We start from the raw sequence: 56,363 nt of genomic DNA on the forward strand, positions 1-56,363 counted from the left end.
CTCGTCGATGACGCCCGCGATCGCTGGCGCTTCCTTGGTGAGGCCGAGGCCCGGCGGCTGGTCGGCGCCTACGGCACCCGGCTGGCGCAGATCCTCGGTGACGCCCGCGAGCGCGCCGATCTGGGCCAGACGTTCGGGTCCGAGCTGACCGAGGCTGAAGTCCGCTACCTCATGACCAGGGAATGGGCGCGGTTTCCCGAAGATGTGCTGTGGCGGCGGACCAAGCTCGGTCTGACCATGGCCGCAGCCGATCGCGACGCCCTAGCCGCGTTCATGGCCACGGCCTCCTGCCAGAACGCAGCCCGGCTTGGCGAAGCGGGCGGGGATAGTCCGGCCCGTAAGGTTGAGCTGCAGTCGATCGGCGGCTAGCTTGCGCTGCGCCGCGCCATTATGAGCCGGCAGGGTGACTAGACCGGATCATGGCTGACGACATCGCGACTCCCGAACCTGCCGCCGAGCCGGCGGCCACGCCCCCGCCGGAACCCCGTCCTGATCCCCAGCCGCCGATCCTGCGGATCGAGAACGTCGTCAAGGCCTTCGGCAGCTTCCGCGCCGTCGACGGCGTCTCGCTCGACATCCGCGCCGGCGAGTTCTTCGCGCTCCTCGGGCCGAGCGGCTGCGGCAAGACCACGCTGTTGCGCATGCTGGCCGGGTTCGAGACACCGGACGAGGGCCGCATCCTGCTGTCCGGCGAAGACATCGCGCCCGTGCTGCCGCATGAGCGGCCGGTCAACATGATGTTCCAGAACTACGCGCTGTTCCCGCATCTGAACGTGCGCGACAACATCGCCTTCGGCCTCAAGCGCGCCGGCATGCCGCGCGCCGAGATCGCGACGCGCGTCGCCGAGATGGTGGCGCTGGTCCGGCTCGAGGGGCTGGAGAAGCGCAAGCCCGATCAGCTCTCGGGCGGCCAGAAGCAGCGCGTGGCGCTGGCTCGCTCGCTGGCGCGCCGGCCGAAGGTGCTGCTGCTCGACGAGCCGATGGCGGCTCTCGACAAGAAGCTCCGCGAGAGCACGCAGTTCGAATTGATGGAGCTGCAGCGCCGGCTCGGCATGACCTTCATCATCGTCACCCACGACCAGGAGGAGGCGATGACGGTGGCGACCCGGATCGGCGTGATGAACGCCGGCAGGCTCGAACAGGTCGCGGTGCCGCGCCGCCTCTACGAGGAGCCGGCCACGCGCTGGGTCGCGGAGTTCGTCGGCGATATCAATCTGTTCGAGGGCGAGGTGACGGCGCGGGAGCCGCTGCGGCTGCGGGTGGCGACACAGACTGCGGGCGAGATCATCGCAGCCCAGCCGGTGAGCCCGATCAGCGAGAGCAAGGTCGCGGTCGCGATCCGGCCCGAGAAAGTCCGGCTGGCGCTCCGCCGCCCGGCTGCCGACGCCGCCGGAATCAATTGCGTGCAAGGGGCGATTTCCGATGCGAGCTATCTCGGCGGCAAGACCGTCTACAAGATCAAGCTGGACGGCGGCGCCGTGTTGCACGCCGCGCAGGCCAACACGGCACGGCTCGATGCCGACGGCTATGGCCTGAACCAGCGCGTCGTCGCCTGGTTCACGCCGGACGATTGCGTGGTGCTGGAGCGATGAGCGCGCGCCGCATCTTCTCGCGTCCGGCGCGCTTCGCGGCGATCGCGCCCTATGTCTGGATGGTGCTGTTCTTCCTGGTGCCGTTCCTCTTCGTTCTCAAGATCAGCCTGTCGCAGACCGCGATCGCGCAGCCGCCTTATACGCCCGTGTTCTCGCTCGCCGAGGGCTGGTCGTCGCTGCGCGACGCCTTCGCCGCGCTGTCGCTCGACAATTTCCGCCTGCTGCTCTCCGACGATCTCTATCTCGCATCCTATCTGCGCAGCGTCGTGGTCGCGCTGACATCAACGGCGGTCCTGCTGCTGATCGGCTATCCCATCGCCCATGGCATGGCGCGGCTGCCCAGGCGATGGCAGGGGATCGCGATGATGCTGGTCATCATCCCGTTCTGGACCTCGTTCCTGATCCGCATCTACGCCTGGGTCAACATCCTCCAGCATGACGGCCTGTTGAACCAGATCCTGCTCGCGCTGCATCTGGTGTCGACGCCGGTGGTGTGGCTGTCGACCGACAGCGCGATGTATGTCGGCATCGTCTATTCCTACCTGCCATTCATGATCCTGCCGCTGTTCGCGACGCTCACCAAGTTGGAGCCGGCGCTGGAAGAGGCGGCCGCGGATCTCGGCGCGACGCAGCGCGAGACGTTCTGGCTGGTGACGTTTCCGCTGTCGTTGCCCGGCGTCGGCGCAGGCAGCCTGCTGTGCTTCATCCCAATCGTCGGCGAGTTCGTCATTCCCGACCTGCTCGCCGGCTCCAAGTCGCTGATGATCGGCCAGACGTTGTGGCTGGAGTTCTTCACCAACAAGGACTGGCCGGTCGCCTCCAGCATCGCCGTGGTGCTGCTGGCGGTGCTGCTGCTTCCGCTGCTGCTCTATGACCGCCTCCAGCGCCGGCAACTGGCGGAGAGCCGGTAATGGATCGACTGCAGCAAGGCATGCTCTCTCGCTCCCCTCCCCCTTGCGGGGAGGGGTCGGGGGTGGGGGTCCACATCGGCAGTCTTTGCTGGGACCCCCCCTCCCTGACCCTCCCCCACAAGGGGGGAGGGAACGGACAGAGTGGCGGCTGGAGCGGAGGAGGCGCCTTTGCCTAAGCCTTCCCGCCTTTCCCGCTTCAACATCGCCTCGCTCTCGCTTGGGCTCGCCTTCCTGTATCTGCCGATCCTGATCCTGGTGATCTACTCGTTCAACGCCTCGCGGCTGGTGACGGTGTGGGGCGGCTGGTCGTTGCGCTGGTATCACGAGTTCTTCAACGACCGCGCCATGATCGACGCCGCCTGGATGAGCCTCCGCGTCGGCGCGACCTCGGCGACGGTGGCAACCGTGCTCGGCACGCTGGCCGCCGTGGCGCTGTCGCGCGGCCAGGGCTTTCGCGGCCGCATGCTGTTCTCCGGCATGCTGTATGCGCCGCTGGTCATGCCCGAGGTCATCACCGGCCTGTCGCTGCTGCTCTTGTTCGTCGCGCTGGACGCCGAGCGCGGCTTCTGGACGGTGACGATCGCGCACACCACGCTGACGATGTGCTTCGTCGCCGTCGTCGTGCAGTCGCGGCTGGTGTCGCTCGACCGCAGCCTGGAAGAGGCCGCCATGGATCTCGGCTGCGATCCGTTCCGGGCGTTTGCGATGGTGACCTTGCCGCTGATCGCGCCGGCGGTGGTCGCCGGCTGGATGCTGGCGTTCACGCTGTCGCTCGACGATCTCGTGATCGCGAGCTTCACGACGGGGCCGGGCTCGGCGACCTTGCCGATCCGGATCTATTCCGAGGTGCGGCTCGGGGTGAAGCCGGAGATCAACGCGATCTGCACGCTAGTGATCGGGCTCATTGCCGTGGTCATCGTGATCGCATCGCTGGCGTCGAAACTGTCGAGCGACCGGGGTGAGAGCGCGGCGCCGCTTTAGCAGCCGTCATTGCGGGAGCGCCGCTCAGCCAGCGAACAGCTGCATCGCTGCCGTCACGACCCAGCGATGGACTGCGCCGCGATCGACTGACGGAGGATCAATGCAGCAGGCGGGATCGGCGTTGCGGCCAAATTCGGTGCTCTCGGGGAGGAACACGTAGTGGCCGGCCTCTGCGGCAACCATATCGAAATCGCTGCTCGCCAGCCGCTCGTGCAGCCAGCACGCGGCTGGCAGCAGCGCATCCGCGCCGCCGACCATGATGCGTGTGGGGAGGCTGATCGCGGCGACGCTGTCCTCGGAGAAGCCCTGCACCGAGCGGCCCGGCGCCAGCAGCAGCGCCGCCTTGATGCGGGGATCGTGATAGGACGCCGACATGCGCGACCAGGAGTCGCGGAAGATCTGGCTCGTCTCCATCAGCCGCGGCAGGTGGTCGACGAGGTCGGGAAACTCGCGCGGGCCGCGGCCGAGATTGGCGCCGGGCGCGAAGGGCGAGCGGATCATGATGGCGCCGAGCAGGGCGGTCGCGGTGACGCCGCCGAGCGAATAGCCGACGGCGAAGATGCGATCGGGATCGATGCGACCTGCGAAGTCCGGATGAGCAGTGATGTGGTCGATCAGCAACGAGATGTCGCGCGGCCGCTCCCATGAGCATAGGAACGCCTCGGCCCGGTACGGCTCGGCATTGCTATTGCCGTGATGATTGACCGCGACCGCGATGAAGCCGTGACTCGCCAGCTCGCGGGCCAGCCATTCGACCTGCAGACCGTTGCAGCCGGTGCCATGCGAGTAGACCACCAGCGGATAGGGGCCGTTGCCGGCGAGCGGCGCATTCAAGGCAGCAGGTCCTGCCTTGAACCAGCCTTGCGGCCACGGCGCGACCGGAAGCGGAGCTTCGGTCGCGCCGTCCGCGGCCGGATACCACGCGAACCAGTCGATCGGGCGCGGCCCGTTGCCATCCCAGTTCGGCCGCGAGACATCGGCGATGCGGCCCTGGCGAAAACCGACCCGCATCACGCCGTCACGACTTCACGGCGCCGGCGGTGAGGCCGCCCACCATGTAGCGCTTGAAGGCGTAATAGACCGCGGCCGGCGGCAGCGCATAGATGAAGCCGGTAGTCATCAGCAGCTCCCACGGCGAGTCGTCGGCGGCCAGGAAGTTGCCGAGCGCCACGGGCAGGGTGATGGCCTTGTCGTTCGACAGCAGCAGGAAGGCGTAGAGATACTCGTTCCACGCCAGCAGCACCGCATAGGTGCCGATCGCGACCAGCGACGGCATCATCAGCGGCACGTACACCAGGCGGAAGATCTGCAGCGGGCTCGCGCCGTCCATGACGGCGGCCTCGTCGAGTTCGACCGGCAGCTTGTCGGACGCCTGTTTCAGCACCCAGATCGCGTAGGGAGATGCGATCGTGACCATCGCCAAGATCAGCGACCAGTCGTTGTTGAGCAGGCCGTATTTGCCCATGGTGCGATACATCGGCACCGCGAGGAACGCGGCCGGGATGAAGTAGGTGAACAGCGCCAGATTCATCACGACGCGGCTGCCCGGCACGCGCAGCCGCGAGATCGCGTAGGCCGCGCAGGTCGCGATGATCAAGGTCAGCGCGCCGACGGCGACCGCGATGATCACGGAATTGCCGAACTGGATCCAGAAGTCGCGCAGGAAGTAGTGCTGCTGGTGGAACACGATCGAGAAATTGTGCAGGGTCGGATGATCCGGCCACAGCTTGCCCGAGAACGCATCCTCCTTCGGGGAGATCGCGAACAGGAACATGTGATAGATCGGGATCATCGTCCAGATGAAGACGGGAATGCCGATCAGCAGCAGCCGGGCCTCGGTGCCGACTTCGCGCAGGGTAGGGAGCTTCATCGCGACAACCGCTTCATCATGAAATAGACCAGGGGGAGCACCAGCGGCATCGCGCAGACGATCGAGGCCATCGCGAGATTGAGCTGATCGAGCCGGAGATAGCGGATGCCGAGCGTCGACAGCACGTGGGTGAGGTCGGCCGGGCCGCCGCCGGTCAGGAGATAGACGCTGTTGAAGTCGCCGAGCGTCCAGATCATCGAGAGCAGCGTGCAGGTGATGTAGAGCGTCTGCATCGACGGCCAGGTGATGTAGCGGAACTTCTGCATCCAGGTGGCGCCGTCGACCTCGGCCGCCTCGAACAGGTCCTGCGAGATCGCGAGACGCCCGGTCATCAGGATCAGGGTCCAGAACGGCAGCGACTTCCAGATGTGCATGCCGATCGCCATGCCGAGCGCGATCGTCGGGTCGTTGAGCCAGTTCGGGCCGTCGTCACCGGTCAGGCTGAAGATCAAATGGTTGACCATGCCCCATTCGGGATTGAGCATGAAGCGCACCGACAAAATGGTCGGGATCGACGGCACCGCCCAAGGCAGGATGAAGATCACCGAGAGCCATTTGATCCAGCCGCGCTGCTGGATGAAGAAGCCGGACAAAAACAGCGCGATCAGCATCTTCAGATTGATGCCGACCAAAAGGAAGATCAGCGTGTTGACGGCGGCGCGCGCGAAGATCGGATCGTTGTACAGCGCGACGTAGCTCGCGGGATCGCGCGCCAGCCACAGGCCATAGCCGACGGGATAGACGACGAAGGCGAGGAACACGAGGATATAAGGCGCGAGCATCACGATGCCCCAGATCTGGGGCGGCGTCAGCCGCGCCGGGCGCGGGGCCTCCGCAAGCGCGGAGTCGGAAGCTGAAAGCGTGATCGCCATGGTGGTCTCTTCTGGTCGTCTCTTCCCGCCGATAACCAAACCGGCCGCATGGGCTGCGGCCGGCAGTCTTTGTTGTCAGGACGTGAGGCTAGTGCATCGCGATGCGAGAGACTAGCCCGCGACCTCCTTGATGCGGGCGATCAGCTCGTCCACGGCCTTCTCGACCGGAACCTTCTCGCTGACCACGCGGTTCATCGCCTTCGCCCAGACGTTCTCGTTGTTGAGAATCGTGAACTTGTAGTTCTTGGTGAAGTCGAACGGCGAGGTGCCGCCGGTGAACTGGGTGTAGACGGCCTTGCGATGGCGGTCGGCCTGCCAGAACGGGCTCTTCTGGCCGGCGGTGGTCACCGGGAACCAGCGGCCCAGCGCGCCCTCGACGTAGGGGCCGAGGTTCTCCTCCTGCATCAGGAACTTGATGAACTCCTTGGCCTGCGCCTTGTTCTTGGCGTTGCTGAAGATCAGACCGGTCTTGACGTCGGAGCGATACTTGATCGGCGTGCCGTCCGGCTTGTTGGGGAAGGACGCGGTGATGATGTCCTCCTCATAGGCCTTCTTGCCGGCGGCGCGCTGCTCGGGCGTCAGCGCCTGGTTGGTCGAATCCTCGAACCACTTCGCAGCGATCGAGATCGTGAAATTGTGGGTCATCACGATCGTCTTGTTATGGAAGGCGACGTTGTTGTCCGGGTCCTTCCAGGTCGTGGACGACGGCGGCGTGCAGCCCTTGATGTAGGTGTCGGTATAGTCCTTCAGCGCCTTGGTCAGGCCCTCGCGCACCTTGGGATCGTCGACCAGCAGCTTGCCGTCGTCATCGACCAGCTTGACGTTGTAGGCGTCCATGAAGGTGTAGAACGACTGGAACGAGTCGGTCGACTCGACGCCCATGGGCTGGCCCACGCCATAGAGGCGCTGTCCGGTCGCCTTGCGGATGCCGGGCTGCACCTTGTCGCACCAGAACGTCCAGTAGTCCTCCCACTTGGTCGGGATATCGGCCTGCTTGAAGCCGGCCTTCTCGAGCAGGTCGCCCCAGATCTGGACGTGCATGCTCTGCTGCTTCAGCGGGAAGCCGTAATAGGCCTTCTTCTTGGTGACGTTGTTGAAGAGATAGGCGGTCTCGATCGTGTTCGGGGCGAAGGCCGACTTCATCGGCTCCAGGATGTCGGTGAGGTCCTCGAGCTTGCCTTCATAGGCCCACTTGCCCTGCGCCTGGACGTCATAGGTGTCGGCATAGGCGACGTCGGGCACGGTGCCGGAATCGAGCGCGGCGACCGTCTTCGGGATCATGTCCTGGATCGCGTATTGCGACAGCTCGACCTTGATGCCCGTTTTCGCCTCGAATTTCTTGACGACGTTGAGCAGCGCATCGTCCTCGGACTTGTAGAAGCCCTTGCTCCACCAGATGGTGATAGTGTCCTGAGCGATGGCCGGTGCTGCAGCGCAAAAAAGCCCGGCGGCTGCGACTGCGGCTGAAAGCGCACCCATTCCCCTGGATTTCACGTGTCTCTCCCTGATCCGCCGATCTTGCTTGATCGGTTGTGGGCGGACACTAGCCCACGGGCTCGGCGTGATCCAGAAGTAATATATCAGACATAGGTCGAGGCCGCGGGCGTTGCCTGACCACGCTGAACGGGGCTGGTGCGATCAGTTCTGTTTGGTGGAAGTGCCGCCCGTGGGAGCATCGGCCTGCGGCGCGTTGTCCTGCTGTGGCGGGCGCAGCCCGCCGCCGGTGAAGCGCTCCAGCACCGAGCGCACGGCGTCCCGGGTCTTGCGATCCTTCACGGCATCGAGCAGCGGCGCCGCCGCCGGCGCTCGGCGGATCAGGCTTTCCGGATCGGGGAAGATCAGCGGATCCTCCCAGGGACCCTGCACCACGAAGGGCAGTTCGAAGCCGTTGCCGCCATTGCCCGATGACAACAGGCTCGCGACGCCCTTGAAATCATATTCGCGGCTCGGCACCGAGGCCGTGCCTGTCATCGTGATACGTGACGTCTGGCTCTCGACGCGGATGTCCTCGGCCGTGGCGATACCGTCGGAGAATTTCACGGCGACCGTCAGCGAATCGTACGGTGTCGACCCCGAGCGGAAATTGCCGCCCCGCGACAGCGGGCTGCGCTCCAGGCGCTTCAACAACTGCTCGACGTTGAAGCCCGAGATCGCGCCGTCGCGCCCCTGCAATGTCGCGCTGCCGTCCAGCGATTGGGCCAGCCCGAACGGGCTGGAGCCGGACGCGGTCAGGGACATGTTGAGATTGCCGCGTCCAGACAGCGAGGAGATGCCGAACATCTCGTTGGCGCAGGTCTGCAGGTCGACGTCGTTGAATTGCAGCTCGGCCTTCACGTCGGCGATGGTGTCGGCGCGGGCAATGCCGAACGAGCCGCGCACGATGCCGCCATACATCTGCGCTTCGCCGACCGACAATGCGAGCACGCCGTTGCGCAGGTTGGCGCCGAAGGCGGTGCGCCCGAGCTTCGAGGACCCGACCGTGACTTTTGCGGCCGATAGCCGCATGTCCAGATCGGTGGTCGAGAGCGCCTTGAGATCAAACAACTGCCGGTTCCAGTCGCGCGCGCCATTGGCGAGCAGACGGACGGTCGAGATATAGGGGGTGAAGTCGAGCGCATCCGCGGCCAGCGTCGCCTGCAGCGCCTGCCGGCCGTTGTTGGCGTAGGTCATCACGCCTTCGGCGGTGTTGCCGTCGAGCTCGACATTGACATTGGTGAGCGCGATCGAAGCGCCGACGACATTGGCGCGCGCGCGCAGCGCAAAGCGGCCGAAGCCGCCGCCGCCGATCGGCGTCTGTCCGGTCCAGCGGAGCGCGTCACGCAGCGAGGGGCTGTCGACGGTGAGCGTGCCTTCCATCAGCGCGCTGGTGCGGTTGGCGACCGTGCCGTCGAACGCGACCTTCAACGGTGGGCTGGCGAGGCGCATCTTCAGGCCGGACCGGTCGCCCGACAGCGCCGCGAGGAAATCACTGACGCTGATCGAGCCTTCGATGCGCTGGCCGTGCCAGTCGAACTGGCCGGTGGCGGCGAAGGAGCGCGAGATCGACGGCCAGGCCAGCGAGAGGTCGATGTCGTCGAGCCGCTCGGAGGCATGATGCGACTCGTCCTGATAGACGAGGATGCCGTCCTGGATGCGGATCTCCGAGAACGACATCTGGCTGTCGGGACCCGGGCGCATGGTGCGCGCGATGGTCTCGATGAACGGCGTCCAGTTGCTGTTGCCGTCGGCCTCGCGGGTGACGTTGATCTGCGGCCGCAGCATCATCACGTCGGCGATCTCGAACCGCTGCAACAGCAGCGGCAGCAACTGCAGATTGGCCGTCAGCACGTCGACGCGCAGCGCGGGGTCGTCGGCGCCGCTGCCCTTCAGGCCGACGTCATGGAAGGAGACGTAGCTGCCGGGAAACAGCGAGACGTCGATGTGTCCCTTGACGACGAGCTCGAGCCCGGTCACGGCACGGATCTGGGTCTCGACCGCCTTTCGCAGTGCCTCACGATTGACCAGCCAGGAGCTCGCGAGCAGGCCCACCAAGGCGATGCCGAGCAGCACCGCAATCGGTGTGCCTAACCGCCTCATTCCTTGGGCCATGGTGACGGGCATGTCCTGGGATTATCTCTTGGATCGTCGGATCGCTGGTTACGAAAGACGGGCAGGGTGCGCCGAAAACCCCTGCCAACATCAACAACTTGATGCGCTTTCTTGACGCTTTCAAGGCCGCGCCGCTGGTGTGGCCGGATTGCGGCGGAGCCCGCATCGTCCACAGAGTCCGGCATCCGGTCGATCCCGGGGACGCGGATCGTTGCGACTGCTAAAGCAGGATGTGCCCCTTGGGAAGGCATCATTGACGCATTGCGAAGATTTCGCCTAATAATCCGGTTGATACCCGTGCGATTGCCGCCCTCCATTAGGTCATTCCCGTATGAACAAGGTCTACCCGGACGCCAAATCCGCCCTTGCGGGCCTCCTCAAGGACGGCATGACCATCATGTCCGGCGGGTTTGGTCTTTGCGGCATTGCGGAAACGCTGTCGGATGCCATTCGTGAGTCAGGGGTCAAGGACCTCACCGTCATCTCCAACAATGCCGGCGTCGACGGCATCGGGCTGAGCCGATTGCTGGAGACGCGGCAGATCAAGAAGATGATCTCGTCCTATGTCGGCGAGAATAAGCTGTTCGCCCAGCAATATCTGGCCGGCGAGCTGGAGCTGGAGTTCTGCCCGCAGGGCACGCTGGCCGAGCGCATCCGCGCCGGCGGCGCCGGCATTCCCGCCTTCTTCACCAAGACCGGTGTCGGCACGCTGGTCGCCGAGGGCAAGGAAGTCCGCGAATTCGACGGCGAGAAATATCTGATGGAGCGCGGCCTGTTCGCCGACATCGCGATCGTGCATGCCTGGAAGGGCGATACCGCCGGCAACCTCGTGTACCGGAAGACCGCGCGCAACTTCAATCCGATGATGGCCACGGCGGCCAAGGTCACGATCGCCGAAGTCGAGCATCTCCTGCCGGCCGGCCAGATCGATCCCGATCACATTCACACGCCGGGCATCTTCGTGAAGCGCCTCATCGAGGTCGGCACCGCGCTCAAGCGCATCGAGCAGCGCACCGTCCGCAAACGTGAAGCCGCCGCTGCAGCGGGGGAGGAAGTCTGATGGCCTGGACACGCGAGCAGATGGCGGCGCGCGCCGCCAAGGAACTGCGGGACGGCTACTACGTCAATCTCGGCATCGGCATTCCGACGCTGGTGTCGAACTACATCCCGCCGGGCGTCGACGTGGCGTTGCAGAGCGAGAACGGCATGCTCGGCATGGGTCCGTTCCCCTTCGAGGGCGAGGAGGATCCCGACCTCATCAACGCCGGCAAGCAGACGGTGACCGAACTGCCGATCACGAGCTACTTCTCGTCGGCCGATTCGTTCGCGATGGTCCGCGGCGGCCATATCGATCTCTCCATCCTCGGCGCCATGCAGGTCGCCCAGAACGGCGATCTCGCCAACTGGATGATCCCCGGCAAGATGGTGAAGGGCATGGGCGGCGCGATGGACCTCGTCGCCGGCGTCAAGCGCGTCGTCGTCGTCATGGAGCACAGCGCCAAGGACGGCCCGAAGCTGCTCAAGCAGTGCACGCTGCCGCTGACCGGCGAACGCGTGGTCGACATGGTGGTCACCGATCTCGCCGTGTTCACGATCGACAAGCACGGCAATGACGGCATGGCCCTGATCGAGCTCGCCGACGGCGTCACGCTCGACGAGGTCAAGGCCAAGACCGAAGCCGAATTCCGGGTCGCGCTGAAGAATACCTAGGGCTTGATGCTCTCCCCGCAAGCGGAGGGGAGAGCGTCGTGCCGAGGCGAAAGCGGAGCAACTCATAGCGACGCTGTGGCCCCAGTTGAGAGCGGACTAACTCACGGCGACACTGCGTCCCCGCAGACGGTCCGCTCCCCTCCCCTTGCGGGGAGGGGTCGGGGGTGGGGGTTCCCGAATTCCGCTGTTAGTTGTAAAGCGCAGAGCGAGGGACCTCCTGCAAGTCCGTCGCCATCGGTGATTTCAGGCAGCACGTCACTCACGACCTTCATCGCCCGGAGACCCCCACCCCCGACCCCTCCCCGCAAGGGGGAGGGGAGTCCGCCGTTGCCGAGGCGAGAGCGGAGCAACTCATAGCGACGCTGTGGCCCCAGTTGAGAGCGGACTAACTCACGGCGCCACTGCGTCCCCGGAGACGATCCGCTCCCCTCCCACTGCGGGCCCAAGAGGGCGCCGCTACCAGCGTCGGCACAGCATCTCCGCTACCTTCACGGCCAGCCGGCACGCGGCATCGCGCGCCGGGCTTGCCGCGTGTGGCCCGGCGTCCACCAGCCGCTGGATCACGAGGCACGGCACGCTGCGGCTGAGACAGATCAGCCCCATCACATAGGCCACGCCGTCCATCCCCAATGCGCCGGGGAATGCCGCCGACACGTCGGCCTCGGAGCCGTCGGTGTCGCGCGTGACGGTCATTCCTTCGAAGAATACGCCGATGTCGTCCAGCATGGCGTCCGCCGCCTCGTGCGCCAGACGGCAGAGCTCGGGATCGGCGGGAATGATCATGCCGCCGTCGCTGAGGTAGGGTGGGTCGGCAATGCTGAGGGCATCGCGCAGCTTGAGCTGTATCCGGAACGGCGCGACCGACGTGGCGATAACGAGGTCGCCGGGGCCTGCGCCAACGAAGCGGGGTCCGCGAGCGACATGCGGAAGCTTCGAGCCCAGCGCCTTGGCCCACCCCGGCATGATCAGCCATTTGGCGCCATGCTCTTCGATCGCCACGGCCGCCGCGCCGGCCACTTCGGTCATCGACCGTCCGAGGCATATGACGGCATGAAAGCAGCCGTGCCGGATGATCGCGCGTGCGGCGTTGCGCTGTTCGATGAGCGCGCCCGGACCCATGGCCTGAATGAGGGCTTCGATGTCCTCCGGCGTTTCCACGACGAAGCCGATCGTGTTGGCCTTGGCGTGCAGAAAGTTGAGCGCGTCGAGCATTGCATTGATGCTGGCCTTCTCACGGCCGTCGAGTTGTTGCCAAAGCGCTTCCAGCACGTCCAACGAGGCTTCGATGCCCGCACCGATTACGCCCTGGCCGAGCGGGCGCCCGGGAGTTTCGCAGCGGTAGAGTTCTTCCAACGCCTGCAGCATCGTTCGGCGATCCTTCACCGCACAGGCGCCTTGCAGCACCCGGGCGAGGACCTGCGTGCGCTTGCCGAGGTCGAGCGGAACGGCCAGCCAGGCGAAATCGGCGAGTTCCGCGGCCTGCTCCGTGGCGGCCCGCTGGAATTCGCCGACGACCTGACCATAGTGCCAGCTGAGCTGCCAGGGCATGACCTGGCGCCCGCGATACCGGCCGCGCTCGATGCGCTCGAGCGATTGCCCCTGCAATTCGTTGCGCAGGTCGGGATCGACGCCGCCCGCGCGCGAATCCAGCAGGCGATAGGCGCGCGCCGCGATGGCCGGTCCGAACCATTCCTGATCGGGGGCGCCGACCGAAAGTCCGCTCGGCATGCGGATCTGAACGGTCCTGCGGAACTGATCGAGCTCGCGCTTGGCAACCCTCGCAGCGGTGGCCGAGATCGGCTGCACCTCGCACAGGCCATCGACCACGCTGGCCCAATCCCAGAAATCGTCGCCATAGAATGGAATACGATACTGGCGGCTCGCGACGATCCGTGCGCAGACCTCTTCGACGGCCGGTGCAACACGGCTGAGAATGTCGTGACGCGCAAGGGCTGCGTCGGTGAGGCATTGATGGACGATCCTCACCGCAGCCGCATTGGCGACGTGCCAATCCTTGGCGGCGAATTTCAGCGGAATCCGAAGATATTCGAGCGCATCGATGAGGCAGCGCCCGGCCAGGGCCCGTGGCGAATGATCGTCGAACCAGCTGGTGTTACCGATGCCATACCCATGCAGGTCGGACGTGAAGAAGACCGGCGGATGTCGAGGAACCACACTCGCCTCCTGGCCCGCTCATCGCGTCTCTCATTTCAATTGTGTAACGTTTGTAGCTCCATGGTCGCAACCGAAAGTTGAGATTGCGTGACTGGAATTTGTGCCAGTGTCCGCGCACCGTCGCGCCCGGGCGTGTCCGCCCGGGCCGCGGCGGGATGAGGCTTCAGGTTCCCATCAAACTCCCGTTGCGCCGCGCAGCCGGCTGAGCCGCTGCGCCATGCTGCGACTCCAGCTTGGCTGCTCGCGCACCAGGCGGAAGCCGAGATTGGTGGGCGGCGTGCCGGAGGCGCAGCCGCCGGCTCGCGCATCGCGGATGAAGTCGGTCACATAGGCCCGGTGCGCGCCTTCGGCCAGACGAACCCCGCAATTGCTGACGGTCTTCGTCACCCGCCCGGCATCATCGTGTAGCTTCCGCGTGAAGCAGGTCGATGTCCATTCCCACACATTGCCGGCCATGTCCGCCAGGCCATGTTCGTTGATCCCGAACGCGCCGAAGCTGCGGGTCCTGCCATCCTCGGGCAGCGCGGCTTCGCGTTCGTAGCGGGCGATCCAGCGTCGTGACGGATCGGCGTCGTCGACCGTGACGCTGTCGTCCTTGAAGCGGCTGCTGGCGGCGTGGGCCCATTCCACATCCGTCGGCAGCCGATAGAGATCGCCGGTCTTGTGCGAGAGCCACGCGGCGTAGGTGACGGCGTCATGCCAGCTGACCTGCACCGCCGGCCGGTCGATGGCGATCGACACGTCACGATCCAGCGCCCGGCAGCGACGCTCCTCGACACAGGCCTGATAGTCGGCGGCGCTGACCTGGTTGGTCATGATCGTCAAGGGATGAGCGAAGCGGATCGCCGTGAGCGGCGCCTCGGCCGGACGGCCGTTGCGCAGGTGGTCTCCGGAATCGCGATAGCGGATGGTCGCGGGCGCGATCTCGGTCAATGCCGGACCGTCGAAGCCGGGCGTTGCGGCATCGTTCAGGCCGGTGAGCAGGGGAGCCATCGCGGTCGGACCGGCGAGGCCGACGATGCAGGCGAGAGCGAGCTTGAGCTTGAAAGCGAGCAGCATGGCAGCACATCGGAGAGGGAGGGGGCCGGAGCGGCCGGCCCCCTCGGTTGATCAGTTGGTCGAACCGGTCGGAATGTCCGCCGGAGCCTTCACCTGCGTCATCAGGTCGTCGTTCCACTTGCCTTCGACCTTGAAATGGGCGGTGGCGCCGAGATTGGCCGCCTCGATCAGATTGTGGGTGACGTAGGCGTAGATGCCCGGCTGCAGGAATTTGTAGAGCGCAGCGCCGGCAGAGCCGCCGCGGATGAACCAGGTCTCGAGCCCGGTCTCCGGCGCGTTGGAGAACTTGCCGGTCTCCCAGACATAGTCGCCATGGCCGCCGATCAGGTGCGGGCGGCTGTCGCGGTTGGCCTGCGAATGCACGATCAGCACGTTCTCGCCGACATTGGCGGTGAGCGCATTCTTGCCGGTGAGCGCGCCGGCCTTGCCGTTGAACACCACGTGGGTCGGCGTGAGCTTGCGCATCACCTCCTCGGTGTCGGAATAGGCTTCGCCGGGCGAGTCGTAGGACTTGAAATTGCCCTTCTCGTCGCGCGGGACATACAGGTCCTGCTCGCCGATGTAGTAGACGCGGTCGTAGCGCAGGGCGTGGCCGCGGCCGTCGTTCAGGCCGTCGCGCGGCAGCACCATCACGGCGCCGTTCATGCCGGACACGACATGCCACGGGATCATCGGGCCGCCCGGGGCGCAGTGATAGACGAAGACGCCGGTGCGCGTCGCCTTCCAGCGCAGCACGACCTGCTCGCCGGGATTGACCAGCGTCAGCGCGCCGCCGCCAAGGGCTCCTGTGGCAGAGTGGAAGTCGATGTTGTGCGGCATGGTGTTGGTCGCCGGATTCACCAGCGTCACCTCGACGTAGTCGCCTTCGTGGACCACCATCAGCGGACCCGGCATCGAGCCGTTGAAGGTCATGGCCTGGAAGGTGGTGCCCTTCTCGTCGATCACCATCTTCTTCTCCTGGATCACGAGCTTGAACTCCATGATCTTCGGCCCCTGCTTGGTGGCCTGCTCGTGCACATGCACGAACGGCGGAGCCACCAGATCGACCTTCTGGCGCGGCAGCTTGAGATCGTCGGCAACAGCGGGAGCCGCAAGCATCATCGCGGCGATGGCTGCACTGAGCAGGGCGGTGCGGCGGGTCAACATGGATCGCTCCTTCGTTTGGACCTGTTGTTTAGCCGCGATCAGCATGCGCCCGTGGGAACCGAGCTTGTTTGTGCTGCAACAAGCAACTTAGCAATTGCGGGAGTGTGAGGGCGAGCTTGTGCTCGGCGCGCAGCAACGCGCCCGCAATTGATTTGCAAGCGCGTACGGAGGGCGCGTCCAACGACCGAGTCAGCAAGTGCGGGACTACACGCTGGTCATCACGTGTGAGGTCCGAGACGGGGACGACGCTGTCTCCACGTCGTCATGCCCGGGCTTGTCCCGCCTGCGCGGCCGAAGCCGCTTCGGCGCGGCGAAGGCCCGGGCATCCACGTCCTTCCGAGTGCGCCGATCGACGTGGATGGCCGGGACAAGCCCGGCCATGACGCGGAGGGAGTTGGGCTCAAACGGAGTTCGCCGGATGCGGTCGCGCTGGGCCTCAGCTCAGCCAGCGCACGGCCAGCAGCACGACGAAGGCGATCGCGGCGGCGATGCAGAACACGGTGGTCAGGAACATCGCGATGTTGCCGGCCAAGCCGGTCGGCCCGGAGTCCTCGTGAAACGAATCGAAGCCGTCGGACTGGGGGATATGGCCGCGGACACCGGCAATGAACGCAAACGAGCGGATGAGCAGGTGCAGGGCTTCCATTGCGGATTCCTCGAATCGTCGATGACTCAAGGATGGTGCGAAATAGGCCGGCGACTTTGACCAAGCGCAAAGTCGGGGGCGAAAGCCGGAGTTCTACTGGCAAAATTGACGGGGGCATGTGCCGGCCGCGCGCTTTGAGGAAGCTCAAGGCCGTCGCCCTGGCCTCGTGTCAAATGCGTCCGAACCCCAGGTGGACAGGCGGGACATGAGACCAGATCTTGCAGCATGCTACGGGCAGGAGCGCCTGCCGCGCTATACCAGCTATCCCACCGCGCCGCATTTCTCGGCGGCGGTCGGCGCCTCGACCTATGCGGAGTGGCTGCGCGCGATCCCGGCGAGCGCAACGGCATCGCTGTACCTGCATGTGCCGTTTTGCCGCTCGATGTGCTGGTACTGCGGCTGCAACACCATGGTCGCCAAGCGCGACGAGCCGATCGCGGTGTATGAATCCGCGTTGCGCTGCGAGATCGACATGGTGGCGCGCCAGATCGGCCGGCGGCTTCCGGTCGGCCATATCCATTTCGGCGGCGGCACGCCCACCATCATGGCGCCGGAGTCCTTCGTCGACCTCGTCGGCTCGCTGCGCCATTCGTTCTTCGTGCAGCCTTCGGCCGAGATCGCCATCGAGATCGATCCGCGCACGCTGACGCCGGCGATGATCCGCGCATTGGGGCTGAGCGGCGTCAACCGGGCGAGCCTGGGCGTGCAGAGCTTCGATCCGCGCGTGCAGCAGGCCATCAACCGGGTGCAGAGCTTCGAGCAGACCGCCGCCGCTACCAACGGTCTGCGTCAGGCGGGCGTTGCCGGCGTGAATTTCGACCTGATCTACGGGCTGCCTTATCAGACCGTGGCGTCGTGCCTCGACACCGTCCGCCGCGCCATCGAGCTGCGGCCCGACAGGCTGTCGGTGTTCGGCTATGCGCATGTGCCGTCGTTCAAGACGCACCAGCGCAAGATTGCTGATAACTCGCTGCCGGACAGTCTGGAGCGTTACGATCAGTCCTGCGCGATCGCCGATGCGCTGAAGGACGCCGGCTACGTCCAGATCGGGCTCGACCATTTCGCCCTGCCGGATGACACGATGACGGTCGCCTTCCGCGAAGGCCGGCTGCACCGCAATTTCCAGGGCTACACCACCGACGCCAACGATCTCCTGCTTGGCTTCGGCGCCTCGGCGATCAGCCAGCTGCCGCAGGGCTACGTACAGAACGCGCCGCAGGTGCGCGCCTATGAGGAGAAGATCGCCTCCGGCGGCCTCGCCACCGTCAAGGGCTATGGCCTGACCGACGACGACCGGCTGCGGGCTGACATCATCGAGCGGATCATGTGCGACTACGGCGTCGACCTCGATGTCATCTGCACCCGCCACGGCACCGAGACGGATGACATGCTGCGCTCGGCGCCGCGGCTGCAGTCCCTGATCTCGGACGGCGTGGTCGAACTGAACGGCAGCGCGCTCGCCGTGACCGAGCATTCGCGGTTCCTGGTCCGCAGCGTCGCCGCCGCCTTCGATGCCCATCTCGACGCCTCGAAGCAGCTGCACAGCCGGGCGGTGTAAGGCGGACCGGTCGCATACGAATACAATGTGTAGCAGGCAGTGCGCCGTTCCAACGTCCTTCGAGACGCCCGCCTGCGGCGGGCTCCTCAGGACGAGGGCGGATTTCGCGGAGAGCTATTGACCCTCATGGTGAGGAGCGTCGCTCTTGCGACGCGTCTCGAACCATGAGGCCTCAGACGGCGCGTAACAAGAAGCGATTGCCTTGGGGTCCAAACAGAGTCACGTTGCGGCACGGTGCTTGTGCCGCGACAAAGACGATCACAGGTCCGCCGGCTACCATTCACTTTCGAATGGAGGCCCGCATGTCCATCTCATTTGACGAACTGGTCGACGACGTCATGCGGCGCAGGCCGGAGACGATCCGCGTCTTCCTTGCGTTCCAGATGCGCTGCGTCGGCTGTCCGATCGCCTGCTTCCACAATGTCGCCGATGCCTGCCGCGAGCACGGCGTCGATCCCGACGCGTTCCTGTCAGCGCTGTGCGCCTGCACCTGATCAGCCGCGTGACGACGGGCTCTCCGCGCTCTGCTCCGCCAGCAGCACGATCTTGTGCGGCTCGCGCAGGATGATCTTCTGGCGGCCGCTTTCGACCAGGCCCTGCTGCTCCCAGCCCGACAGAATGCGGCTCACCGTGTGCAGCGTCGTTCCGGTCATCTGCGCGATGTCCTGGCGACTGATGGGGAAGTCGATCTGCACGCCGTGATCGAGCTTGCGGCCGGCCTGGTTGGCGAGTCGCAGCAAAGCATGTGCGATGCGCTGCTCGACCTGCTGCGTCGACATCTCGATGACGCGGGCATGGGTCTCCTGCAGCCGCTGTCCCACCGTCTGCAGCGTATTGGCCGCCAATGACGGGAACCGCGCCACCAGCCGCGGCCAGGCGGCGGACGGCCACGCCAGCACGATGCTGTCGTCGACAGCGGTCGCCGTTGCCGGATAGTGCTGCAGCCCGATCGCCGGCGCGACGCCGAAAGTGTCGCCCGGCACGACGTAGCGCACCACGATCTGATCGCCGGTCGGCGTCGTCTTGCTGGCGCGGACATGGCCGTGCAGCAGCAGGAAGAACGAGGTCGCGTCGGCGCCCTGCTCGAACACCGCGCCGTTGCGCGCCACGCGGATGGAGCGGGCCTCGCGCAGCACGTCGGTGAGATCCTCGGCCGACAGGCCCGCGAACAGCGGCAGATGCGCGACCAGCGAGCGGTCGATGGATGCCATGAGGGTCTCCGGCGGGCCACGGCGAATGGGCGCCGCTGCTTAGCACGGTTTTGCGATCGGCCGGAAGTTTGTGCTGGCGCAACCCACCGCGAATGGCTGGCAACTACATCTGAGACGCAGCGCCGCGCGCGCGGTTCCGTCACCAGATCGAAGCGAGCAAGCCCATGGCCATTCCCCGCAACTATCAAGGCTGGACCGTTCTCGCCAACGGGTTCCGCCCGTTCTTCCTGCTCGGCGCGATCCAGGCCGCGCTGGCGATCCTGATCTGGCTTCCGGCCTATTATGGCGAGCTGAAGCTGAACTCGACCTTCGCGCCGCGCGACTGGCACGTGCACGAGATGCTCTACGGCTATCTGCCGGCGATCGTCACCGGCTTCCTGTTCACGGCAATACCGAACTGGACCGGACGGCTGCCGATCCGCGGCCTGCCGCTGCTCACCCTGGTGATCGTGTGGATGGCGGGGCGGCTGGCGGTGACGCTCGCGGCGCCGGCGCCCTGGTGGGCGGTGCTTGCGATCGATGCCAGCTTCCTGCTGCTCGTCGTGCTCGCCGCCGCGCGGGAGGTCGTGGCCGGGCGCAATTGGCGCAATCTCCCGGTGGTCGCGATCGTCGGCATCCTCTGCGCCGGCAACATCGCATTCCACATCGAGGCGCATGTCAGCGGCGCGGCCGATGTTGCGATCCGCATCGGCGTCGCCGTGATCGTGCTGTTGCTGGCGCTGATCGGCGGCCGCATCACGCCGAGCTTCACCCGCAACTGGCTGGTCAAGCACAATCCCGGCCGGCTGCCGGTGCCGTTCGGCAAGTTCGACATGGTCGTCGTGCTGCTCAGCGCGCTCAGCCTGCTCGGCTGGATCATCGTGCCGGAGGGCCGCGCGACCGCGCTGGCGCTGGCTCTGGCAGGTCTGATGCATACAGCGCGGCTCGCGCGCTGGGCCGGTGACCGCACCTTGCGCGAGCGGCTGCTGGTGATCCTGCATGTCGGCTACGCCTTCGTGCCGCTGGGCTTTCTCGCCAGCGCGGCGGCGAGCGCCGGATGGGTGCTGCCGAGCGCCGGCCTGCATGCCTGGATGGTCGGCGCGGCCGGCGTGATGACCTTGGCGGTGATGACGCGCGCCACGCTCGGTCACACCGGCCATGCGCTGACGGCCGCGCCGGCGACGCAGGCGATCTATCTCGGCATCATTCTCGCGGCCATCGCGCGGGTCTGCGCGGTGCTGCAGCCCGTTCACGCCGAGCTGCTGCTGCATGTCGCGGCGTTCGCGTGGATCACGGCCTTCGCGGGCTTTGCCCTCGCCTTCGGCCCTCTGCTGCTCGGCCTCAAGCGCCGCGCGCTCGCGGTACGCGCGGAGAGATCGGCTCAGCCGGCGCTCTGATTGCGCGCCATCGCGCGCGGGAACACCACCTCGATCATGGTGCCGGATTTCGGCGCCGCCTTGATGTGGAACTGCGCGCGATTGGCCTCGACCAGCGCCTTGGTCAGCGACAGGCTGAGACCCGCGCCGTCGGAACTGTGCTCGGCGGCGCCGGCGGCGCGGAACGGTTCGAGCGCCGCGGCGACCTCCTGGTCGTTGAGGCCCTGTCCGGTGTCGCGGACGCGCAGCACGACCTCGCCGAAATCCGACAGTGCCGTCGACACGATGACCTGGCCGCCGGGATTGGCGAGCGAGATCGAGGCGGACATCAGGTTCATGGCGATCTGGCGCAGCGCGCGCGCATCGGCGATCACCGGCGGCAGCATCTGCGACAGCGAGGTACGGATGATGATGCGGGCGCGATTGGCCTGCGGCTGCATCACGCCGACGCAGCTCTCGACCAGCTCGTTGAGGTTCTGGCTGGAGAAGGCGAGCTCGAGCTTGCCGGTCTCGATCCGCGACAGCTCCATCAGATCGTCGATCAGCGACACCACGCGCTCGCCGGAGGCGCGGATGTCCTTCATGTATTCGGCATAGCGGGTGTTGCCGATGGTGCCGAAGCGCTCGCCGATCATGACCTCGGCGAAGCCGATGATCGCATTCAGGGGCGCGCGCACCTCGTGGCTGATCCGCGCCAGCATGTCAGCCTTGGCGTTGGCGGCGCGGTCGGCGACGCGGCGCGCCTGCGACAGCTCGCTCTCGCCCCGGCGCGCCTGCGACAGGTCGCGGAATACGGCAAAGAAGTTCGGCCCATCCGCGCGTGTCCGGCCGATCGTCATCGACAGCGGAATCGCGCCGCCCTGGGCGAGCTTGGCCGTCACTTCGCGGCTCTGGTCGAGCAGCCCCGACTGGGCTGCTGCCTGTTGCACGCTGTCGAGATCGTCCAGCACGAGGCGGGCGCTCTCCGGCGCGAACAGCTCGATCAGGTTGCGCCGGACCAGCGCCGCGCCGTCATAGCCGAACAGCGCTTCGGCGCTGCGGTTGCAGGCGTGAATGTTGCCGCCGGCATCGAACATCAGGACGCCCTCGGACGTGACGTCGAGAATCACCGCCAGATCCTCGGCATCCGCATGGCCCGCAGCCGGCGGCGCAACGACCAGCGGAGCCGGTGCAAGCGGAGCAGGCGCGGGCGCCGCCGCGGTTTCCACAGCGGGAGGAAGGGCCGCTGCCGGGCCTGGCGGAGGCGCGAAGATCAGCGCATGTGCGGTGTCGCCATCCCAGGTGATCGTGAACAGCCGTGCCTCGGCCTTGATCTCCTCGCTGGAGGAGCCGTCGGCCGCGGAGATCGTCACCGGCGTGCCGGCTTCCGACTTGTTGGATGATGACGACACGCCGGGCTCGACATACAGCGCATCCAGCCCGCCGGCCTGTTCCAGCGCGGCGAGATCGGCATAGCCCATCTGCTTGAAGAATGCCGGGTTGCCGTAGAGCAGCCGGTCGAGCCGGTAGATCAGCATGCCCGTCGGCAGCAAATCGAGCAGGATGCGGTCGCGCTGGCTGTCGCCTTGCGCCGGCGGCGCTTCCGGAGAGAGCCACTCGGTCTGCAATTCGGTGCCGTGCGCGTAGGCCGCCTCGGCCGCGCCCGGCGCCTCCGGGGAGGATGGCGGCGCGAACGGATCGCTCACGCGCGCGCCCGCATTGGACGGTGCGATGGCGGCTTCCGCCGGCGCGGTGCGCGCGTCGCCTTCGAGCCGGGCCGACAGCTGTCGCGCGAGTTCATGAAACGCATTGTTCTCCACCGGCGTCAGCGCCGGATGCTTTGCCTCGCCGACGGCGCGGAACGGCACCACATTGCCCGTCGTTTCCAGGCCGATCCCATCGATGTGGGGCCTGTCGGCCGCAATGGAAGCGTCGCGCGTGGCGTGGGTGAGATTGTCCGGACGGGGCGGCGCATCTGCGGCCGGCGGATGGTCGGATTCGACAACATCCGCGGCGTCGGGATCATCCGATCCGTTGCGGCGCAGCGCCTCCAACCGGTCCAGCGCGTCGAGATCGCGGCAGACGCCGAAGCCCCGATAGCCGGCAAAGATCTTGTCGGCGGTCATGAAGACGGGCAGGCCGGACATCTCGATCGCGAGCCGCTCGCCGCCATCGGCAGGCCAGGTCACGACGATGCCGCTCCAGGTCTCCCGCGTCTCGAGGGCGGCGCTCAGCCGTCCCTCCGGATCGAGGCCCAGCGCCGCGGCAAGATCATGCCACGGACGGTCGAGCTGGGCGGCGCTATCAGGCCCGATCAGGCGGATGAAGGGATCGGAGCCGATCGAAAAGCGTCCCTCCGCATCGATCTGCCACGACAGGCGCAACGGATGGCGCCGCCCGCCGCCCGGTGCCATGTCCGTGCCGGCCTGCTCATGTGCCGGCTCCGCATCAGCCTGCACCACTGGCGAAAGCTGCATGGTCGCGGTCTCAGTGATCTCCTGCGCGTGTGAGGCTGATGCTTCCTGGGCTGCGGAGACCGGCGAATGGATGTCGGGCGTCGTCTGCGATTCCGGCGCGAGCGGCTCGAACAGATCGGCGGCCGCGGGATCGTCGATCAGCAGGAATTCCGCCGGCGCTTCGTTGGACAGCGCAGGGGCTTCGTAGTCGGTGTCGCGTTCGGTCATTGCATCCATCGAAGCAGGAGGCGGAGGTTCGGCCGCGTCCTCGGGGGCAATCGGCTCGGGGGCACTCGTGTCAAAGGCGCTCGTGTCAGAGGCGCTCGGGTCAGCGGCATGCGTTTCGAAAGCGGGGGCTGCCGGCGTCTCGTCCGCTTGTGCCGCACTCAATGTTTCGATCTCATCGGCGACGGCCGGCAGCGGCGCCGCCACCAGGCCGATCTGGTTGCCGCTGCCGATGCGGTAGAGCACGACGCAGTTCGCTCCGAACGTCACCTCGGCGACGCCGTCGGCCAGCGCCGCGAGGCGCGGCGCCGTATAGACGGGCTCGCTCAGATCGTGGATGCCGAACTGCTGGCGCCCGGCAGGGCTAGTGCCGGTGAACTGGCCGTCCTGGGTGAAGGCGATCAGCGCGTGACCGCTGGTTTCCACCAGCCGCCTCAGGCGTTCGGGAAACGGGACGTTGCGCCCGGCATTGTCCGTGCTGGTGATCAGCACGGCGCGCGTGCCGTCCGCTAAATCGAGCCTGGCGCAGCCGCAGGTCGCGAGCGTCCCGAGCGGCGCGCCGAAGCCGCGCAGGCGCTCGAGCCGGAGCGTGCCGTTCTCCGGCAGCCGCCGCGCCAGTTGGGCGATCTGCCGGCGATGCGAATCGGCCGGGCCGAATGTCTTCGCGACCAGGGCCGGCGCGTTGGCCGCGCCGAGCGCCCGCGCGCCGATCGCATTGGCCCACAGCACGCGGCTGCCGTCGGCGGCCCACAGCCACGCCGGCAGCGCGCCGGCGGCATGAACGGCCAGCCGTGGATCGCTGAGGGCCTGCAATTCGAGATCGGCGTGGGTCATGGGCGGCGAGGACGAATGGCTCTTTGACTTTGATCTGCGGCCGGAACTGGCAGCGTTAAGAATTCGTTACTATCGCGCGTTTTGAGGGCCGAGGTCCACGGCCCGGCCAGCGGGCCGTCCTGCTAAAGCTTGGATAACCTTAATGTGTTCCTCCGCCGCGCCCGGGCGCGGCTCGAGGCGGACATGAGATTCCGGGCGTTGCAATTGCGGCGCGGGCGGTCACGATGAAAGTGGACGGGACGTGCGGATGGGCTCCGGCCCTGCCGGCGCCCCGCAAGCCAATTTGGGCATCGGGAGGAGAGACACATGACGGACGACGGGCGCCGATTCGAGATTCCGAAGGACATGCGGGCCATGGCCGAGGCCGGCTTCGACCAGGCCAGGCAGACCTTCGAGAAGTTCCTGGCCGGGGCGGAAGCGACCGCCGGCTCGCTGGAGGAGCGCGGCGCCACGGTGCGCGCGGGCGCCAAGGACATCGGCGCCAAGGTGCTGTCCTACGCGGAGAAGAACGTGCAGACCTCGCTCGACTACGCCCAGTCGCTGGTCCACGCCAAGGATCTGCCCGAGGTGCTCAAGCTGCACAGCGACTACATCCAGGGGCAGATGCGATCGCTGGCCGAACAGGCGAGCGAGATGGGTCAGGCGATTCAGAAGGCAGCGATCGACGCCACCAAGCCCAAAGCCTAAACGACGCAGGCGTGAGCGACGCGCCAGCCTGACCATCCCGTGGTGCACGCTTGAATTGAGCGGCCCGTCCGCTCAATGGCCGCGCCGCGACAAAGAGTTCCAGTTCTCGGAATTTGCCGTTGCGTTGCACAAATTCGACACGATATAGCTCTACGCGAGGTTGTTACCTCCCAGGGGCGGTTCCTCTGCGTGATCCCAAGCCGTGATCCAAGCGACGTCTCGTAGCCGGGACGATTCAGCCTTAATGTTCCGAAGGATGCATGCCATGACCAATGCCACCGATCCTTTTTCCGCGTCCATCATTCCGTTCGAGGTTCCCGAGCAGGTGCGGGCGCTCGCCGAAAAGGGCGTGTCGCAGGCCCGCGAGAACTACGCCAAGTTCAAGGACGCGGCCGAGACCCACAATTCGGCCATCGAGGCCTTCTTCGCCAACGCCAGCAAGGGTGCCGGCGCCTATTCGTCCAAGGTGATGGAGTTCACCAAGGCCAACACCACGGCGTCGCTCGATTTCGCCCAGGAGCTGTTCAGCGTGAAGTCGCCGTCGGAGGCGATGGAGCTGTGGGCCGGCTTCGCCCGCAAGCAGTTCGAGGCCTTCACCGCCCAGGCCAAGGAGCTCGGCGAGCTCGGCCAGAAGGTCGCCACCGAAACGGTCGAGCCGATCAAGGAAAGCGCCACCAAGCTGTTCAAGCCGGCGGCCTGAATCACCGCTTGAGCCCCGCTCGGCGCCCCGAGGCGCCAGCGGACGGCCGCGAATCCCGAGCCCGGCGCGTCCTGCGTCCGGGCTCGATCCTTTTCGAGCCCGCATTCTGGGCAGTCGCCGGAAGCGCTCACAAAGGCGGCAAAAAACGCCGGGGAGGCGGGCGACTTTATCCGTTCTCGGACTTGCCAAATCTCCCCGTTGCACCTAGTTTCCGGCCCGTTCGGGCGCCCCCTCTCGCGGGGCCATCCCCGTTGCGGATGCAGTTGTAGCTCAGTTGGTTAGAGCGCCTGTCTGTGGAACAGGAGGTCGGTGGTTCGAGCCCACCCAACTGTACCAAAATGGTGGAAATCCCTGTCTCTCCGATAACTTGCTGATAGACCAGCCGTATTTGAGCGCCCTAGATACAAGACGGCGTACAAATGGTGTTGCCGATGGTTGGGCTGGTTCCAGCAAAAAAAATGGCGACTTGGTTGCACGCGAGGGCATCCCCTCCGACGTCCGAGCGGATTACGCGCGCCTCTATGCCGTACGATGGGAGTCACAGTTGCGCCTTGCTGCCGGAGCGCCGAAGGCGCTTGCAAAGGTTTAGCACAGCGAATGGCTGGTCGAGGTTGAGACCCGCATCGCAACGCTCCGCGCTCAGAGGAACGGCCAGGGGCAACCGCTCACAAAGCTCAACGCCACCCTCGAACTTGTCCATGAGCTCTTTAGCCACGGCTTCAAACGTATTTGCCCGAGCCATCCTGGCGTCGCGGCGCTCGGCCTTGCGCTCAACTGAGGGATCGATGTCTTCCGTCAGGAGCCGTTTGGCGTTGTCCCGCTTGATACGGGCGTCCAACAGCGAGACGATTGGATATTGCCCGAGCGCAAGCAGTTTTTGCTTGCCGTCATAGCGATAAGCGAAGCGCCACAGCTTCGAGCCCGTCCTAGTGACAATCATGAAGAGCCCCCCCTTCGTCGGAGCGCTTGTAGTCCTTCTCTGCCGGCTTGAGGTGCCGGAAATAGGCGTCGGTCTTGGCCGGCATTGGTTCGATCCCACCCAAAAAGCGCGATACATCGCTGCCGCAAACTACCACCTAGGATACCAGCGGAGGGAGCGGATACCAACAAACCAGGGCGAACACCGGCGTAGTGCCAAGGGCGGTTTGGGTATGGAATCTAAAGATAAATGGACGTCGGCGGATGAGGGCGGACGGTCAAATGGTGCCCCTGGCCGGCAGTCGCCTATTCCCATAACCATCTGAATTTAAGGTCATTTTATCCGTCAATCGCTGCCGATACCAGCAGAAATACCAGCAAGATGACGCGCGCTGTATCAGCTCGCAAAAATAAAACAGCAGGCGCCTCGGCAGCACGCGCGGCCCATGCCTTCTGGCCTCTACAATCGTCCCAACCGGAATCGAACCCGGCTCTGACTCCCCATCGGATCGAACTAATTTGATATCACGCGGGCAAGAGAGGATTCTGCCATGCGTACATCGTCTAGTATGCCCCACGACGCCGAGCGGCACTTACCTCGCGCTGGACGGTTTCGGCGGTCGACCGGTTCGCTTGGTGCCAGACGGGCGCCGAAAGCACTCATCCGTCCAATGACGGCGGCGCGCCAATGTCGGACAAGGCGCTGCGGATCATAGGCTGCGATATTGGCCCCGGCGGCGACCAATGTGCGCCCGGCTTCCGCGCGACAACGGCGACCCTACTCAACAAGGAGGGCGCGTTCAACAGCAATGGTGGAAGTCGATCTCGTGCACTACGCGGAGAAAAAAGCGCTGGCGCCTTGGCGGCGCCAGCTCGACAAAGGCGGCAAGAACAAGATCTACGGCATCTACGGCCGTGCCGCCTGTTGCGCCGAACGCCTGCGTTTAATGCAGCATTTGGCTAATTGCCTCTACAACCTGCGCGACGGTGTCTTCGCCGTCTCGCTGCGCAGATCGGCGGCCTGGCTTGGTCTCGTTTCGATCCTCGGCAGCGAATCGTGATATTCATCCACGCTGTCGAGGTCGATCAGCGTCTTGCCTCCCATCTTGTAGGCCCTGATCCTGTCGTGGGCGATCAGCTCATAGGCCTTAGTCTTTCCGAATTTGCCATAGCGGCAACCGTCCTTGAACTCGACGAGTCGGCGACGCTTATTGTTATCATTGTCAACCATGGTTCCTGCATGTGCTTCGAAGATCTCCGCGACAATCAAACAAGGTTCCTCTGAGCGAGATGAGCATTTCCACGGCACGACCTTGATATCGACGCGGGCTTACCAGCAAGACGCTGCGTTTGTGGTAGCTGGCGACGTTCCTGCTGACCTGTTTCGACGCCATCTGCGCGTACCCAATTCCCCGGGTTGCGCTGATCTATATCGCCTGCGGTGCCAAACAAAAGGCCTTCTGATGCCGTCGCTAACTCCCGCGCGCTTTAGCGTACAAATCGGACGGACCGGGAGCGCCATAGGCAAGCACTCGTAGCCTGCCGTCCCCGACTCAGCTGCCCTGTTAGGTGACTTCCGGTGCCAGCCACCATCCAAGCTCATCATAGGAGCAAGAAACGCTGAACTCCGCGAGGCAGGCGGCCAAACGTCGTCCAACACCTCAACGGATCGTCACGGACCGGCCGGCACGGCTTGATTCCGTCACGAGAGCCGCGCGCCAGTCTATTCGAAGCGTGCGTTCCGCTGCTTGTCCTCTGCGGTCTCCCTGACGCGGGCCTCCTCGATCTGAGACCGCAGGCGATCCAGCACGTCCTTCCTTGTTGCTCGCAATTCGGTGTTGTCGCCAACATCAAGCTGCGCCAAAAGCCTGAAACGGCTTTCCATCTCTGTTGCCCAGGAACCACTCCAGCTATTGGGATAAAGCCGCTTGACGAAAAACGAAAGCATGGCTGCCGGGTCTGGTGCATTTTGGAGGAGCAACGGGGCAAGAGGCGACCACTGCAGGGGAGTCGCGTGGTTATCCTTCTTGAAGAGCGATCCCACGCCAGCCGCGATCGGATAGCGCGTGTCCGGGTCGAGCCTGCACCAGGCAATCAGCACTTCCGGCGGCACACCATCGAGCGGGCTAGCCCGCCGCCGCGTGAGGGTTTCCGCAAGGCGGACGCCAGCTTTGACCGACTCAGCGTCGCCGGCGAACATTTCATTGAGAGCCGCAACAGGCTGGACGGTGAATAATGCTCTTAGCAAATCACGGTAATCATGCGCGCCACGCGTGTGGTCGATAGACGCGTCCTTGAACATGCGAAGAAGCTGCCGAGCGACATCTTCTCCTTCCATGCTGTCGTCAAGCGCCAGGTTCTCGGTAAGATGGGCAACGCCCTTGTTGACCTTCTCGCGCTCGTTCCCGGTCAGAAACGTCTCGGCTATACCGGCCAGCACACCCGGAACGTCGATGCCAAAGTCGCCCGCAACCAAGTCATCCGGTTTTGACTTGGCCCCTCGAAGGAAATCATCGAGCTTTCGCAAGGCCACAAAGCTCATCAGGCGTGTTGCCTCGCCCATCAGTTCGGCGCCTCTGTCCAAGCCCGCGACGATGTCTTCTTCATCGAAGAATTTGGCGAAGTCTTCACACCATATCGTGAACACAAAGCAGTGGTCGATGCATTCGCAGATCGTCGCAATCTGGCCGGATCGTGTGTCCATCGCCACTCGTCTCCCCGAACCAGAAAAAGAAAATTGCCGCGCCGGTTAGCGGCTGTGGAGTGTCGCGTAGAACCGCTTTTGAGCTCCAGGCGTTGGCTCATACTTGAAGCAATCCTGATAGTTTTCGATCGCCTGCATCACGCCGAGCAGAGCGGGAGCGGAGAATGCCGTCGTTTGCCCCGTTGCCCAATGGGATACGAAGTTGCCGATGATCGTGGCTGAGTGCATTTGCAAGGCCTGCTTCTGGGCCGGTTCAAGGATGAGGCTGCCGGCCCGATCCTCAAGCTCCACCGCCGCCTTGATGGCGTTGAGGTATTCGCCCGGTGTGCGCTTATCGTCGCCAAACGCGAGATCGGGCGGCACGGGAATGCGGCACTTGTCGATAATCGTTTGTAGGACATATTCGAGATATTGCCGCAGCCGGGGCGCCGCATCGTCCACGCGTCCTTGGTTCAGTAGGGTGTTCGTTGCATCGCGCACCTTGTTGACCGCGCCCGACTGCAGGAGCACGGCCGTGTGCGCAGTTCCTTCGAGCCTTTGATGCGACCAGTCCGGCGAGCCGGAGTGCTTGTTGAACAGCTTCTCCAGCAACGTGTCGTGGCTCAGCAATATCACTTGTGGCCCGTTCGCCTGGAGAGGCCGCGCGAAACGTGTTCGGATGACTTCGACAAGGTGATGCTGGTGCCCGGCATCGAAGCTCGATGTCACATCGTCCAGCACCATGAAACGCGGCGCGCCCCCGTAGAGGGAGGCAGCCGCCAGGTAAACGGAAACGGCAAATGCGTTCCTGTAGCTCTCCGACAGCAGTGCTTGCGCCGAGACGTCGTGAAGGGTCCAGAAGGTTGCCAGGCCGATCGTGAGATCTTCCGTTCCCGACGGTTTGCGAAGGATCGGCGTTACGGGGCTGAACATGATTTGATGGAACAGGTCCTGGCAGAGCGGTTCAACCCTTGCGAGCCGGGTCGCGGCCATTCCCGACTCGGCCTGCGCGAACACCGCGCTCGCCTCGTCGAGGAAGGATTTCAGCCGTGCGATGCGTTGGCCACGTGCGGTGAGCTCGGTTGCCTCCCTTCCGGCTGACTCGAGAGTGGCCCAGTTTGTCTGCAGCCGCTGCGCCGCTTCAATGGCCCGTGTAACTGTCACCAGCGAGGGCGGCATCTTTTTTGAAAGGGCGGCACTTTCGGCTGCGAGCCTTTGTATCTCCGCTTCCGCCTTGGCCCGCATCGTCGCGATGTGCGATGCGAGCGCGGTGATTTCCGCGCTCGCGATGGTCCCTTCCTCGCCGGAACGTTTCAGACGCGCGAGAAGGAGGGCCTCGTCCTCCCCGAGTACGAGCTTTTCGAGCGCATCCAGGTCTGACCAGCCTTTGGCCGCCCATTCCGTAGCCACGGCCGCGGTTGCCGTTTCGACAGCGTCATATTGGCCGAGCTTCTCACGCACGTGGTCGAGCACCGAGCTGTCGTGTTGCACACCGCACGTCGGGCAGAGGTTCGGTGACGCCCATTCGGCCCCAGACATAACTTCGTCGCTGACCTTGTAGAGCCGCTGCAGCGGTTCTCCCGCAGTCCCGGCAAGGGCATCCTCGCGCGTGCGTGCAAGGCCGTGCAGTATCTCGGCGTCACCGTTGGTGGGCGTGGCTTTATTCGCCGTCTTCCATCGCTCTTCGGTTTGTATGAGGGAGGCGAGGCGCGCTTTATCGGGACCGCCTTCAGCGGCGTTCACGGCCGCGTGGCAATCGGCGCCGCTGATCTGCATGAAGGTCTTGCCGTCGCAGTGCGGCGACAACGTGGGTATGGCCGCCAAGGCCGCGTGGCAGCGCGCTTGCGAATCGGCGGCAGGGGCCTGCGGCGCGATTTTTTCAAGGACAAGGGCTTCGTAGTCCGTCTCAATGGCTTTTCGCGCCGCGACGATGGACCGGTCGGCGGCGACCTTCTTGGCAGCTTGCGCGCTTGTATCGAAGTGCGAGTTGAAGGACCGCGTGTGGCTTAGTTGCTGCAGCTGCTGGCGAAGGGTGGAATAGCGGGCAAGACCCAGCAGACCCGAAAAGGAGCGGCCCCGGTTCAACGCCGTCTCATCCATGAAGCTTTGAAAGGTTTGTCCATCGAGAAGCACGAATTCGCGGTTGAGTTCTGCGAGAAGGGCTTCGGCATCTTGGTGGCCGGACACACTCCTTTGGCCTGCTGCGTTGCGGGTAACCGTTATCGTGACCGCGGCTCCGCCATTGTCGGGCCGCAGGGTCAACTTGACTGTGCCGAGGCCGGCCGGGTGAAACCGGTTCAGGTAATAGTCTTGCGGCCGTTCGGCCTGAAGCAGCCGGTCCAGCTTGTCGATCTTGCCCCGGAAGGCAAAGCTCAATGCATCGTAGATCGAGCTCTTGCCGACGCCGTTTGGCGCGGTAATGGAGCTGACGCAATCGGGTTTGAATTTCAGCGCGAGCGGCGCGCCTTCGTTGTTGATGCCGCGAAAGCCTTCGATCTCCAGCCCCTCGAGGAACCATTGGATTGGCGCAGCAACTATTGTTGCCGGGCTCGGCGGCGGCGAAGCGGGCTGGCTGGGGGCGGCGCTGGGTGCCGCAGTGGCGGGCGGGCTCGAGAGAGCTTCCTCAAGCGCGTCGAGCAAGTCGCCTTTGTCTTGTTCACCGTTGGACAAGGCGGAGAGCGCGCCCGCCAGAATGGGACCGGCGACGGCATCCAGCTTTGCGAGCTCGGCTGAGAAATCCGTGACGTTTTGATCGAAGTTGGACGTGTCGCTAAAAGCAAATGAAACGGTTGTCGGCATCGTTTCCTCCCCGTGCCAAAGGTATCACGGGACAGCGCAAATCTCACCAGATTTGCTCGGTTAGCGTGCAATAAAAATTTGGGCAACCGGCGCAGTCGATCATCGCATCTTGCTTATGCGGTCTTCGACGTGGAGCGCGTATCCTCAATCCGATCGCCGCCCTAGGATTCCGACTTCGGACAACGGCGTTGTTGGAGAGCCGCCTTTGGCGTTGCTGGCGGTAGACTAGCCGCGCAGCACGACGTCAGGATGCTACGACTGCCATTCCAAAAATTCCGCGCGTTCGAAGCAGGGTAGAAAGCTTCGCGGCTTCCCAGACCATCATCCAGCCCTTCGTTCACTCTCTGCCGAGCTCTCCAGTAGCGGCATATCGAGGCTTGGAATCTCCGGCATGGCTTTGCCGGCAATCGCCTGCAGGTCGCCGACCATGCCCACTGTAGACTCGATCACGGACAGGATTTGCGTCTCGCGCTTGGCCCACTGCCTGCCCATAAACTTGCGCTCCTTGTCGAGGTCCTCGCGCATGTCGTTGAATTTCTCAACAACAGCTTCCACCCTCTGCCGGAACTTGATGCCGGTTAGATATTGATAGACCTGTTCCATCTTGGTCTGTTGTCCGTGCTGCGCTAGGCGCGACCCACTGACCTCGATAAGGGTCTGACGAAGAGCGACAGCAACCGGGAGAGCATAGCGCGGATGAGCGACCCATACCCCGTCGACTAGATCAAAATGCTCGATGTGCTTCGGAAGAGCCTGGGAAATGATAAGGGCAACGTCGGCCCCACAACGCCGCTGGTCGTCCACCCATCGCTCCACGCTTTGGTAGGTTTGGACTCCCAAAGGATGATGCCGGCGGCTTGGCCGATCGAACCATTGACTTGCTGGACAACATCGGCACCCAGCTCGCCTTTGCCGACAGCCTCGACCAAGTCGGTCGGAAAACGCCCACGCAGCAGTACCTCGAGCTCAAGCTCAAGCACTTCGCCCTGGGACTGCTGAGAGCCTTGCTCAGCTTTGCGCTTCAGTTCCTCGATCGTGCGAGCCATCGACTCGATCGTCTGATCCTTTTCCGCGACGCGCAGCCGAGCGGCTTCATCAGCTTCCTGGCGGGCTTTGATCTGAATTTGATTGATCGACGCTTGAACGCGTTTTTCGACAGTGAGATCGAGTTCGCGCTTTTCTTCGTCCAGGGCGCGCTGCCGACGCATCAGCTCCGCCTGTTGTTGCTGGGCCTCGGCAAGCTTGGCATTATTGACCTCCAAGGTTCTCCGGAGCTCAATGGCCTCGGCTTCCTTTGCGAGGAGGTCAGCGGCCGCCGCCTCGTGGGCTTTCTTGGCTTCCGCGGCGACCAGTTGGCCGCGCTCGGCGGCTAGGCGGTTCGAAACCTGTTCCTCAACCTGCTCACGGTCCCTGGCGAGCTGCTCACGCTCCAGCCGCAGCGCCTCGGTCTTGCGCGAAACCTCAGCATCCTTGTTGGCCAACTGTTGCTGGAAGTGTTGCCGGGTCTCAGCCAAAAGCGGAGCCGCAAGAGATTCGGTTAGCGGAATTTCGTGGTTGCAGTTGGGGCATCGAAGGATGGGCTCCTGAGCGGCGCCGGCCGCGGTTGCTCTGAAACTCATGAGTCGTCTCCTTGGTCGCTCCCCCCAGGCTTGCCGGAACTAAAGGTGATACGGCGAGCCGACACGCATGCGGCTGTACCGTGATTTCCACATCCCGGTCGAAGGTTGTGAGCACCCGCATCGGCTTTTCCACCGAAACCAGCTTGAAATGCAGCGGCGATTTTCCGCGCGGACATCAACCGCCTCATGTGCGGCCTAAGGCTGGTGCTGGTTGGCGTTTGGAGGCCGAGCTCGTATCGCCGTCAACAACAAATGAATTTTTGCGGCGATGAGGCGGGAGATCACGAGCGCAGCTGTCGATCTCGCGCTTTTTCACAGGATTCCTCCGCCACTCCAGTACGGATAAATCGGGAAAGACTTGCGGTTGCCGAGCGCGCTTCAACCTACGGATCGAGGCCGCGAGTTCTTTTTTCGTGTTGCCGCCAGCTGAAGTACGTTTTCCGTGCAATACTAGAACAAACCAAGAACACGATGTCGAGCCCCTGACAGCGGAACGACGGCAAAAACGAAAGCCGTGACCACGGCAACGCATCCATCGGAAGAGCGACTGAACAGAGTGGTGGCAGGCGCCTTCGGAGCGCGCGGACGGTCAAGGCCAGCGGCTCTTGTGTTTCAACAGAATTCTTCATGAGGTGCGGGAAAATGCCATTGTCCGTTGGCGCAATGTCATAAGATAGTTCAACTGTAGATGGTACCGCCGACCGTCCAATTTTGGTCATTGATGTATTTCCAAAGCTCATTGAGGAGACGTGGCAGTGTTGTCATTCATATTGAGTGCGTGTTGCGATAACCTTTCGCGGTCCAAGCGCGAACGAACGTCGCAGCGCGCGGCACTGATCGTGGCAATCGCTTCTATGATGTTGGGTGCCATGATCGACAGCGCTCGCTGCGGCCCGCTCGAAGACCTCGTGAACACCAAATATCCTGCCGTCACCGCGGATCAACAGAGCCAGCGCGCGATCAAGACCGCTCTAGATGCGCTTCGCTCGAGTGCCGATGTCAACGTCGGTATCGGTGTCGCGTTTGACGACCTTCGGGCTTTGGTGCTCGCGCGTTCCGAAGTCCAAGCCGCTGGCATCACCGAAATCAAGCTGTCTGGAGACAATGACGTCCTCGACATCTCCTTGACCCTCGATCGCATTGTCGATGGCAAGATCATCCCGGACAGCCGCCAGGCATTGAAAGCTCTGTTCGACAAGCTGCATCCCCATGTGGTTGGACGTATCTCGTTCGGTATCGCCGTCGAAAGCGCGACCGAAGGCGCGACAAATGATCAGGTTACCGCGATCGTCTTCCGGCTTCTGCCTGTCTTCCGCAATATCAAGGTCGACAAAATCACCGTGGATACTGGTGAACTCGGTCAACTTCTCGGAAGAGATACCGCCGATATGACCGGTGCGGCCGACTCCATCGTCAGCTGGCTGAATGGTTATGCGGATCGGATCTCTGGAGGATTGAGCCATCTCGAATTTACGCGGATCTCCGTCCCGATCAGTCCTCTCCCGGCGGAGTCGGCAAATCACTCCTTCCAGGCCTCAACCTCCGGCCAAACGAAAATCGAGGTGAAAGTCACCGGCAACCCCATTTCCTCTCCCGCGCGCGTCGCAGCCATCGCATGGTTGATTGATCGCAACCGGATCATCGGGGTTGTCAAACTGGCGTTCCCCACCGATCCCAAGCCTTCGTCAGGTCCTCAAACTGGCGGAGCCGCGTTCAAGGATCTGAAAGAACTCGTGGACCAGCGAGTAAAGGATGGTCTCGGTATCGCCGACTGGCCCAAGCACACTACCGTAGCTGTGTCCAAATCCCTCATTGCCATCATTCTAAATTCTGCATTCCTGCAATCCCACCTTTGTCTGACAGCTTCTACCGACATCCCGAAGCAGGAGTTCGAGAAAAAAGTCAATCTCCCGGCGGCGAGCCTCATCGATTGCACCCCCTCTAAGCGTTGCGATCAGCCTCACGACGAGCGTAGCTGCGGCGGATGTATTAGTCGCCCCTTCGTCGGTGGCTGTTGGATCCACACCAACGATCCGGTATGCGAGGCCGCAAAAGCTACTCAGAACTCAATTTATGCTGCTAACAAGGCGGCTTGCGAGACGGAGAAAACGACCCTGAAGCTCGCGTGTGAAGGCGGCAAGGGTGTTGTCGATGCCATCGCGCATACTGGAAACTTCGCAAATATCGATGGCAGCTTCGGTACCGGTTCGGCCTCGCTCACGGCTTGTGTCCAAAGTGCGGTATTCACCCCAAAGCTCGATAGCGCCAAGTTGTCGCTTTTGCTCGGAGGGCAGGGAAGTGCTGATACTCATATTCACTTCACGCCCCTAGACATCGTAGGACACCTTGCCTGCCAGGCTCCATGGGGCCAAAGCAAACGTGTCTCCGTCACTCTGCCGAACCAGAACCTCGACGTGACCGCGGAGGCTCATCACACCAGAGCCGAGGATGGCAGTTTGGGGTATGATTTGAAGCTGCGAACGTCTGGTCTCGTCGCGCAAATACGTCCAGCTCCGCGTGATATTATTTTGTCGAGCTATAACATGGATATCGCTTGCGCTCCGATTGCCCCCTTGGTGAACACAATCGGTTTCAGCGCCGCACCCTTTATTCCGGAACTTCGCGGCGAGGTCCGCATCCCCGATCAGGAGCTTTCCTTGCACTACGATGTGCGCCCGGTCCTCGTGAAGGCGGGGCAAACACCCGTAACTTTGCGCTTTTCCGATAATGGGACCGCCCTTGCCGGAACAGCCGAAATCTCTCACTAGAAGTCTAGCGGCAAGTCCGCTCTCATGTCGGCGGGGATCATGTGACCCAGGCTCAAATCGCAAAAATCTGGTTCGTCGTGAGCGCGGTGCTGCTTTACTACGCGCTCAATACGTGGATCGTGGTCCAGGGCGGCAATGAGATTTTCGGAGCAAAACTTGTCGTCTCCAACAAGACACCTGCCGCCATGATCGCGATTCCGATCTGCACAATACTGTTGTTCGCCGCGTCGTGCATCGGGCGCTTTTTTGCGTTGCGCGGCGGCCCTCTCTGGCATCGACGCATTCCAATTGTCGGTTTCGAAGATATCGATACCGGTTCGCGCGAAGGCAGGATTTTTCAAGGCACCATGCTTTCGATATTCTCAATCATCCCGGCGATCGCGCTGATCTTCTTTTGGCACGCATTTGTCACGGCAACAGTGATGTTGAACGACGGCAGTAAAAAACCCGTTGGACTCTTCGATTGGACCGTGCTCGCCAAGACAATTAACGACCCGGCCCGCATTTGCACCGATTTCATGAAAGACCTTCCGGATCCCTGTGTTGCAAACGGCACCGTACTTCCCGGACTAGAGCCGACCGTGTTCGCTGTTCTAACGTTGATGGCCATAGCTGCGCTCGTTGCACATTGGACCGCAGTGCTCGGATCGAGCCAATCGGTTGAGGTGCAAGCGGCAGCAACTCCTAATGCCGAGTAGCGAGAAGCCAGATAGCCGCACGCTGCGGTGCAGAAGTACGCTGGTCGAGCATGTGCAGACTATACAGCGGATGGCACCACCGACGAACTCTTCATTCCTCGGATGCCTTTTTGCGCGCGTCGAGTTGTTCCATCATCCACAGGCCTGCAAGCTCGTCTTCGGCTGTGACGACGGTCTGCCCTGAAGGCATAAACGCCGTGATCAGGTTACCGGGCGTCAAGATGCGTACGTGGGATTCATCAATCCATGCCAGCAGGCGATCGGCTACCAGTCCAGCGATGGCTTCATCAGGATCGAGCTTTTCGTTTTGCGCCCATTCGCGAAAGCCCGGATCACGAACATCAAGTTCTCCTTCACTTGCAGCTTGCTGCAAGATGACCCACTCGTTCGTATTCACCTCACGCGGAGCCCACTGGCTTGATTCAATCGTCGCCAGTTCCTTCTTATCCAACTCGAAATGTTGAAACTCCCAGCCGACGGTCTGTCCCGTTTGTCCAATCCTTGTCAAAAGGAAAGGCGCAAGTCGCTCCATCTGCAGCGTATCGTTCATTGGAAGGTACTGCTTGAATTGATTGGACAACCGCGTCCAAATCAGTTCGAGCAAGATTCTGATAGGATTCTCGTTGTTTGACACAACTGCGATCCACCAGTCATCCAGAAGGGGAGAGATGTAAGGCTGACCGTTCATTTTGAGCAGGCTGTTGCTCCGGCAAATGACCAAGCTCGGAAAGGAGCCGAGCCCAAAGCCGCGTGTGGCTTTATTCTGCTCAATATAGTCAGAGAAGCCGTAGCGAAGACCGGCCTCGTCAACGTAGCCTTCATAACCAAGGACGACTCGTATTGGGCCAGTCAACTCCGTGACGAGCAAATGGTAAAAATACCGCACTTCCTCTGGCAATTGCATTAGCTCCGCCCGCCTCCTGGGATAAAGGCCAGTAAGGCGCGCGAAGGCTGTGAAAGCGGAGGTGACGTCAAACTGTGGTTGCACGCTTTGCACGTAAGCGCCGAACATATCGTTGATGTTGCGGAGTTTCTGAAAGGCGTCGTCCAGATCCGCGCCGTACAGATTCTTCTTCACTTCGAAAACGGCGAGTACATTCTGGATCGGCCAGACGAAATCGCTGGTGTAGGGGACCGGTTTGCCTTCGCCCGTGACAAGCATCGCATCTGTCTGCGGCCCCAGTTGACCGTCGTGCCCTTCGACAAAGCCGCTTACGACGCGTACGTCGAGCTCGACCGGGATGGCGCGATCCAGCAAATCCCGTGTCAACCCCTCATACATGGCCCCAATGGTTGGCGCATGCGTGATGTGTTCTTGTGCGAGCTTGGCGGCCTCTGCCTGTTGAAGGTCCTGCAGGATGTTCGCAAGGCTGGTAATCATGGGGTGTCTTCCCTGGGAGCGTGCTGCTGCTTGAGCGGCGCCCGACGGCGCGCCGCTGTTCCGCCTCGAGTGTCTCAAGATACGATGCGACCGTCGAGGTGAGCACGAATCAGCCCTCTGCCGACTTCGACGCTCGGTGATCCTTACCGGAACCGCAACAAGATCAACACGCCGCAGCTGCCGCCAGAGCCCGTGCCAGATTCTCCGCTCCGTTCGCCACGTGCTCCAACGCACGGTCCATGATCTACCCGGCTGCCTTATCTTCCTTTTCCGGACCGCGCATCACGATCTCCAACGCGTTGTCAGGCAGAGGCCGCTGCAACGCCTTGGCCTCGTCCCACGGCGCGCGCATCCAGATGTCGCGTTCTTCCTCGCTCGTCAGGATCACCGGCATCGCTTTCGGATGAATAGGCGCAACGACGGCGTTCGGCGATGTCGTTAGGAATCCATAGACAAGGTGAGGGCCCGGGATCGGCTTGGACTTCGTGCCGCGGGTGAATGCGCTCGATCTGTCGCGCGAATTTCTTATGGGGAGGCAAATCGTTCAAGCTGGTATCCCGCGTCTCTGTCTTGTCCTGAATCGGTCCCAGCTCGCCATCAAGTGCGGCAGAAACGAGATTCTGTTGCGCCGTGGCGCGAGTACTCCACGAACGCGGCAGCACTGGATCAATGTGAAAAGATCAGTATAACATCGCACCGATCAATCTGAAGGGGCTCCGTTCCTCGCGCGCGCCAGGGTGAAGTGCGGCAAAGGGCCGGCGAGGCGGGGCGACCCTGCTGCGCGACCTGAGGCTGCCAAGCGGACGGCGGCCATATGTCGACATGGCCGAGGCCACCGAGCAGTTGCCGGCGGGAACTACGTGGCTGCTGGTGCTGTTGCGACGCCACGCTCTGATCGGGAACGCAAGGGAGCCAGGGGCGAGCACGGCAACGACGCCTATCCGCAGGCGGCGGAGTGAGGGTCAATCCGGGGCCGCGACAGCGGTCCGGGAACTATGTCGGGAAATTCTCGGCGGCGCGCCGAACTGGCGTGCGGCCGAACGTTACTTGTAACGGTGTAACGCACGATCCGTGACGGCGTAACGCACCCACCAACGCCTCATGTGACGAGGTAACGCGAGTCCGTCTGCTTGGGGACCCCGACCAGGCCAGTGGCAGGCAGTCAAGGCCGAAGCCGCGAAGCGGGGGCGCAATAATGCCACTTTCAAGCCTGCCGCAGGCCCGGCCCACCTCCGCCGGCAGAAGGACAAGCCGTAGAGCTCACCCTACTTCATCGAACTCGCCTTTCGGACGCCACGAGACGGGATCTGCGATCCATCGGTTGATGTCGGATTCATGCCAGCCGGTCCCGTTGACGCTGATCTTGATCTGGGTCGGGAACGTGCCCTCGGCGATCTTGCGGTAGATGGTGGACCGGGACAGCCCAGTTCGGGCAAGAACGGTTTTCAAGCGGACGATACGGTCTCGTTCTCGCATGGCCGCGCTGCCTTCCGCTGGCTGTTTCTGACGACTGCTGAGACCAGACAAGGCATGCATTCAAGGACGCGCAAGAGGATTTCACACGTCATCGTACTGTGGCGAACAATCGGCAGTAAATCGGATTGCTCAAATTCCTAGGCTCCGGCCTCTGCCGAGGTCGATGCCATGTGTGAAGGCCAATTCGAGGCCGAGCCGGCGGCCCGATTCGAACGCGATCCCGAGTTCCCGCTTGCGGTTGTCGAGGAGGGATTCCAGTTGCGGATCGCGTTCGAGGCTTCTGGCCATGTCGCCCATCGCCGAGCGCGTGGCCTTGTAGCCGGAGATATCGCCCGCCTGATACTGGCGCTCGCTGATGTTGTCGAGCTTCTGCCAGTCCTCCACGAAGCGGTCGGCGCGGCGGCCCGGATTGATGCGCAGTTCGGTTTCGAGCTGAAGCGCGCGGATGGCGCGGTCGAGCCGGCCGCTGGCCGCCTCGCGGACCAGTTCTGGGTTCTTCTTGTAGGCGGCTTCGGCGTCGTGCGAGCCATAGGGCCGCACCTCCTCGAAGACCTGGCGGGCCTTTTGTAGTTCTTTCACCTGCTCGGGACTTGCCTCGCCGCCCATCTCCTGCACCTCGAAGATCGCATCCACGGCGCGGGCATGGCGCACGAGCGCCTGGGTACGCACGCGACGCAATTCCTTTTCCGGGTCTGCCGCCACACTCCTTTCCGGCGCTTCGGCTTCGCGCCGCTCGGCTCCGGTACCGCTCCATTCCCTTTCCGGCGTTTCCCGCTCCGGCCTCCGTCCGCCATCCGGGCCGGGCGCATCTCCAGGAGAGCGAAGGCCGTCGAACATGTCCCGCAGCTTTTCCGGCACGACCATGCGCACAATCTCGGTCACGCGCTCGCGGAAGGTGATCCCACGCCGCTCGGCGTAGCTCTGGACCGGATCGGCACGCTCGTAGTCCGAGGCCATCTCCTTGGCCCGGTCGCGGGACAGGGTGCGGACAAGCCGGTCCTGACCGGCAAAATCGTCCCGGCCGTAATGCAGGTGGACGCCGTCGCGGTGCCGCGACAGGGAGACATAGCTGCCATGGGCGTCCATGCCCGGCGTCGCCAGCACATGGGTGCGGTCTACCGTCATGCCCTGCGCCTTGTGGATGGTCGCGGCATAGCCATGGTCGATCCGGTCATAATCCTTGAGTTCGAAGCGAACCGATCGGCCATCGTCGGTCTGCACGGTCATGGATTGCGCGCTGACCCGCTCGATGGACCCGAGCGTGCCGTTCTTCACGCCAAGGCCGCGCTCGTTCTGCAGGAACATGACGCGGTCTCCGCTGGCAAAATCTCTCGCGCCGCGCTCGACGGTCAGGCGGACGTCATCCCCCAGATCACCCGCAGCCCGCATCCGCCCGCGCGCCGCCTCGTTAAGCGCCCGGACCTCGTCGTTGGTATGAGTGAGGATGATCCGGCTCTTGTCAGGCGACGCCTGCCGGTCTCGGTTCCAGCGCTCGATCAGATCGCCGCGCGCCTGTTCGCGGGTCTGGGCCTCATGCACCATGCCGCGGGAGCGATAAACTTCAAGCGCATTACCGGTTTTGCCAGTGGCGAGATCGCGCGTGGCGTCGCGCTGCCAGTCTTCCCGCTGACGGCGCACTTCGCTGATTCCCGCGCCGGCGTGTCGTTCGTGAATCGAACGAAAGGCCGCGCCCGCTTCTATTGCTTGCAACTGCTGGGGATCGCCGACCAGCACGACTTTCGCGCCGGCCTCTGCCGCATGGGATAGAACGCGTTCCAATTGGCGCGTGCCGACCATGCCCGCCTCGTCGATCACCAGCACATCGCGCGACCTGAGCAGGTCGCGGCCTTGTCCCCAGCCATGCTCCAGGCTGGCAATGGTGCGGGACGATATGCCCGATCCGCTTTCAAGATTTTCCGCTGCGATGCCGGACAGCGCCAAGCCACGGACCTCATAGCCGGCCGCTTCCCAGGCCTCTCGCGCCACGCCCAGCATCGCGCTCTTTCCCGTTCCGGCATAGCCGACCACAATGCCGAGATCGCGCCCATCGGTGATATGCGCCAGCGCGTTGGCCTGCTCGCCGGAAAGCAAAAGCCCGCGCCGTTCAGCGCGCAGGAGTGCGGCCTGCCTGTGAGCATCATTGACCGCATAGCGCTCCCGTTCCGCCATTAGTTTAGCAGCGCGATACAGGCGCTGTTCGGCCTCAATCATCTCGCGGGTCGTGAAGCGATCTTCACCGCGTCCGTCCTTGCCGAGTTCGACCAGACCAGGTGCGCCGCGCATCGCGCCCGTGACCTCGTTGAACTGGTCGATGCCGTCGCTGTGCCGATGCGCGAACTTCGCCATGTCGCGCTGCGTGAAGGTCGATTGTTGCTGGGTGATCGCATCCAGTGCGACGGAAGGATCGGCAATGATCCTCTCGCCATTGTTCCGCGCGATCTCGCGGTGCATCTCGGCGCGGTCAGCGGCTTCGATTCCTTCGCCTTCGATCCGCTGCGCCGGCGCACCGATCTGGCTTTGCGGTTCAAGCGCGAGGCCCTGTGCTTCGAGGCTGCGGTGGTCGATCCGCGCGTCGATGTCGAGCTCGGCCAGCCGCTCGTTGGCAAGCTCCGCCCAGCGTTCGCGCCAGCGCTCCACCATCTCGGTGCGGTTCCACTCCCGCACTTTCCGGCCAAAACCGGTCTCGTCCACCGCGCGCATGGTCAGCATGACGTGGGCATGGGGTTTGGGCACGCCGTCCTCGGCCATATCCCAATGCACATTGAGATCGGCGATCATGCCCCGATCGACGAATTCGCCCCGAACGAAGTCGCGGGCGAGTTCGATGCTCTGTGCCTCACTCATCTCGCGCGGAAGGGCGAATTCGACTTCACGGGCAAGCTGCGCGTCCTTGCGGACTTCGAAGGCTTCGACATCGTTCCAAAGCCGTTCGCGATCGCGCCATGCTGGCGGCGCGTTCTCCGGCAACATCACCTCAGAATGGACGACGCCGCGCTTTCCCGAAAAATCGTGGCTACGCTCAAGGCGCTCGTCGCGCAGCCGCGAACCCGAGCGGTAGGCGGCCGACGCTACCGCACTGGAGCCAGACTTGCGGCCAATGACCTTGACGTGAAGATGATAGATCGCCATCGCGATCAGATCAGTGGCACGGCAGAGCGCACGTCGGAACGACGTATAAGCGCGCCCTCCCTCGAAAAATTCTCGGGAGGGACTACCGCGTCCCAGGCCGTCCTGGCGACCTTACAGCATTGTGCCGGGTGCTCGTCTATCATTTCTCCATCAACCCTGACGGAGACGATGATGCGCAAACCACGGGACTTCGACGCAGCACTAAAAGCGCTCGAAGACAAGGCGCGAGGACTGAAGACCCGCAAAGTGCAGCAACTCGGTGAACTGGTGATTGCTACCGGGGCAGACGCGCTTAACGCCAACGAACTGGCGGGCGCGCTGGTCGTGCTAGCCGAGACAAAAGAAGCCGGAAAGAGGGAGGCATGGGCCAAACGCGGGGCCGCGTTTTTTCAAAGCCGGGCACGGCGAACTGCGCCGCCAGCTGACCGAAACGCGGATGGCGCTCCTGCGCAACCGAGCGGCACGCAACCGGCATCAGGCCGCAAGGGCGCGACATAACATGCGCACGTGGCAGGTCGAGCGCCGCCGGCGCACGCGGCATCTAATCGAACTCGGCGGCCTCGTCGTGAAAGCCGGTATCGTAGACCTGACCGGCGACGACCGCGCCACGATTTTCGGCGCGCTGCTCTGGATGGCCGACAAGCTCCAAAGCGGTCAGGGCGAACGGGCGCGAGCGCTGTGGGTAGCGAAGGGGAAGCAAGCGTTTGAGGCGGATCCGGCAACACACAAGGGGACAGATCGAACTGTTTCAGCAGCACATCGTTGATGCACGATAATGGTAGTCCGCCGAGCGACTGCGTGCGCGGAGCGTCGTTCTAGTATGCGATCGGCGCTAGAAGCGGGGCGAAGGAACTCGCGATCCGCCAAATGTGTTTCGGCTCCGAACATTGACCCCACAGGTGCGAGGTTTATCAAACATTTAGGACGTCGATCGGTCCCTGGACCCCACGCCGACCCACAGGCTGGGGATGCAGTTGAGATCATCGAGCCGATCAGCGTCGAGAGGAGCGTCGCTGTTAGTTCGGCAGCGAGCGCATTCTGATACGGTATCATGCTGAGGCGGCGGTCTTCGACGTCCCGGCGCCATATCCGACGTCATGGATCAGCTTCGCGCGCATTTCAACTGGGGCAGGCGCATTCGATTGGCAGGTCGTCCCATGGCAATGGCGGTGAGTCCCCATGGATCGGCCGAAGACCGGGCTTGATTTGGCCGCTGTTCGAACCGTTCAATCGTCCTGATTGCTGGTGCGAGCGCGCAACTTGGCTTAGGTCTCCATTGCGGCCTGCGGCGAGCTCCAAAAGTCCGGCACGCGATCAGGTCCGGGGGGCGAGATGGTTCGGTGTGCAGCTGTCGTGTTTGGACTGAGTTGTCTTGCCTCGGCCGCTTTGGCCCGGGCCCCGGCGATGGCAACTCTCAGACCGGAGGCCAGCAAGTCGTGCATCGGGGTGATTGCCGCCGCCGACCGCTTCATGGTGACGAAGATCGGGTTCACTGCATTTGACAGCGAGACCTTGGTGGCGCCGATCGAGAGCTGGGGCCTCGATGATCTCATCGCCGCACGGGTTCGCGTCGCAGCGGGGGCCGGCGCCACGGTGCTGCGCCTGACCTATCCCAAGAGCGCGTTCGATCCGTTCTACGATCCTCCATCTCGCCCGGCTCCGCCGCCCGGCCGCCAGTTGACAGATATCGTTCGGCGGATCGCGGGGAGCACCAGGTGCAGGCGCTACGTCGTCATCACGGCGTCTCCCGGAGCATATTCTCCGACCAACAAGACAATTGCCGGAGTAGGAGTCTATCAGAACAGCCTCTCAAAAAGCGTGTACGTCTACGCTCATCTCCTCGTCACGGTTTTTGACGGGGAAAGCTTTGCCATTCGCCAAAATCCCTACGCAACCCTCCAAGCGAGGCTCGAGCGGGCTTTCGTGCCGAGGAAGGATTTCGATCGCGAGATCGATCGCACGTTGTTCCCGTCGTCCGCGGCGGAAGCGGCCAACAGCGCTGCCTTGCGCAATGGCGCACGCGGCGTCGTGGCGGAAAGCCTCGACGACTTCCTGCCTGCGTTTTTCCGGGAGTGAGACACGGCTGACGCCAGAACCCTGGCCGCGCCTACCGGTCACCCCAGGTGCTTCGAACGAGGACATATTCGCCGCGCTGTGGCGGCGCTTACGATTGCGGCAAGACCAGCAGGTGCAGGAGTGGGCGGAACTCGGCTGACTGAGATTTCTGCGCCCGTCGCATGAGTTGCCACATTGCGTGCTGAACGGGGGCGCTCTTCTATGACAGTTCGTGGGCGAACACTCACCCGGCGCGAGCTCTACGACCTGGTCTGGGCGACGCCGATGAGCAAGCTTGCCCGAGAGTTCGGTATCTCGGATGTCGGTCTCAAGAAGGTTTGCGACCGCCACCGAGTGCCAACACCCGGGCGTGGTTACTGGGCGCAGCTCGAAGCGGGTAAGAACCCGAAGAAAACGCACTTCACCGACGTACCGGAACCTGCGCTCAATCGCATCGAGATTCGGCCCGGCCTAGTGGACCTGCCCGAGCCCGTTCGGCAGGTCATCGAAGCGCGGAAAGCCGAGCGCAAGCTTGCGGCACCTCGACGCCAGCGATTGCTGGCGCCTGCACCGATCCACGAGCCCATCACCGACGTCCACCCGGCCGTGCGGCAGACCGTCCAGGCCCTGCGAAAGTGCACGCCGTCCAGCGTTTCGGCCGAGGCCTTCGGCGACGGCTTGTGCGGCGTGACGGTCGGTCGGGAGAGCATCGAGCGCGCAGCATACGTCCTTGATCGGCTCGCCCGTGCCCTGGAAGTTAACGGAACGCCCCTTGCCCCGACTGGCGAAGCCATGCAGGTGACGGTCGGGCCGGAAAGGGCGGTCTTTAACCTCAAAGAACGAACGCGTACGGTCGCGCATGTGCCAACGGCCGATGAACTGGCCGAAGTGGCGCGGCGGCGAGAGCAACGGGAGCGGCACTGGCGTAACCCGAGCCGATGGCCTGCCCCGCCTTACGGAGCGGTCTACCCTGAGAGGGACACCGTCTGGACCGGCGAACTCTTGATCCAGATTGATGGATACAGCGATGGGGTTCGCCGGTCCTGGGCTGATGGCCGAACTCAACGTCTCGAAGACCTGGTGTCATCGGTCGTCGATGGAATTACGGTGCTTTTGGCCGCGCGAAAGGTGGCGCGCCAGCAACGAGAAGAAAGAGACAGGAGAGAAGCCGAGTTACAGCGGCGCCACGATCTCGCCCGCGCCCGGTCTAAACGAGAGGAAGCTCGCTCCGCCTTCGCAGACGACATCGTGAAGCTCACCCGTGAGGCGGACGCTCTCCGCTCCTGGCTTGCTCAAGGGCACCTGACGAAAGCCCCTCAGACGAACGGGCAAGTTGCCCGCTTCCGTGCCTGGCTAAAGGACCGATTGCAGACGATTGAAAACAAGCTCGATCCAGTCATGGTCGAGCGCGTGCTCGCCAACCAGAAGCTCTTCCCGAACCCTGAAGAGGACGAGCTACACGATCCGTTGGGAGACCCGCCCCCCAGGCGCTGGTACTGAACCGCACATCGCTGAATTGGCCGGACGCTGGGTGACGCACTTGCCTACCCCTCGGCTCAATAGGAGAGGTGGATTCTGTTCGGTTGTTCGATTTGGCATGGGCCGTGTTTCGGCGTTCGGAAGCGCTGGTGGGGCACGATTCGTCCAACTCCACAAAGATCTTGCGAGGAATCGTCAGAGGAGTTAGCGGAACACGTACGAAAGCCAGTCCAGCTCTGCTTGCGAGACGCTAAAGCCATCGTCCGGTTGTCGCGAACAACTATGCGTCCCGGTCATCGCGAAGCGGCAATGGAAGCCCGGCAGTTTCGCATACGGCTTCGATTAGGAGGCGAACGGCCCGCGCATCCCAATCGATCTGATCGATCGGTGCGTTCCAGTATTCGGATACAACGTGGGCTGCATGCCGAGCTTTTACGCCGTGACCAAGGGCAGTAAGCGCTGGCGTCTGCATGATGGCCCGCTCGATGGGTTCTAAGCGTCGGAGCGCGTCCTCGATCTCCTCGAGGTGGGCTTCCGAGCCCAAGCTCTGCAATTTCTGAATTTGAGCCGCCACTCCCTCGAACTGCTCGCCTAGCGTCATGAGCGCCGAATCTTCATCGGTTGCCTGCATGGCGAAGCCTATCTCCGTATCATGACCGCGCGCATTCCCCGTGTGGATCGGCCGAAAGGCGCTGGTTTCTCTGGTCTGAGACAAGTCAGTTCCTGCGATATGACGGCGATTGTGGTCGGGCAAAAGAGCGGCCCACACGACGATAATATCCAATTTTTAGATAATCTGCAAATCGGATTATTTGAGTTGCCCTCGATCTACCGAGGGGCGGCTGTCGAATGTCTCAAACGCTTCAATCGCCACGCCATGAGGCGTTGAGGGCGTTTATAGTAGAAAAGCGCAAGAAGGCTGGTCTCACGCAGGCCGAGGTGGCTGCAAAACTTGGCCGTTACCAATCGTTCATTGCAAATGTTGAAAGTGGCCAACGGCGAATCGATGTGGTTGAATTGATTGATATTGCAAATGCCATCGGTTTTGATCCGCGAGAGGCGATAAAGAGGTTGAAGTCGGTCAGTTCAAAGTCTTAAGAACGTCAGGCGATGGTACCGTCTGTCGCTTCTCAGCCGATGCTCGCGCGCGTCAATAGTCCCTCGCGTGCGGCACCCGGTTCAGCCATAGTCTGGAGGACAGAGTGACCGCGACATATGTCCCGTGGGATGAACCCTGTAGCTCAAGTATTGTAGTATAAACGCCGGGGCACTGCTCCGGTATCGGTTGATTGAGCACACTTAAGTCGTGAACATCGCCTACGCTCCATACATAAGCTTGCCACAGATCTAACCGGGCAGCATCAACCCCATCTGAAAATAGGCGATTCAAGCCTGCGTGCCTCCCTTGATCGGCATCACCTTCTTGGGATCGAGCCAGTGGTCGATCCGATCAGCCCAATGCTGCATCAGCCTCGTGCGCGAGCCGATCAGCGCGAGCGGTCCGTGCTTCTTGTAGAGCCCTTCCACAGTCGAATTATCGAGATGCGCGAGCTGCAGCTCGACGACATCGCCATCCCATGCCTTGGCGTCCTTGATCTCTTCGTGGTGAGACAGGGTCGAGAAGGTGGTCCGGAACCCGTGGGCGCAATGATCAGTCTTGGTGTCAATGCCAAGCAGCCGCAAGCGCTTGTTGAGCGTGTTGTTCGATAGCGGGGCATCCTTCGAGCAGGAAAATGCGTATCGGCGATGGCCGGTCAGCTTCTGAACGCTGCGCAGGATTGCAAGTGCCTGCCGTGACAAAGGCACGACATGGTCCCAACCGGTCTTCATCTTGGTGGCTGGAATAGTCCAGCGTTCGGCATCCCAATCGACCTCGCTCCACTCCATTTCATTGACCATGCCGGGGCGGGGAATGGTCAGCGCGTCGAAGCGCAAGGCAAGGCCCACAACGTCACCAAACCTCGCTCTCGTCCAGGGTGCGCTGATGAGCTTGAAGACGCGCGTCACGTCGCGCGGTTCGGTGACGCCGGGACGCGGGGTCGAAATGTTGGCAATCATCTGCCCATTCAGGTTGCGGAATGGATTGTAGCCGTCGCCTTCAACATCAGCATAGTTGCAGATTTGCTCACAGATGCTGCGCACGCGGTCGCGTGTTTCCAGCTTTCCGTCGGCTTCGTATGAACGCATGAAAGCGAGCACGTCCGGACGCTTGATGTCTTGCCTGCATAGCTTGCCGAAGCGATCCTTGACGTAGCCGACGCGCAGCTCAAGCACCTCAATAGTCTTGGGATCACGTACCGCGACGACCCTACCGCGTTTGACTTTCTCGACCTTCTTCTTCGCAAGCCATTCGTCCGCCCATTGCCCGAAAGGCCGGGCGGCCGCCTGCCTGTGCTTGTCGAGCTGCTTCTCGATGCTCGGGTCTTTGCCTTCCTTGAGCAGGTCTTTGGCCTTGTCGCGCTCGCGCCGCGCGTCTGCGAGCGAGAACGTGCCATCCCTGCCGTTGCCGTAGGGGCCGATGGAGTAGGTTTTCTGGCGGCCGTGGAAACGGTAGTCCATCCGCCAGAGCTTGGAGGCAGCGTTGCCGGGCCTGCTCACGTCCGGCGTGACGAAGAGATAGAGCCAGCCGCCGGTCACGTCGGAAATCTTGGCGGGACTCCACGCGCCCTTGTCGAATTTCGGTCGGGCGGCGCGGCAGTCGACGTCGGTCCTGATCTGCTTGGGATTGGCGCACGCGCCATCGTTCTTGCCGGCCATCTGCTCAATTCCTTCATTCGGAATAGCGAAAGTCGCCGTGAACGTTTGTTCTCCCGATACCAGCAAGATACCAGCAAAAATACCAGCAAATCGGCCGGCTGGGATCGGAGGAGAACAAACGGTGACGAACGAAAATGTACGCGGAAGTGCCTATTTTTCAAGGGTTTCCGAGCACTGCGCGGGCGGTTGCGGACGTTTGAGAACGGGCTTGAACAGCCTAGTTGGTGCCCCTGGCCGGAATCGAACCAGCACTCCTTGCGGAACTCGATTTTGAGTCGAGCGCGTCTACCAGTTCCGCCACAGGGGCATTCGCGATGGACCCTGTGCAGGAACCAGCGAAGCGGGGCGGACTATAGCGGGCGGCGGGGCGGGGTCAACCCGCACGGACGTGATGGCGTCTCATCTCGACAGCTTTCGCGAGCCGGAGTAGGAGCCGGAACGGCGCCGGCGCGAGGCCGGCGACATGTGCGAGGGACCGATGACCCAGACCTCCGTGATGGCCCACCCGGCGGCCGGGCGCATCAGCCCCGCCGTGACCGCCGCCCTGCTCGCGGCCGGCATCTCCGCGGCCGCGCTGGCCGGCGCCTGGTACATGCAGCTGGTCTGGGGCCTGCAGCCCTGCGAGCTCTGCCTCAAGCAGCGCTGGGCCTATTACGCGATCGTGCCGGTCGGGCTGGTCATTGCGCTGGCCGCGAGAGGCGGCGCGCCACGCGTGCTCGTGCTCGTAGGCCTCGGCCTGATCGCGCTGGCGGCGCTCGGCAATGCCGGGCTCGGCGTCTACCATTCCGGCGTCGAATGGGGCTTCTGGCCGGGGCCGACCGAGTGCACCGGGCCGATCGGCAATCTCGGCAGCGCCGGCACGCTGCTGGATCGGCTGGACAGCGTCCATGTCGTGCGCTGCGACGAGGTGCAATTCCGCTTCCTCGGCCTCTCGCTGGCCGGCTACAGCGTGCTGATCTCGCTCTTCATCGCCGCGGTCGCGGGCTGGGGCCTCACCCGCAAGACGGCTGCCGCCTAATCGTCGACGTCCTCCTGCGGCCGTCCGAACAGATGGACGATGCCGGGGGTGGCGATGGTGACGAAGACGAAGCGCGAGAGGTGATGCGCGCCGACGAAGATCGGGTCGATGTGCAGGGTCAGCGCCAGCGCCATCATGGCGTCCATCGCGCCGGGCGCAAAGGCGACGATGGTGTCGGAAAAGCGCACATGCGTGGTCAGCACGATGACGGTGACGAAGGCGGCGGAGATCGCCACCGCGATTGCGAACGAGCCGAGTGCGGCCCTGAGATGCCCGACCAGGGTCTTGACCCGCATCCGCGCGAAGCGGCTGCCGATCAGGGCGCCGATGCCGATCAGCGCCACGCCGCGCATCCAGTCCGGCAGGCCGCCTTCGACCAGGCCAGTGCCGTGCAGGACGCCGCTGGCAACCATCGCGCCGAACAGCCAGCTCGCCGGAAACTTGATCAGCTGCATCAGCATGGCGGCGACCAGCGAGGCCACCAGCAGCACGAGCAGGCCGAGCGGCGAGGCGACGCTCTGGTCGAGCGAGACCGGCGCCGCCGGCGCAACGCCGGCGATGGCCAGAACCAGCGGCAGCGCTGCGGTCAGGATGATGACGCGCAGCGTCTGCACCACCGCGATCGCCGGCAGGTCGGCGCCGCGTTCGACCGCGAGCAGCGTGATCTGCGACAGCGCGCCGGGGCTGCCGGCGAGCAGCGCCGAGGTGCGGTCCCAGCCGTGGACGTGCTGCAGATACAGGCTGGAGCCGAAGGTCGAGCAGAACGTCGCGAGCGCCAGCAGGCCGATCGTCACCGGATAGGCGCTGACATGGGTGATCAGTTCGCGCGAGACGATGGCGCCGATCGAGATGCCGAGCAGCAGCAGCACGGTCTGGGTCAGGATCGGCGGCATCGCCAGGGGACGGCCGGCGATGGCAGCGATCGCGGTCGCGATCATCGCGCCCGAGATCAGGCCGCCCGGCAGATGGGCGAACAGGAAGACAAGCCCGCCGGCCGTGCCGAGCGCGAGCGTCTCGAGCGCGCTCAGCGTCTTGGCGCGGCTCGGCCATTCGAAGGGGAGGGATGAGATGATCTGGCGCACGGCGCCTTATGCCAAAAGCCGGATGTGCGAACAATTAACGCGGCCGCGCAGGCGTCATGCACGCGCGGCCGCCGGGCGGACCGCCCGCCGATCATTTCGGCTTCTCGGGCGCCGCCGGAGCCGGCGCAGTGAGTGCCGCCGCCTTCTCCTGCTTGCAGGCGGAGCGGAATTTGCCGCGGGCCTTGCCGCGGAAGATGCCCTGTTCGTCGGCTTCCTTCGAGCAGGCCATCGAGATCGTCCGGCGGGTGGTCTTGTCGAGGGTCGAGAACTTGTCGGTGGCGGCGTCGGGACGGCTCGGCAGCGTCAATCCGGGTTGCGACCAGGCGGGACCCGCGGCCAACAGGGTGGCGATGGCGGCGGCTGCGAGCGCCGCGCGGGCAGTGAATTTCATGCAGAAGTCCTCGATTGAAACGGTCCGGCGCGATGTCCGGCGATGCTGAACCCGGTGTGAATGGAATGATCCGGATCGCCGCGCGAGGCAAATTATATTTTCGCGACGCCACGCTCCCGCCTGCTTTGTCGTGCGCGGGCGGCTCGCTAGTATCATAGTCCCATTCAACATGCTCCACAGGGAGATCTGGGATGAGTTTTCACGCAAAATCGTTGGTTGCTCCGTCGCTCGCTGCCTTGGCCGCGATCGGCCTCGCGACGTTCGCCGCCGCGCCGGCGCAGGCGCTGACGGCGCAGGAATGCAGCGCCAAGTACAAGCAGGCCAAGGACGCCGGCACGCTGAACGGCCAGAAGTGGAACGACTTCCGCAAGGCCCAGTGCGGCAGCGACGCTACCGCCGCGGCACCGGCCGCTGCTCCGGCGGCACCCGCTGCCGAGGCGAAGCCCGCCAAGGAGGCCAAGTCGGCCGCCAAGGAGGAAGCGGCTCCGGCGCCGAGCGGCCCGGCCGTCTTCCCGACCGCGGTGGATCAGAAATACGCCAAGGAGAAGCCGGGCACGGCCCGCATGCATACGTGCGTCGATCAGTACAACGCCAACAAGGCCACCAACGCCAATGGCGGCCTGAAGTGGATCCAGAAGGGCGGCGGCTACTTCAGCGAATGCACCAAGAAGCTGAAGGGCGCGGCCTGAGCCGACGCAGCGCAGCATCTTCACTGGCCGGAGGCGTGACGCCTCCGGCCGCTTCTCCGAATCGCAACGGCATTGCTGCTCCGGTGAATTTGGGGCTTGCCTTGATGGCCGGGACATGAATCTGCTCCGGCCATGATCTCTGCTCTTCAAGGCGTGCTCGGTCTGTTGTGCGGCGCGATGGTCGGGTTTTCGCTCGGCCTCGTCGGCGGCGGCGGCTCGGTGCTGGCGGTGCCGCTGATGGTCTATGTCGTCGGCGTGCCGGAGCCGCACATCGCGATCGGATCCAGCGCCATCGCGGTCGCCACCAATGCCGCGATCAACTTGGCCAATCACGCCCGCGGCGGCACCGTGATCTGGCCGATCGCGGCGCTGTTCGCGGCGGCCGGCATCGTCGGCGCCTTCACCGGCTCGCTGCTCGGCAAGATGGTCGACGGTCAGAAGCTGCTCGCGCTGTTCGCGCTGGTGATGATGGTGATCGCGCTCCTGATGCTGAAGACGCGCGCGCGCATCGGCATCCCCGACGTCAAGATGAGCATGGCCAATGTGCCGGCGATCCTCGGCTTCGGCCTCGCCACCGGCACGCTGTCCGGCTTCTTCGGCATCGGCGGCGGCTTCCTGATCGTGCCGGCGCTGATGGCGGCGACGGGCATGCCGATCATGAATGCAGTGAGTTCGTCGCTGGTCGCGGTGACAACGTTCGGTCTCACCACGGCGGCGAGCTATGCCTGGTCCGGCCTGGTCGCCTGGGATCTTGCCGGACTGTTCATCGCTGGCGGTATCGCCGGGGGCCTTGCCGGCACCCGGCTGGCGCGCCATCTCTCGGAGCGGCGCGGCGCGCTGAACATCGTGTTTTCGGCCGTGATCGCAGCGGTGGCGCTGTATATGCTGACCCGCAGCCTGCTGCACATCTGGAGCTGATTTGATGACACGCCGCATGTCGGACGACACTTCGCTGACCGCCAGCCGGCGCGGCGTCCTCCAACTCCTTGGTGCGGCCGCCGCGCTGGCGTCGTGGCCGGGCATGGCCCGCGCCCAGGACGCCGAAGAGCCCGACGAAGCCTCGGTGCTGCGCGATCCCGATGCGCCGGTGCTCGGCAATGCCTCCGGCGACATCGCGATCGTCGAATGGTTCGACTACAATTGCCCGTATTGCCGCAAGCTCGACCCCGAGCTGCAGCAGGTCGTGCACGACGACGGCAAGGTTCGCTGGGTGCTGAAGGAGTGGCCGATCCTCGGACCGGTATCCGTCACCGCGGCGCGGATGGCGCTGGCCTGCAAGTATCAGGACAAATACGCGAAGGCGCATGAGGCGCTGATCGGCACCAGCTCGAAGCTGACGGAGTCGCGCATCGATGAGCTGCTCGCGGAGGGCGGCATCGACGTCGATCGCGCCAAGCGCGACCTCTCCGCCAATGGCAAGGCGATCGACGCGATGCTCGCCCGCAACGACAGCCAGGCGCGTGGCCTGCGTTTCCGCGGCACGCCGTCCTTCATCGTCGGCAAGTTTAGGGTCCCCGGCGTGCTGACGATGGCGCAGTTCGAGCAGGTCATCGCCGACGCACGCAAGGCGAAGGCGGCAAACTGATTGGACACGCAAAAGGCGCCCCGACCGGAGTCGAGGCGCCTGTCAGATAAAGATCGGTCGTGCTGATTACTTCGACGAGATGCGCACCCAGTCGTCATGCGCGCGGGTCTTCAGCGAATTCCAGCTGTCCGAGGCGACGTCCCAGTTCACGATCGTCCGGCGCGTCTGCGCCGAGGCGCCGTTGGCGACTTCAGACGTCTGCATCGAGTCATGGATATAGACGCCGAACCCGAGAAGGAGCGCGCCAAGGATCATTCCCACGAACGTCCGCATAGTCATGTTCTCCAGTGTGACGGCCGATAACGCCGCCGTCCAGGCTTGGTTCCGCCGTCGCGGCGGAAGGTTCAAGCCCGACCTGACAAACTAACTGCGAGGTTTTTCGGGACGGGAATCCGGCATCGCCGTGACGAGATTGAGTGCTTTCAGCTCGTCCGGCTTGAACGTGAACAGCTGGTCATGTGGTGTCTCCATCGCGTGCACCCAGACCTTGAGATCGATCCCCATGTCAGCGAGATGACGCTGGCAGCGCGCGGAGACGTTCTGGGCCACGCTCATGTCGTCGCCGGACCGGACTGTTGCGGCGGAAGAGACCGCGGCAATCTGATGCACGCCGATGACCGCCTTCTCGCCGGCGCGGCGCTCGACGCCGCCGGCGAACATGAGCGGACAGGACGAGGCGCAGTATTTCCCTGCCTCCACCTCGGTCGCGAACTTCTTCGTTCGGATCAGGCGCCCCATCGCGAGCGCGTCGGCGACCGAACCGCCCGGCGAGTTCAGCACCACCATCTTGATGTATTCGCCGTAGCGCTCGACCGTGTCGGCAAAGCTGCGCGCGCTGCCCGGCGTGATCGTGCCGGTCGCGTAGAGGCGGCCCGCACCGCGCAGCTCGAACGTGATCGGTTGCTGCAGGGCGCGATCGCCTTGCGGCAGCGGCATCAGCCGCTTCATCAGCGGCGCCAGAACGGAAGGGGCATCCGTCGGCATGTCCGCCGGCTCGCGCTGAACGTCGAGCTGAGACGGGGCCGCATCGGGGAATGCTTGCGGCGCATTCATCTCGAGCAGGTCCGCGGCCAGCACTGCGACGGTCACGACGACAATGCTGCGGAACACCCAGCGAAGGATGCTCTCGTCCGGATTGCCGGCGAGCCAGGCGTGAACGCGCTGGTTCAGGGCGGAGGCCACGCAACTACTTCCCGATCCGTGCCGACGACAAAGTGGTGACGTTCTCGTCGGCCGCGTTGGCTGTCGCGGGCTGCGGCTCGGCAGGCGGTGCAACCGCCGGCTCGCCCGGCCCGACGGCCGGCCGCGCCTCCGCTGCGCGCCGCGCGTCTTCGACTTCGCGCGCGATCTGCAGCGCCGTGACGAGATCGCTCGCCGTCAGGCTCGACGCGCTCACGGCCGGCAGGCCCTCGCGCCGGATCGCGGCATGGACGACGCACAGGATCAGCACGAGGACCGCCGGCATCAGGTCGATCGAGATCGCTCCGGCCCAGCTCGGGATGAAGTCGCCGGCGTAGCGCAGCACGGCCTCGGCGGGGGACAGCGACTGGAACCTCGTCGGCTCGATGCGGGGCAGGGCCAGGATCTTGTCGGCGGCATCCGCGAGCGAGGCGGCCTGCGTCGCGATCGCGCCCTCCACCTTGCCGACCACGGCGGTCTGCCGCTCCGCGAGATCGCCGCTGCGTCCCCCTGCGGCGGGGGCGATGAAGCCGGCCGTGAGCGAGGTCGCGGCGCGCTTGACCGCGGGCGCCACCGACGTCTGCTGCAGATTGGCGATCACGCCCATCAAGGTCAGCGACTCCGTGGCGAAGGCGTCGCTGCGTGTCGCGATCGGGCCGCGGTCGGAGATCAGCTCGCGCATCCTGGCGAGGCTCTTGCTGCCCTGCTCGTACAGCGCGGAGACGCGCTTGCCGGAGTCCTGCACCTGCTGCCCCAGGCCATCGAGCTGCGTCGACATCTGCGTCAGCAGCTGGACCACGGTGCCGGAGCCCGAGGTGCCGGTGAGCGAGCCGGCGCGCTCGGCGTCGGCAAGCTTGGCGAAGCGCGAGGAGGCGAGCTGGATGTCCGGCAGCAGGCTCTGCGCCGCGATCGCCTGGCTGTTGGCGCGATCGAGATCGCGCGTGTAGTTCTGCACCGTGATGGCGAGATGCTGCTGGATGGCGGCGGCGCCGGCCAGCGCCGAAGCATTCAGCCAGGACGACATTGCGACGATCATCAGCGAGCCCAGCAGCATGCAGCCGCCCATCAGCAGCCGGCCCATCAGGCTGGTCACATGCGGCAT

Annotated in this window: 48 protein-coding genes, 2 tRNA genes and 2 pseudogenes (2 of these 52 cut by a window edge); 25 read left to right on the plus strand and 27 right to left on the minus strand. The window is 63.9% G+C overall.

What is annotated here, in order from left to right; all coding sequences use genetic code 11:
- The 4 genes from ACQR0Z_RS04760 to ACQR0Z_RS04775 form a co-directional block, all read left to right on the plus strand.
- Window positions 1-369, plus strand: partial view of a glycerol-3-phosphate dehydrogenase gene (locus tag ACQR0Z_RS04760; protein ID WP_434917825.1) — the 3' end only. 1,179 nt of this gene lie to the left of the window's left edge; the window shows 369 of its 1,548 coding nt (coding positions 1,180-1,548); the start codon falls outside the window, past its left edge; its stop codon occupies window positions 367-369.
- Between the two features lie 50 nt (window positions 370-419).
- Window positions 420-1,592: an ABC transporter ATP-binding protein gene (locus ACQR0Z_RS04765; protein ID WP_434917826.1), complete on the plus strand. Its 1,173-nt coding sequence runs from the start codon at window positions 420-422 to the stop codon at window positions 1,590-1,592.
- Window positions 1,589-2,503: an ABC transporter permease gene (locus ACQR0Z_RS04770; protein ID WP_434917827.1), complete on the plus strand. Its 915-nt coding sequence runs from the start codon at window positions 1,589-1,591 to the stop codon at window positions 2,501-2,503. Before ACQR0Z_RS04765 ends, ACQR0Z_RS04770 begins: the two co-directional genes overlap by 4 nt.
- A 168-nt stretch (window positions 2,504-2,671) precedes the next feature.
- The gene (locus ACQR0Z_RS04775; RefSeq protein ID WP_006614168.1) at window positions 2,672-3,484 is read left to right on the plus strand and encodes an ABC transporter permease; all 813 of its coding nucleotides are present in this window, start codon (window positions 2,672-2,674) and stop codon (window positions 3,482-3,484) included.
- A 24-nt stretch (window positions 3,485-3,508) separates the two neighbouring features.
- Here the strand turns inward: ACQR0Z_RS04775 and ACQR0Z_RS04780 are convergent, their stop codons facing one another.
- The 5 genes from ACQR0Z_RS04780 to ACQR0Z_RS04800 form a co-directional block, all read right to left on the minus strand.
- A complete protein-coding gene (locus tag ACQR0Z_RS04780; RefSeq protein WP_434917828.1) occupies window positions 3,509-4,495 on the minus strand; it encodes an alpha/beta hydrolase family protein in 987 nt (328 codons plus the stop codon).
- Window positions 4,496-4,502: 7 nt separating this feature from the next.
- On the minus strand, window positions 4,503-5,354 hold the full coding sequence (locus ACQR0Z_RS04785; protein WP_009030131.1) for a carbohydrate ABC transporter permease: 852 nt from the start codon (window positions 5,352-5,354) through the stop codon (window positions 4,503-4,505).
- Window positions 5,351-6,226, minus strand: a complete 876-nt coding sequence (locus ACQR0Z_RS04790) for a carbohydrate ABC transporter permease (protein ID WP_434880011.1) — start codon at window positions 6,224-6,226, stop codon at window positions 5,351-5,353. Before ACQR0Z_RS04790 ends, ACQR0Z_RS04785 begins: the two co-directional genes overlap by 4 nt.
- Window positions 6,227-6,337: 111 nt before the next feature.
- Complete coding sequence (locus tag ACQR0Z_RS04795) at window positions 6,338-7,720, minus strand: ABC transporter substrate-binding protein (protein WP_434880010.1); 1,383 nt, start codon at window positions 7,718-7,720, stop codon at window positions 6,338-6,340.
- Window positions 7,721-7,864: 144 nt separating this feature from the next.
- Window positions 7,865-9,814 carry an AsmA family protein gene (locus tag ACQR0Z_RS04800; protein WP_434917829.1) on the minus strand — a complete coding sequence of 650 codons (1,950 nt, stop codon included), beginning with the start codon at window positions 9,812-9,814 and terminating at the stop codon, window positions 7,865-7,867.
- Between the two features lie 331 nt (window positions 9,815-10,145).
- Between ACQR0Z_RS04800 and ACQR0Z_RS04805 the strand changes: the two genes are divergently transcribed.
- Window positions 10,146-10,874, plus strand: coding sequence for a CoA transferase subunit A (locus ACQR0Z_RS04805; protein ID WP_434861164.1), 729 nt, complete (start codon window positions 10,146-10,148; stop codon window positions 10,872-10,874).
- Entirely contained in the window at window positions 10,874-11,524 is a 651-nt protein-coding gene (locus ACQR0Z_RS04810; protein WP_434861163.1) for a CoA transferase subunit B, read from the plus strand. The genes ACQR0Z_RS04805 and ACQR0Z_RS04810 overlap by 1 nt, the downstream gene beginning before the upstream one ends.
- A gap of 456 nt (window positions 11,525-11,980) precedes the next feature.
- Here the strand turns inward: ACQR0Z_RS04810 and ACQR0Z_RS04815 are convergent, their stop codons facing one another.
- Complete coding sequence (locus ACQR0Z_RS04815; RefSeq protein WP_434917830.1) at window positions 11,981-13,351, minus strand: hypothetical protein; 1,371 nt, start codon at window positions 13,349-13,351, stop codon at window positions 11,981-11,983.
- 111 nt (window positions 13,352-13,462) lie between these two features.
- On the opposite strand from ACQR0Z_RS04815, the gene ACQR0Z_RS04820 reads away from it, so the two are divergent.
- Window positions 13,463-13,780: a hypothetical protein gene (locus ACQR0Z_RS04820; protein ID WP_434917831.1), complete on the plus strand. Its 318-nt coding sequence runs from the start codon at window positions 13,463-13,465 to the stop codon at window positions 13,778-13,780.
- A 93-nt stretch (window positions 13,781-13,873) separates the two neighbouring features.
- Here the strand turns inward: ACQR0Z_RS04820 and ACQR0Z_RS04825 are convergent, their stop codons facing one another.
- From ACQR0Z_RS04825 to ACQR0Z_RS04835, 3 genes are all read right to left on the minus strand, one after another.
- Window positions 13,874-14,758: an SUMF1/EgtB/PvdO family nonheme iron enzyme gene (locus tag ACQR0Z_RS04825; protein ID WP_434917832.1), complete on the minus strand. Its 885-nt coding sequence runs from the start codon at window positions 14,756-14,758 to the stop codon at window positions 13,874-13,876.
- A gap of 51 nt (window positions 14,759-14,809) precedes the next feature.
- The gene (gene nirK / locus ACQR0Z_RS04830) at window positions 14,810-15,904 is read right to left on the minus strand and encodes a copper-containing nitrite reductase (RefSeq protein ID WP_434917833.1); all 1,095 of its coding nucleotides are present in this window, start codon (window positions 15,902-15,904) and stop codon (window positions 14,810-14,812) included.
- A gap of 436 nt (window positions 15,905-16,340) precedes the next feature.
- The gene (locus ACQR0Z_RS04835; RefSeq protein ID WP_434861158.1) at window positions 16,341-16,550 is read right to left on the minus strand and encodes a hypothetical protein; all 210 of its coding nucleotides are present in this window, start codon (window positions 16,548-16,550) and stop codon (window positions 16,341-16,343) included.
- Window positions 16,551-16,755: 205 nt separating this feature from the next.
- Here ACQR0Z_RS04835 and hemN point away from each other — a divergent pair, with 205 nt between their 5' ends.
- Window positions 16,756-18,108: an oxygen-independent coproporphyrinogen III oxidase gene (gene hemN, locus ACQR0Z_RS04840; protein WP_434917834.1), complete on the plus strand. Its 1,353-nt coding sequence runs from the start codon at window positions 16,756-16,758 to the stop codon at window positions 18,106-18,108.
- Between the two features lie 302 nt (window positions 18,109-18,410).
- Entirely contained in the window at window positions 18,411-18,602 is a 192-nt protein-coding gene (locus ACQR0Z_RS04845; RefSeq protein ID WP_434917835.1) for a DUF1858 domain-containing protein, read from the plus strand.
- Here ACQR0Z_RS04845 and ACQR0Z_RS04850 read toward each other — a convergent pair whose 3' ends face one another.
- Window positions 18,603-19,319 carry a Crp/Fnr family transcriptional regulator gene (locus tag ACQR0Z_RS04850; protein ID WP_434917836.1) on the minus strand — a complete coding sequence of 239 codons (717 nt, stop codon included), beginning with the start codon at window positions 19,317-19,319 and terminating at the stop codon, window positions 18,603-18,605.
- A gap of 164 nt (window positions 19,320-19,483) precedes the next feature.
- On the opposite strand from ACQR0Z_RS04850, the gene ACQR0Z_RS04855 reads away from it, so the two are divergent.
- Window positions 19,484-20,695 (plus strand): NnrS family protein, encoded by a 1,212-nt coding sequence (locus ACQR0Z_RS04855; RefSeq protein WP_434917837.1) that lies wholly within the window; start codon window positions 19,484-19,486, stop codon window positions 20,693-20,695.
- Here the strand turns inward: ACQR0Z_RS04855 and ACQR0Z_RS04860 are convergent.
- A complete protein-coding gene (locus ACQR0Z_RS04860) occupies window positions 20,680-24,168 on the minus strand; it encodes a PAS domain-containing protein (RefSeq protein WP_434917838.1) in 3,489 nt (1,162 codons plus the stop codon). The genes ACQR0Z_RS04855 and ACQR0Z_RS04860 overlap by 16 nt on opposite strands.
- Window positions 24,169-24,474: 306 nt before the next feature.
- On the opposite strand from ACQR0Z_RS04860, the gene ACQR0Z_RS04865 reads away from it, so the two are divergent.
- The 3 genes from ACQR0Z_RS04865 to ACQR0Z_RS04875 all read left to right on the plus strand — a co-directional run bounded on the left by ACQR0Z_RS04865 (window position 24,475) and on the right by ACQR0Z_RS04875 (window position 25,891).
- On the plus strand, window positions 24,475-24,855 hold the full coding sequence (locus ACQR0Z_RS04865) for a phasin (protein ID WP_434880001.1): 381 nt from the start codon (window positions 24,475-24,477) through the stop codon (window positions 24,853-24,855).
- Window positions 24,856-25,120: 265 nt separating this feature from the next.
- Window positions 25,121-25,555, plus strand: a complete 435-nt coding sequence (locus tag ACQR0Z_RS04870; protein ID WP_434880000.1) for a phasin — start codon at window positions 25,121-25,123, stop codon at window positions 25,553-25,555.
- A 259-nt stretch (window positions 25,556-25,814) separates the two neighbouring features.
- A tRNA-His gene (locus tag ACQR0Z_RS04875) sits at window positions 25,815-25,891 on the plus strand.
- Window positions 25,892-26,093: 202 nt separating this feature from the next.
- Here the strand turns inward: ACQR0Z_RS04875 and ACQR0Z_RS04880 are convergent.
- On the minus strand, window positions 26,094-26,495 hold the full coding sequence (locus ACQR0Z_RS04880; protein ID WP_434917839.1) for an integrase arm-type DNA-binding domain-containing protein: 402 nt from the start codon (window positions 26,493-26,495) through the stop codon (window positions 26,094-26,096).
- Window positions 26,496-27,282: 787 nt separating this feature from the next.
- Between ACQR0Z_RS04880 and ACQR0Z_RS04885 the strand changes: the two genes are divergently transcribed.
- Window positions 27,283-27,534, plus strand: a complete 252-nt coding sequence (locus tag ACQR0Z_RS04885; RefSeq protein ID WP_316237146.1) for a hypothetical protein — start codon at window positions 27,283-27,285, stop codon at window positions 27,532-27,534.
- A 662-nt stretch (window positions 27,535-28,196) separates the two neighbouring features.
- On the opposite strand, the gene ACQR0Z_RS04890 is transcribed toward ACQR0Z_RS04885, so the two are convergent.
- The 3 genes and pseudogenes from ACQR0Z_RS04890 to ACQR0Z_RS04900 form a co-directional block, all read right to left on the minus strand.
- On the minus strand, window positions 28,197-29,177 hold the full coding sequence (locus ACQR0Z_RS04890; protein WP_434917840.1) for a hypothetical protein: 981 nt from the start codon (window positions 29,175-29,177) through the stop codon (window positions 28,197-28,199).
- A gap of 45 nt (window positions 29,178-29,222) precedes the next feature.
- A complete protein-coding gene (locus tag ACQR0Z_RS04895; RefSeq protein ID WP_434917841.1) occupies window positions 29,223-31,955 on the minus strand; it encodes an AAA family ATPase in 2,733 nt (910 codons plus the stop codon).
- Window positions 31,956-32,276: 321 nt separating this feature from the next.
- Window positions 32,277-33,574 (minus strand): annotated as a pseudogene (locus tag ACQR0Z_RS04900) (DUF2130 domain-containing protein).
- 869 nt (window positions 33,575-34,443) lie between these two features.
- Between ACQR0Z_RS04900 and ACQR0Z_RS04905 the strand changes: the two are divergent.
- Together ACQR0Z_RS04905 and ACQR0Z_RS04910 are read left to right on the plus strand one after the other, a co-directional pair.
- A complete protein-coding gene (locus ACQR0Z_RS04905; protein ID WP_316237143.1) occupies window positions 34,444-36,342 on the plus strand; it encodes a hypothetical protein in 1,899 nt (632 codons plus the stop codon).
- A gap of 41 nt (window positions 36,343-36,383) precedes the next feature.
- Entirely contained in the window at window positions 36,384-37,040 is a 657-nt protein-coding gene (locus ACQR0Z_RS04910; RefSeq protein WP_316237142.1) for a hypothetical protein, read from the plus strand.
- Window positions 37,041-37,131: 91 nt separating this feature from the next.
- Here ACQR0Z_RS04910 and ACQR0Z_RS04915 read toward each other — a convergent pair whose 3' ends face one another.
- The 4 genes and pseudogenes from ACQR0Z_RS04915 to traA all read right to left on the minus strand — a co-directional run bounded on the left by ACQR0Z_RS04915 (window position 37,132) and on the right by traA (window position 43,026).
- The gene (locus ACQR0Z_RS04915; RefSeq protein ID WP_316237141.1) at window positions 37,132-38,421 is read right to left on the minus strand and encodes a DUF6602 domain-containing protein; all 1,290 of its coding nucleotides are present in this window, start codon (window positions 38,419-38,421) and stop codon (window positions 37,132-37,134) included.
- 244 nt (window positions 38,422-38,665) lie between these two features.
- A pseudogene (locus ACQR0Z_RS04920) lies at window positions 38,666-38,914 on the minus strand (SOS response-associated peptidase); the annotation flags it as partial.
- Window positions 38,915-39,681: 767 nt separating this feature from the next.
- Window positions 39,682-39,897 carry a helix-turn-helix transcriptional regulator gene (locus ACQR0Z_RS04925; RefSeq protein WP_316237208.1) on the minus strand — a complete coding sequence of 72 codons (216 nt, stop codon included), beginning with the start codon at window positions 39,895-39,897 and terminating at the stop codon, window positions 39,682-39,684.
- Between the two features lie 129 nt (window positions 39,898-40,026).
- On the minus strand, window positions 40,027-43,026 hold the full coding sequence (gene traA, locus ACQR0Z_RS04930; RefSeq protein WP_434917842.1) for a Ti-type conjugative transfer relaxase TraA: 3,000 nt from the start codon (window positions 43,024-43,026) through the stop codon (window positions 40,027-40,029).
- A 171-nt stretch (window positions 43,027-43,197) separates the two neighbouring features.
- On the opposite strand from traA, the gene ACQR0Z_RS04935 reads away from it, so the two are divergent.
- The 4 genes from ACQR0Z_RS04935 (at window position 43,198) to ACQR0Z_RS04950 (ending at window position 46,581) form a co-directional block, all read left to right on the plus strand.
- Window positions 43,198-43,524, plus strand: coding sequence for a conjugal transfer protein TraD (locus ACQR0Z_RS04935; protein WP_316237139.1), 327 nt, complete (start codon window positions 43,198-43,200; stop codon window positions 43,522-43,524).
- Window position 43,525: 1 nt separating this feature from the next.
- Entirely contained in the window at window positions 43,526-43,792 is a 267-nt protein-coding gene (locus ACQR0Z_RS04940; protein ID WP_316237138.1) for a conjugal transfer protein TraD, read from the plus strand.
- Window positions 43,793-44,430: 638 nt separating this feature from the next.
- Window positions 44,431-45,102, plus strand: coding sequence for a hypothetical protein (locus ACQR0Z_RS04945; RefSeq protein WP_434917843.1), 672 nt, complete (start codon window positions 44,431-44,433; stop codon window positions 45,100-45,102).
- Between the two features lie 264 nt (window positions 45,103-45,366).
- Window positions 45,367-46,581 (plus strand): hypothetical protein, encoded by a 1,215-nt coding sequence (locus tag ACQR0Z_RS04950; protein WP_316237136.1) that lies wholly within the window; start codon window positions 45,367-45,369, stop codon window positions 46,579-46,581.
- A gap of 259 nt (window positions 46,582-46,840) precedes the next feature.
- Here ACQR0Z_RS04950 and ACQR0Z_RS04955 read toward each other — a convergent pair whose 3' ends face one another.
- Window positions 46,841-47,344, minus strand: a complete 504-nt coding sequence (locus tag ACQR0Z_RS04955) for a hypothetical protein (RefSeq protein ID WP_316237135.1) — start codon at window positions 47,342-47,344, stop codon at window positions 46,841-46,843.
- A 65-nt stretch (window positions 47,345-47,409) separates the two neighbouring features.
- On the opposite strand from ACQR0Z_RS04955, the gene ACQR0Z_RS04960 reads away from it, so the two are divergent.
- Window positions 47,410-47,658, plus strand: a complete 249-nt coding sequence (locus ACQR0Z_RS04960) for a helix-turn-helix domain-containing protein (RefSeq protein ID WP_316237134.1) — start codon at window positions 47,410-47,412, stop codon at window positions 47,656-47,658.
- Between the two features lie 288 nt (window positions 47,659-47,946).
- Here the strand turns inward: ACQR0Z_RS04960 and ACQR0Z_RS04965 are convergent, their stop codons facing one another.
- Window positions 47,947-49,317, minus strand: coding sequence for a tyrosine-type recombinase/integrase (locus tag ACQR0Z_RS04965; RefSeq protein ID WP_316237133.1), 1,371 nt, complete (start codon window positions 49,315-49,317; stop codon window positions 47,947-47,949).
- A gap of 222 nt (window positions 49,318-49,539) precedes the next feature.
- Window positions 49,540-49,624, minus strand: a tRNA-Leu gene (locus tag ACQR0Z_RS04970).
- Window positions 49,625-49,795: 171 nt separating this feature from the next.
- On the opposite strand from ACQR0Z_RS04970, the gene ACQR0Z_RS04975 reads away from it, so the two are divergent.
- A complete protein-coding gene (locus tag ACQR0Z_RS04975; RefSeq protein ID WP_434917844.1) occupies window positions 49,796-50,335 on the plus strand; it encodes a disulfide bond formation protein B in 540 nt (179 codons plus the stop codon).
- Here ACQR0Z_RS04975 and ACQR0Z_RS04980 read toward each other — a convergent pair.
- Together ACQR0Z_RS04980 and ACQR0Z_RS04985 are read right to left on the minus strand one after the other, a co-directional pair.
- Window positions 50,332-51,417 (minus strand): AbrB family transcriptional regulator, encoded by a 1,086-nt coding sequence (locus tag ACQR0Z_RS04980; RefSeq protein WP_434879886.1) that lies wholly within the window; start codon window positions 51,415-51,417, stop codon window positions 50,332-50,334. The genes ACQR0Z_RS04975 and ACQR0Z_RS04980 overlap by 4 nt on opposite strands.
- Before the next feature lie 91 nt (window positions 51,418-51,508).
- Window positions 51,509-51,808: a hypothetical protein gene (locus ACQR0Z_RS04985; RefSeq protein WP_434917845.1), complete on the minus strand. Its 300-nt coding sequence runs from the start codon at window positions 51,806-51,808 to the stop codon at window positions 51,509-51,511.
- A 191-nt stretch (window positions 51,809-51,999) separates the two neighbouring features.
- Here ACQR0Z_RS04985 and ACQR0Z_RS04990 point away from each other — a divergent pair, with 191 nt between their 5' ends.
- The 3 genes from ACQR0Z_RS04990 (at window position 52,000) to ACQR0Z_RS05000 (ending at window position 54,082) form a co-directional block, all read left to right on the plus strand.
- Window positions 52,000-52,497 carry a hypothetical protein gene (locus ACQR0Z_RS04990; protein WP_434859801.1) on the plus strand — a complete coding sequence of 166 codons (498 nt, stop codon included), beginning with the start codon at window positions 52,000-52,002 and terminating at the stop codon, window positions 52,495-52,497.
- A gap of 132 nt (window positions 52,498-52,629) precedes the next feature.
- On the plus strand, window positions 52,630-53,415 hold the full coding sequence (locus tag ACQR0Z_RS04995; protein ID WP_434917846.1) for a sulfite exporter TauE/SafE family protein: 786 nt from the start codon (window positions 52,630-52,632) through the stop codon (window positions 53,413-53,415).
- A 16-nt stretch (window positions 53,416-53,431) separates the two neighbouring features.
- Window positions 53,432-54,082, plus strand: a complete 651-nt coding sequence (locus tag ACQR0Z_RS05000) for a DsbA family protein (protein ID WP_434917847.1) — start codon at window positions 53,432-53,434, stop codon at window positions 54,080-54,082.
- Window positions 54,083-54,148: 66 nt separating this feature from the next.
- Here ACQR0Z_RS05000 and ACQR0Z_RS05005 read toward each other — a convergent pair whose 3' ends face one another.
- From ACQR0Z_RS05005 to ACQR0Z_RS05015, 3 genes are all read right to left on the minus strand, one after another.
- Complete coding sequence (locus ACQR0Z_RS05005; RefSeq protein ID WP_434859804.1) at window positions 54,149-54,355, minus strand: hypothetical protein; 207 nt, start codon at window positions 54,353-54,355, stop codon at window positions 54,149-54,151.
- A 90-nt stretch (window positions 54,356-54,445) separates the two neighbouring features.
- Window positions 54,446-55,264 (minus strand): hypothetical protein, encoded by an 819-nt coding sequence (locus ACQR0Z_RS05010; RefSeq protein ID WP_434917848.1) that lies wholly within the window; start codon window positions 55,262-55,264, stop codon window positions 54,446-54,448.
- A gap of 4 nt (window positions 55,265-55,268) precedes the next feature.
- Window positions 55,269-56,363 carry the 3' portion of a hypothetical protein gene (locus tag ACQR0Z_RS05015; RefSeq protein WP_434917849.1) on the minus strand. The gene runs 264 nt beyond the window's last position, so 1,095 of the gene's 1,359 nt are visible here — the last part of the coding sequence; the start codon falls outside the window, past its right edge; the stop codon is at window positions 55,269-55,271.

This window comes from Bradyrhizobium sp. HKCCYLS3077 (genome assembly GCF_051167555.1).
In the GTDB taxonomy this organism is placed as follows: Bacteria; Pseudomonadota; Alphaproteobacteria; order Rhizobiales; family Xanthobacteraceae; genus Bradyrhizobium.

What these genes read in the sequence shown, in the direction of transcription:
- ACQR0Z_RS04765 (WP_434917826.1), top strand. Translation starts at nt 420, where the DNA reads ATGGCTGACGACATCGCGACTCCCGAACCTGCCGCCGAGCCGGCGGCC.
- ACQR0Z_RS04770 (WP_434917827.1), top strand. Translation starts at nt 1,589, where the DNA reads ATGAGCGCGCGCCGCATCTTCTCGCGTCCGGCGCGCTTCGCGGCGATC.
- ACQR0Z_RS04780 (WP_434917828.1), bottom strand. Translation starts at nt 4,495, where the DNA reads ATGCGGGTCGGTTTTCGCCAGGGCCGCATCGCCGATGTCTCGCGGCCG.
- ACQR0Z_RS04785 (WP_009030131.1), bottom strand. Translation starts at nt 5,354, where the DNA reads ATGAAGCTCCCTACCCTGCGCGAAGTCGGCACCGAGGCCCGGCTGCTG.
- ACQR0Z_RS04790 (WP_434880011.1), bottom strand. Translation starts at nt 6,226, where the DNA reads ATGGCGATCACGCTTTCAGCTTCCGACTCCGCGCTTGCGGAGGCCCCG.
- ACQR0Z_RS04800 (WP_434917829.1), bottom strand. Translation starts at nt 9,814, where the DNA reads ATGGCCCAAGGAATGAGGCGGTTAGGCACACCGATTGCGGTGCTGCTC.
- ACQR0Z_RS04805 (WP_434861164.1), top strand. Translation starts at nt 10,146, where the DNA reads ATGAACAAGGTCTACCCGGACGCCAAATCCGCCCTTGCGGGCCTCCTC.
- ACQR0Z_RS04810 (WP_434861163.1), top strand. Translation starts at nt 10,874, where the DNA reads ATGGCCTGGACACGCGAGCAGATGGCGGCGCGCGCCGCCAAGGAACTG.
- ACQR0Z_RS04825 (WP_434917832.1), bottom strand. Translation starts at nt 14,758, where the DNA reads ATGCTGCTCGCTTTCAAGCTCAAGCTCGCTCTCGCCTGCATCGTCGGC.
- nirK (WP_434917833.1), bottom strand. Translation starts at nt 15,904, where the DNA reads ATGTTGACCCGCCGCACCGCCCTGCTCAGTGCAGCCATCGCCGCGATG.
- ACQR0Z_RS04835 (WP_434861158.1), bottom strand. Translation starts at nt 16,550, where the DNA reads ATGGAAGCCCTGCACCTGCTCATCCGCTCGTTTGCGTTCATTGCCGGT.
- hemN (WP_434917834.1), top strand. Translation starts at nt 16,756, where the DNA reads ATGAGACCAGATCTTGCAGCATGCTACGGGCAGGAGCGCCTGCCGCGC.
- ACQR0Z_RS04845 (WP_434917835.1), top strand. Translation starts at nt 18,411, where the DNA reads ATGTCCATCTCATTTGACGAACTGGTCGACGACGTCATGCGGCGCAGG.
- ACQR0Z_RS04850 (WP_434917836.1), bottom strand. Translation starts at nt 19,319, where the DNA reads ATGGCATCCATCGACCGCTCGCTGGTCGCGCATCTGCCGCTGTTCGCG.
- ACQR0Z_RS04855 (WP_434917837.1), top strand. Translation starts at nt 19,484, where the DNA reads ATGGCCATTCCCCGCAACTATCAAGGCTGGACCGTTCTCGCCAACGGG.
- ACQR0Z_RS04860 (WP_434917838.1), bottom strand. Translation starts at nt 24,168, where the DNA reads ATGACCCACGCCGATCTCGAATTGCAGGCCCTCAGCGATCCACGGCTG.
- ACQR0Z_RS04865 (WP_434880001.1), top strand. Translation starts at nt 24,475, where the DNA reads ATGACGGACGACGGGCGCCGATTCGAGATTCCGAAGGACATGCGGGCC.
- ACQR0Z_RS04870 (WP_434880000.1), top strand. Translation starts at nt 25,121, where the DNA reads ATGACCAATGCCACCGATCCTTTTTCCGCGTCCATCATTCCGTTCGAG.
- ACQR0Z_RS04880 (WP_434917839.1), bottom strand. Translation starts at nt 26,495, where the DNA reads ATGATTGTCACTAGGACGGGCTCGAAGCTGTGGCGCTTCGCTTATCGC.
- ACQR0Z_RS04885 (WP_316237146.1), top strand. Translation starts at nt 27,283, where the DNA reads ATGGTGGAAGTCGATCTCGTGCACTACGCGGAGAAAAAAGCGCTGGCG.
- ACQR0Z_RS04890 (WP_434917840.1), bottom strand. Translation starts at nt 29,177, where the DNA reads ATGGACACACGATCCGGCCAGATTGCGACGATCTGCGAATGCATCGAC.
- ACQR0Z_RS04895 (WP_434917841.1), bottom strand. Translation starts at nt 31,955, where the DNA reads ATGCCGACAACCGTTTCATTTGCTTTTAGCGACACGTCCAACTTCGAT.
- ACQR0Z_RS04905 (WP_316237143.1), top strand. Translation starts at nt 34,444, where the DNA reads ATGATCGACAGCGCTCGCTGCGGCCCGCTCGAAGACCTCGTGAACACC.
- ACQR0Z_RS04915 (WP_316237141.1), bottom strand. Translation starts at nt 38,421, where the DNA reads ATGATTACCAGCCTTGCGAACATCCTGCAGGACCTTCAACAGGCAGAG.
- ACQR0Z_RS04925 (WP_316237208.1), bottom strand. Translation starts at nt 39,897, where the DNA reads ATGCGAGAACGAGACCGTATCGTCCGCTTGAAAACCGTTCTTGCCCGA.
- traA (WP_434917842.1), bottom strand. Translation starts at nt 43,026, where the DNA reads ATGGCGATCTATCATCTTCACGTCAAGGTCATTGGCCGCAAGTCTGGC.
- ACQR0Z_RS04935 (WP_316237139.1), top strand. Translation starts at nt 43,198, where the DNA reads ATGCGCAAACCACGGGACTTCGACGCAGCACTAAAAGCGCTCGAAGAC.
- ACQR0Z_RS04940 (WP_316237138.1), top strand. Translation starts at nt 43,526, where the DNA reads ATGCGCACGTGGCAGGTCGAGCGCCGCCGGCGCACGCGGCATCTAATC.
- ACQR0Z_RS04945 (WP_434917843.1), top strand. Translation starts at nt 44,431, where the DNA reads ATGGCAACTCTCAGACCGGAGGCCAGCAAGTCGTGCATCGGGGTGATT.
- ACQR0Z_RS04950 (WP_316237136.1), top strand. Translation starts at nt 45,367, where the DNA reads ATGAGCAAGCTTGCCCGAGAGTTCGGTATCTCGGATGTCGGTCTCAAG.
- ACQR0Z_RS04960 (WP_316237134.1), top strand. Translation starts at nt 47,410, where the DNA reads ATGTCTCAAACGCTTCAATCGCCACGCCATGAGGCGTTGAGGGCGTTT.
- ACQR0Z_RS04965 (WP_316237133.1), bottom strand. Translation starts at nt 49,317, where the DNA reads ATGGCCGGCAAGAACGATGGCGCGTGCGCCAATCCCAAGCAGATCAGG.
- ACQR0Z_RS04975 (WP_434917844.1), top strand. Translation starts at nt 49,796, where the DNA reads ATGACCCAGACCTCCGTGATGGCCCACCCGGCGGCCGGGCGCATCAGC.
- ACQR0Z_RS04985 (WP_434917845.1), bottom strand. Translation starts at nt 51,808, where the DNA reads ATGAAATTCACTGCCCGCGCGGCGCTCGCAGCCGCCGCCATCGCCACC.
- ACQR0Z_RS04990 (WP_434859801.1), top strand. Translation starts at nt 52,000, where the DNA reads ATGAGTTTTCACGCAAAATCGTTGGTTGCTCCGTCGCTCGCTGCCTTG.
- ACQR0Z_RS04995 (WP_434917846.1), top strand. Translation starts at nt 52,630, where the DNA reads ATGATCTCTGCTCTTCAAGGCGTGCTCGGTCTGTTGTGCGGCGCGATG.
- ACQR0Z_RS05000 (WP_434917847.1), top strand. Translation starts at nt 53,432, where the DNA reads ATGTCGGACGACACTTCGCTGACCGCCAGCCGGCGCGGCGTCCTCCAA.
- ACQR0Z_RS05005 (WP_434859804.1), bottom strand. Translation starts at nt 54,355, where the DNA reads ATGCGGACGTTCGTGGGAATGATCCTTGGCGCGCTCCTTCTCGGGTTC.